Here is a 57,671-nt window from a genome sequence, read left to right on the forward strand (position 1 = left end):
CCATCAAATCCGTGATAGATAACAGCAATCAGTAAGGCAATCTCCAACAAGCGAAAAATCGGCGACTGCACCGTCGCCATCCGTGCATCAAATGCCGCCGCCCCGCCGGTAGCCGAGCCAATCACCCAAATGTGCATAAACAAATAAAACACCAGCGCCATCCCAGACACCCGCCGGAACAGAAAACTGATGAAACCGGTTGTCTTATACATAACCCACTCCTATCAGCGAGAGCGAGAACACCCTCTCGCTCTCGCTCTCGCTCTCGCTCTCGCTCTCGCTCTCGCTCTCGCTCTCGCTCTCGCTCTCGCTCTAGCCCTACACGCTATCTTACAAACTTTTCTGCCGTTCGACGCGGGCCGCTTCAAAGGCGAGGCGCTTCTGCGCCAGCTTGCGCATTGTCTCAATCGCCTGCGTCGGGTTCAGCCCTTTGGGGCAGGCATCTATGCAGTTGAAGATGGTGTGGCAGCGGAAAACGCCGTCATCACCGCCAACAATCGCCAGCCGCTCGGCCGGGGCGCTGTCGCGCGGGTCCATCACCCGCAGGAACGCCTTCAGCAGCGCGTGCGGGCCGATGTACTTTTTGTTCATCGCCACTACCTGGCAGGCGGAATAACACGCGCCGCACATGATGCAGGTTTCGGCCGATTGCAGCGCCGCCACTTCTTCCGGCGAAACGTGGAACTCGCCGTCTATTGGCTGGCTGTCGTCGTAGCTGGGCGGGGGGATGAGCCACGGCTTCACCCGCAGGTATTGTTCCCAGAACGAGGTGCGGTCCACCACCAAATCTTTGATGATGGGCAGATAGGGTAACGGCCGTATCGTCACCCGCCCCTTCCGGTCCAAAAACGCCTCTACCCGCCGGTTACACACCAGCGTATTCACGCCATTCACGCTCATCGCGCAGCTGCCGCAAATCGCGTGGCGACAGGAACGGCGAAACGTCAGGCTGCCATCCAGATCGCTCTTGATGTTTTCCAATGCATCCAGCAGCGTCGTGTCGGCGGTGATGGCAATCTCATACTCCGCCAGATATGGCTTGCGGTCCACGTCCGGGTTAAACCGCTGCACCCGGATTACCGCCTTCTTCGCTTGGCTATTTTGTATCGTCATACTTGTGCCCTTTTTAGGATGCACCACGGAGACACGGAGAACACGGAGGAAAGAAAAACTCTCTGTTCTCCACGCCGCCGTGGCGATAACTTTTCCTAATACTTCCGCTCTTCTGGCGGATAACGATCATAGAAAATCGTCACGCCTTTGTAATCCAGGCGCGGGCCATCGTCGTCGTTTTTGTGCGCCAACGTATGCTTCAGCCACTGCGCGTCATCGCGCCGGGCGTAATCAGTGCGGTAATGCGCCCCCCGGCTCTCGGTGCGCGCCAGGGCGCTGGCGACAATCACCTCGCTAAAGGTCAGCAAGTTTTCCGTCTCTACGGCCGCCAGCAAGTCGGTGTTAAAGCGGCTCCCCTTGTCCATGATCTGCGCCCGCGTGTACCGCTCCTGCAATACCTTCACATCCCGTGCGGCGATTTCCAGCCGTTCCCCATCCCGGAAGACGCCGACGTTTTTGGTCATCGTTTCCTTGAGGGCATTGGCGATTTTGCTGACCGATTCGGCCGGCTTGCCCGACACGCCAGCCGTATAACGGCTTAAGCGCGCCTGGCTGCGGGCCACCGGGTCGCCGCTCACCGGCGGCAGCGGGGCCCCATTTTGCACAAATTCGGCGATGGCCAGGCCGGCCCGCCGGCCGAACAGCGAAGCGTCCAACAAGCTGTTCGTGCCCAACCGATTCGCCCCGTGCACGCTAATGCAGGCGCACTCCCCGGCGGCGTAGAAACCGGTCACTGGCGTCCCGGCCGCGTCGGCGATCACCTGGCAGTTGGCGTCAGCCGGGATACCCCCCATGCTGTAATGGGCCGTCGGCTGAATTGCTACCGGATCGGTGATGATGTCCACGCCGAGAAAGTCACGGGCCAGTTCATGCACCTGCGGCAGCCGCTCCATAATCCGCTCCGCCCCCAAATGGCGCAAATCAAGGAAGACGCCTTCCTTGTCCGGGCCAACACCGCGCCCCTCGTTAATTTCCCTCTGCTCGGAGCGGCTGACCAGGTCACGCGGGGCCAGTTCCATCTTATCGGCGGCGTAGCGCTCCATGAAGCGCTCGCCGGCGCTGTTGAGCAGGTAGCCGCCTTCACCACGACACGCCTCGCTCATCAGAATGCCCTTGCCATAGAGGCCGGTGGGATGAAACTGGACAAATTCCATGTCCATGAGCGGCACGCCGGCGTTGTAGGCAACGGCCACACCGTCGCCGGTGTTGGCAGTGGCGTTGGAGGTAATTTTCCAGGCACGGCCGTAACCGCCGGTAGCAAACAGCACCGCTTTGGCGCGCATCAGGTGCAGCGTGCCGGTGACAATATCCAGGGCCACAATTCCGCGGCAGATGTTGTCTTCCAGGATTAGATCGAGGCAGTACCACTCGCTGTAGAAGGTGACACCCTGCTTAAGCGCCTGCTCGTGGATGGTGTGCAGCAAAACGTGGCCGGTGAAGTCGGCGGCGTAGTTGGCGCGGGGCACGCTGTGGCCGCCAAAACGACGTTGGGCGATACGGCCGTCGCTCAACCGGCTAAAGACACAGCCCATGCGCTCGTATTCGTAAATGATCTCCGGCGCTTCCTTCACCATAATCTCGATGGCGTCCTGGTCGCCCAACCAGTCCGAGCCTTTGATCGTGTCGAACATATGCAGTTCCCAGCTGTCGGGCGGCTCGTCGCCCGGCGACACTGCTTCCAGCGGGCCGCTCGGCCCCGTCCCGGCGACCGGGCGCACATTGTTCAGGGCGGCGGCGATGCCCCCCTGGGCCGCGCCGCTGTGCGAACGCAGGGGATGCAATTTTGAGAGGACGCCGATGTTGCCCACGCCTTGTTTGCTGGCAGCCATAGCCGCCCATGAACCGGCCAATCCGGCGCCGATTATTAGCACATCGTGGGTTATTGCCTCGTTATGGGTGATGCCGGTGATATAACTCATCGTATCTGTTGTCCTTTTTGTTGGGAACGGCCGTGTTGCTCTGGAAACATTTGTGGATGGATAGGCTACGGCCGTTACGGACGAGGCGCTGCTCCAGCAGCCGTAAACCGTAGTCCGTATCCCGTTTTCCGCTGGGGTTTGCCAGAGTCAGTGGCCTGCGGAAGACCGGTAGCAACGTGGTCATGAAACGAAATTACGGATTACGGATTACCGAATACGTACAGTAGTACTCGTCATTTGAACATCTATTGTTGACCTGGCAGCCGACCGCCAGCCACCCTGAGCATACCCGCAGTGGGATTTTGGGCCTAGTAATACATGTCACCAAACGTTGGCGACATTTGTCACTACAGACAGCAGGGGCGGACGTGGCGCAGCATTCGGCCAATCAGCTATCGTTACACTGCTCCATTATGAGTGGTTGCCTGATTACGGCCGCTTTACTGGACTTACCTGGTAACTACGGTATGCTGGCCTTTCGGTTATTGATACCCATGTTGGCACGGTCGCATTTGGCGGCCCTAAACTGGGACTAGATTTGGAGAAAATCACTTGTCGAAAAAAATGTATGTCGGAAATTTGTCGTTTGATGCCACTGAAGATCAAGTTCGTGATCTTTTTACACCCTTTGGTACGGTGGACTCTGTTGCTATGATCACAGACCGCATGAGCGGCCAGTTTCGTGGGTTCTGTTTCGTTGAAATGGAAACAAGCGCCGCAAACGCGGCCATGAAAGCGCTGGACAGCACGGAAGTAGATGGCCGGGCGCTGAAAGTGAACGAAGCGAAACCACGCGAAGAGCGGGCCGATGGTGGGCAGCGCAACGGCGGTTTCCGCAGTGGAGATAGTCAACGTGGCGGTTACGGCCGTTCCGGTTAAGCTACATCCGCCTACCCGTCTATAGGATAGGTTTATCGCACAAAACACAGCGGCGCAAACGGCCGTCTTGGATGCCAACCGGTTTCTGAGACGGCCGTTTTTTGTATCTGGTTGTATGACAGGGGGGAAAATACGGCCGTTTTACGTTCATACATTCAGAAGTGGTTTTTGCCTGGCAGTTAGGTTTGATGGTATGTTTACAGTCCAATAACCCCCAAGCAACCCAACATAGCAGCTACTCAGGTCTATAAAGGAGATGATGTTTGTGAAAAAAGCACATTGGTTGTCAACAATTCTCGTCCTGGTTCTGATGTTCGCGGCCGCCTATATGATGAGCCGCCCCACCGCCGAAGCGTATTCCCAGGCGGCCCAAATCGGCAGCGATGAAGCGCCGCAGCACGACGATGGGCCAGACGCCGGTGCCATCCCCTTCTCTCCCAACAGCTTTCCCGGCACACAGCCAGTCTATTTCAGTCCATCAGACAATGACGGCACAGCCACCGTTGTCATCGTTTACAACACAACGGCCGTCACACAAACAGCCTATATCCAGGGCCTCAACAGCAGTGGCAGTCTCACAGTCAATAGTGAAATTCCATTAAATCCTTATGAGCGGAAATTTCTCATCAGCGATAGTTTGGCGGCTGGGCCGCCGCCTAGCTGGCAAAACAACCTATTGACCAACTTTACCGATTTCAGTACGGTGGGGGTATTGTTTGTGCCCGCTGGCGTCTATTTTGATGGGTTCATTGTGTTTAACTTTGGCGCCGACACAATCGATCCCCGCGCCGATCAGGGCGGGATTCCTTTACACTTCAGCACCGACCCCTTAACCGTCCTTCTCCCAGTTATTAGCAACGTCCCCTGATGCCTCCCTAATCGCCCGCCTGTCTCGCTCCGCTTATCGGCAGTGTGGGCGAGACAGCGCGGCGAGTAAGGAATTCGCATCTGAGGATGCGTTTGCTCCATTTTTGATGAGCGCTCACCAACGGGTATGCGCCAGACTGTCATGGAGAGGATACAGGTAAAGGGGAACGGCCGTCTTCTAATCAAAGTTATAGTGGGGGAGACGTTTGGGGAGAAACGGCCGTTTCACACAAATGACGGCAGAAACATTTACGGGCGCATATTGACTCTACGCCACCCTATTGCTCTACATATCCCCCGACTGGCGGATTTAAATACTACCTGACTGGCTGATGCAAGCGCGAATTGTTGGATGTATCCTTAATTTACGCCCCATACAATTTACCAGCGTTTGCAAAATGCTCCCCCAAATAAAACAACCCTGTTTTATTTAGCCATAGAATCCAATTAGATTGTCAAACGTTCAACAAATAAATCGGTACTTTGTGGGCGGATGAATTTGCATTCCTACCAGACAGAAAACTGTCAGTATGTGACTGAAACATGGTCAAGGAGGCAGAAACTATCGAACCTAATCAAGAAGTATTGTCAACACGCTTTCCGGTCTGTCGTTCTTGCGGCTGTCGTTAAGCGTGTTTTCGTTAGTAAGCCTCTGAGAAATGAAAACCCAACCTCCCGGAGGTTTTCAGAGGCAACAACCTCCGGGAGGTTTATTTTCAGTTTCAGAGGAGAAGGAAAATGCACATCCAGATCACCCTTTTACGTAGACTGTCTGTTTTACTGTTGGCCCTGGTGTTCGGCCTGGGCTTGTTGGTGGCTTGTGGGGGTGGCGCGACCCCTGAAGCGGCTGCGCCGGCTGCAGAAGAAGCAGCCGCCGTCGCTGACCAACCGGCAGCCACCGAACCGGCCGCGGCGGAACCGGTCGCAGAAGAGGCCGTGGCAATGGAAACTACGGCGGGAACCATTCGCGTTTCTTCCGTAGCCGGAGCCATGCATGACGTGCTGGTCGGCCTGGCAGAACAATACATGGCGGAGAACCCCAACGTTCAGGTAACGGTGGAGGACGAGCCAGAGGGCGGTATTTTCCAGGCGCTCATCGCCGCTGGTAACCAGCCCGATCTGGTCATCACTTCCCTCGGCCCCGCACTGGGGCAAATGGCGTCTGATGACGCCGTGATTCCCCTGGAGAGCTTGCCCGACTTCCAACTGCTGCTGGATCAGGTGGATCCGGCAATTGTGGAACAATTCTCCGGCCATAACTACTACATCCCCATCGGCGCCGATGTCACCCTGATGATTTACAACAAACAACTCTTTGAACAGGCGGGCCTCGACCCGGAGAATCCGCCTGTAACCTGGGATGAATACCTGGCTGCAGCCGAAGCCATTGATGATCTGGGTAATGACATCTATGGCAACGTTTTTTGGAACGAGGCGTTGGCCTGGGGCGGGTGGTATTGGAATATGCTCCAGCCCATCTATCTCAACGGAAATAACGGTCAATGCCAACTTGTCAACCGACTCGGCACGGATATCACCTTTGACAATCCCGACTGCCAGATGGAAGCGTTCTTTGCATTCACCCAGGCAGCCCAGCAGTTTGCCCCGCTAACCATGGAGACGAACTTCTTTAGCCGCAAGATCGGCATGTGGCCGCAATACGGCTACTCGTGGGAACCAAACCTTGAGACCGCGGCCGACCAACCCATGGTGATTGGGGAAGATGTTGGCGTCGCGCCGGTACCCGTACTCAACGAAGGCGACCCCAGCTTCACGACTTACGGCGGCCGGGCGCTCATCATCATGAAAACGACGCCAGAGAGACAGACCCGCGCCTGGAGTTTCCTCCAGTTTCTCATGGAAGAGGAAAACAACCGGCAGTTCATCACCGAGCTGGGCTATTTGCCAACGCTCATCAGCCTGCGAGAAGACGCTTACTTCCAGGAACCAGCACGCCAGATGTTCATCGAAGTGCTGCAGAACGGTATGCTGCCGCAGCAGTTTTCCACGGCCGAGACGGTGGCTAATGAAGTACAGGCTGTCTACCAACGGGCAGTGGTTGAAGGGAAACTGACTCCCGAAGAGGCGGTTACACAGGCTGTCGAACAAGCGCAAGCTGCCTTGCAAGACCAATAAACGATCCCGTTTTCACGCGCAGCAGCGTGATAGCTTGCGCCTATCACGCTGCTGCGCATTCTTAGTGGGAAAGGAGAACTCAAATGGCTCAAGTAACGGCTGCCAAAGAGCAGCTGCCCGACACGATTGGGACCAGGCGAAATAAGCGAGGAAACTCCCTCTGGCAAAACATGCGCCGCAATTTCTGGGGCTATGTCTTTATCGCGCCATGGGTCATTCTTTATATTGTCTTTGGGCTTTATCCTCTTGTGCTGTCATTCTATCTCACGTTCTTTGACTACTCCTTCGTAGCCCCGGAAAACCGCGCCTTTGTCGGGGTGGGCAATTGGTTACAGGGGATACTTGACCCGCTCTTTTGGCGAAGCCTGTTCAACATTGTTTACAACCAGGCTATCTTCATTGTGCTGAAGAATGGTCTGGGGTTGTTAACGGCCGTTCTCGTCTTTCGCGCCAGATGGGGCGGGCGTTTCTTTCGCACTGTCTACTTTTTACCGGTCCTCACCTCCACGATGGTGCTTATGATTGTCGGCGGCTATCTGGCCAGTCCTACCGGGCCGGTGCAGAGCCTGTTGGTGAACGCCGGTATCATGGACGGGCCTGTGTTCTGGACCTTCAACAGATGGCTGCCAATGCCGATCATCGCCCTGATCAATACCTGGAAATGGTTTGGCATCAGTTTTGTCATTCTGCTGGCAGGTCTTTATTCAATCAGCCCCGACCTATATGATGCGGCTTCCATTGACGGCGCCAGCGAGTGGGCCTTGTTTCGCTACATCACCCTGCCGCAATTACGGCCGCAGCTTTTCTTCCTCCTGGTCGTGGACATTATCAACGGTTTGCAAATGTTTACTGAGGTTTTTGCCCTGTTCGACCTCTATGGCGGCGCGGACAACCAGGCATTGACGCCGGTACTCTACTTGTATGCGCAGGCATTTGACCGCTCCAATATGGGCTATGCCTCCACGCTGGGCCTGCTGTTGGCAGTGCTCATCGGCGCGATAACGGTGTTACAGTTCCGCTTTGTCTCGGCGGACAGTGATTGAGGTGATTGATGAGCGAGATATTAGCTAAACCCGCCTTGACCCAACCCCGGAAACGCATCCCCTGGTCCACCATCGTCATTTATGCCCTATTGTTGATCGGGGCCATCGTGGTGCTTTATCCCTTTATTTATATGCTGATGAACTCGGTAAAGCCTGGTCGTGAAATCTTGCATCAGCCAACCAGCCTGCCGAGCGAAATTACTTTCAGCGGCTATACAGGCGTATTTGAGCGGCTGAATATGGGCCTGCTCTTCCGCAATTCGCTTATCCTGGCCGTCTCGATTACCGTACTCAACACGCTGCTGAGCGCGTTGGCCGCTTACGCCATTGCCAAGATACCGTTTCCCGGTCGCAACTTCGTCTTCAGCTTTATGCTGGCGACGATGATGATTCCCGGCATTCTCTTTCTCATTCCCACCTACGTCCTGATGTTTAACCTGGGTTGGGTAGGCCAATATCACGCCCTAATTGTTCCGGCAGCCGTGACGGTGTTCAACATCTTCTTGCTGCGCCAATTTATGGTCACCATCCCCAATGAGGTGGTGGAAGCGGGGCGGTTGGATGGGGCGAGTGAATTAACGATCTTCCTGCGTATCATCATGCCGTTGGCCCGGCCGGCGCTGGCGACGGTTGCCATCCTCAACTTCATGGCCAGTTGGAATGACTTCTTTGGCCCCTTGCTCTATCTCAACACGCCGGACAAATGGACGGTGCAGTTGGGGTTGCTGCAATTCCAATCATCGGTGCCGGGCGAAAATGCCCAGCAAATTTGGGCGGCGACCACCCTGGTTACGCTGCCTCTGGTCTTGATCTTCTTCCTGTTGCAGGATCAGTTCATGAAGGCATTTGCCAACGTGACGTTTAAGTGAGGTAGCGTATGACCACGAACCTGCCCATCGTTCTGGAAACTCCGGTTCCCGCAGCGCCGAGTCGTCTCAAACAGTGGCGTTTTCCACTTATTGCGTTGGCGGTAACGGCCGTTTTTGTCATGACCTATGCCCTGGCTTGGTGGGATGCGCAGCGGCTGACAACCACCTATACGGCCGATGCGAACGCCAGCTTTGAAGCCGGCAATTACCTGGAGGCGCTCACCGGCTATGAGGAATTCGACCAGGAACGTAATGAGTTTGTGCATTACGGCGGTTATGCGGACATCGAACGTATCTGGCGGGGCCAATATGCCCGCCCCGTACCCGCCTCTGTCGCCAGCGCAAAAGTTCGCATTGAGGAAATCATCAACGAACGCCTGACTATTGAGCAGGCGGAGCAGTTCGTCCTGAGGAATATCGGCCGCGCCAACCCCTACCTGGGAATTGTTTACTTGCGGTTGGGGGAACTCTATGAAGCCGACGGGGACATGGTCTCGGCTGAGGATATCTATCGTGAAGTCCTCGGCTCGTTTCGCAGCCAGCCGGAGCTGGTCGAGCGCGCCCAGGCAAACCTGACGCGCCTGGGCGTTGAGGAGTAACTATGAGCTGTGACAGCTCACGGTGGCGAGGGGAGACTGATTACTATTTATTGGCTGCTGCCTAATATTCGTTTGGAGGTATTTCCATGAAATCTAATGTTCGTCTTCATCAAATTCTGTTACTGGCTTTGTTTGTGTTCCTGGCCGCAATTGTCCCGGTTCAGGCGCAGAACGAGCTAACGGCCGTCATCCCGGATCAGGCCAACCCCGCCCAGGTGCGCAAGGCGCTCCTCACCGTTGCCGAAGACACCTGGGATTCCTTCGTCGCCATGACCTATCCCACCGGCTTGCCGGCCGACAATCTCCACGCCGATGGGTCACGCGCGCGTTACAGCTCGCCGACCAACATCGGCAGCTACATCTGGAGCACCCTGGTCGCCCGTGACCTGGGCATCATCAAACCACGGGAGGCGCGCCAACGCATCGCGCAAACGCTGGCCACCGTGGCCACCCTGGAGCGGCACGAAGCCAGCGGTCAGTTCTATAACTGGTATGATCCCGCTAACGGAGAGAAGTTAACAACATGGCCACCCTCCGGCGACCCGGTCTATCCCTTCCTCTCTTCGGTTGATAACGGCTGGCTGGCGGCCGCGCTGATCATGGTCACAAACACGGTCCCGCAGCTGCGGGACGAGGCCCAGGCCATCATGGACGAGATGGATTTTGGCTTTTACTACGATCCGGCCGCCGGGCTGCTGCGCGGCGGTTTCTGGGATGAGCTGCCGCCCGGATGTTCCGCAGAGGGTAACTACAGCGGTGTCGGCCCCAATGTTTTCTACACCTGCCACCATTACGGTACGCTGAACACAGAGCCGCGCATCGCCAGCTATATCGGCATTGCCTGGGACCAGGTGCCAGAGACTCACTACTTCAAGATGTGGCGGACCTTCCCCGACGCCTGCGACTGGAGCTGGCCCGAAATGCAGCCTGCAGGTGAATTCCATACCTACCTGGGCGTGGAAGTCTACGAAGGCCATTATACCTATCGCGGCATGGACATCGTTCCTTCTTGGGGCGGCAGCATGTTTGAAGCGTTGATGGTGACGCTGTTGGTGCCCGAAGAGGAGTGGGGTCCGCAAAGTTGGGGGATCACTCATCCTCTTTACGTGCAGGCCCAGATCGAACATGGCCTCGAGGAGGCCCAGTACGGTTATTGGGGCTTCTCTCCCTCCAACAACCCCTCTGGCGGCTACCGCGAATACGGCGTTGATGCCATCGGGATGGAACCGAACGGCTACGCCTCCAACAATGACAACACGTTGGTTGATTACGGCTTTGGGGATTGTCGCCCAGCCCAGCCGCTCCCGCCGCCCTCTGCTTACACCAATGGGGTCGTCACGCCTCACGCCGTCTTCCTGGCGCTCGATTTAGCGCCGGCGGCCGCGCTGGAGAACCTGCAAAACCTGCGCGAGGACTTCGATGTTTACAGCGAACTGGGCTTCTATGACGCCGTGAATGTAGACACGGGCGAAGTGGCCTATTATTACCTGGCCCTGGATCAGGGCATGATCATGGCCGCTTTGGGCAACTACCTGCGCAACGACCGCTTGCAGCACTATTTTACCCGCGGCGAGATCGAGCAGGCTATCAGACCACTTCTGGCGATGGAGCAGTTCACTGCGGGCGTCAGCAGCGATAGCGTAACGACCCTGATGCCGCAGCCGGCCGTCTGGCAGCCGGCATTTCTGGAAACCCGTTAGGTTTAGAGTTGTCAAATCTGGCATGGTTCATTGAGCAAAATATCATCTTTACAAATTTACGCGGCATTGTCATGCTGAGCGAAGTCTTCGGAGCGAAGCATCCCGCTCCCGCCAGAGGAAGGGGATGCTTCGGGGGACCTCAGCATGACGCGCTTTCTTGCCAAATTTGTAAAGCACATATCGCCTGGAATGAACCATGCCTCAAATCTTAAAGATTTGACAACTCTATTTTCAAGGGAACAACTTATGTTATTACCCAACGACTTTGGCTACTTTAGCGACAACGGCCGTGAATATGTCATCACCAACCCGGATACACCCGCGCCCTGGATCAATGTTCTCTCGAATGGCGACTATGGCCTGGCGCTCTCACAGACAGGCAGTGGCTACAGTTGGCGGACTCACGCCTCACTGAATCGTATCACCCGCTGGTCACAAGACCTGGTGCGTGACGATTGGGGCAAATACATTTACATCCGTGACCTGGACAGCGGCGCATTTTGGTCTGCCGGATGGCATCCGGCCGGGCACGACCTGGAAGCGTATCAGGTACGACATGGGTTTGGTTACTCCGTCATTGAGTGGCAGCGCGAAACGCTTCACGGATCGCTAACCATCTTCGTACCCCAGGATGATCCCTGTGAGGTCTGGCTGCTGCGCCTGGAAAACCGGGGGGATAAACCCCGGCGTTTACAACTCTTTACTTACCTGGAATGGCTGCTCGGCGCGGCTCCAGACTGGCACCGCGAGTTTCACCATCTCTTTATTGAGACGCGCTACGATGAAGCACACCATACCATGCTGGCGACCAAAGTTCTGTGGGAATTACCGGGCGAAAAAGGACCCCATCTCAATCGCAACTGGCCCTACGTGGCTTTCCACAGCGCTTCCATCTCACCGACCGGTTACGATGGCGACAAGGCGGCTTTTCTGGGCCGCAATGGCCGGCTGGCGATGCCGCGTGCTCTGCGCAACGGCCGTTCCTTCAACACATCCGGCCGTGGTATGGACGCCATCGCCAGCTTGCAGGTACCCCTTGAAATCGCCCCCAGGGAGACGGCTGAAGTCGTCTTTACGCTGGGGGCGGTGACCGATGAGACCCAGGCATTGGCCCTGGCCGATAAATACAAAGAGCCAGCCACGGCCCACCAGGAACTGGAAAACGTGGGCAACTTCTGGCAGGAATTGACCGGTCGCCTGGTTGTTGAGACGGCGGATCCTTACCTGAACGTGATGGCAAACGGCTGGCTCGTCTACCAGACCATCGTCGGACGACTCTGGGGGCGTTCCGCCTACTATCAAACGGGCGGCGCTTATGGTTTTCGCGACCAACTTCAGGACAGCCTGGTCTGGCTGCTGCTCGGACGGCCGGAAAAGACGTTGGAGCAGATTCGCCTGCACGCCGCCCACCAGTTTCAGGAGGGCATTGTACTCCACTGGTGGCATCCGCTGGCGGAATCTGGATTGCGCTCAAACTACAGCGACGACCTGCTCTGGCTGCCATTTGTCGTCCTCCAGTACTTGCTAGAAACGGGCGACTTCACCATTCTGGAGGAAGAGATGCCTTTTTTTGACGGGGGTTCAGCGTCTCTCTGGGAACATTGTCTACGCGCTTTTCAGGTTGCGCTCTCGCGCCGCAGCGAGCGGGGGCTGCCCTTGATTCTGGAAGGTGATTGGAACGATGGCCTGAATGCCACCGGCCCTGACGGACAAGGTGAAAGCATCTGGATCGCCCACTTCCTTTACTATCTCCTTACCCATTGGGCGGATCTGCCGATTGAGAAGGAGACCCAAAATCTCTTCCGCCACGAGGCTGAAGCGCTGCGGGAGATCACCAATCAGTATGGCTGGGATCAGGGCTGGTACTGGCGAGCCTCCACCGATGAGGGCGTGCGGTTGGGATCGGCCGAACGCGAGGAGGGCCGCATTTTCCTCAATGCCCAGACGTGGGCGGTGTTAAGCGGCATAGCGCCGCCAGAGCGGGCGCAGCAGGCCATGGCGGCAGCACGAAAGTACCTGTACACCGACTATGGCGCGCTGCTGCTTTTTCCCGCTTACAGCAAACCTGATCCAGACGTGGGCTACCTGACCCGCTACGCGCCGGGCACACGCGAAAATGGCGGGGTTTACGTCCACGCCTCGTGCTGGGCCGTGTTGGCCGAACGAAAGCTGGCAGGCGCTGAGGCGGCCTACGATTTATGGCGGCGCTTTTGCCCTCCACGTCGCGCTGAGTCGCCGGAAATCTATGTGGCCGAACCCTATGTCATGCCGGGTAACGTGAACGGCCCGCACACTGCCCAACCAGGGCAGGGCGGTTGGACCTGGTATACCGGGTCTGCTGGCTGGTACTTGCGCTCTCTGGTAGAGGGCGTGCTAGGGGTGACCGCCCATCTGGAGGGGCTGCAAGTCATGACCGACCTGCCCAAAGAGTGGGATGGTTTCCGGTTGCAGCGGCGTTTCCGCGGCGCTGTCTATCATATTGAAGTGCGCCGTGTTCGCGCGGAAGAAATTGCAGGGTGTGTGGTAAACGGCCGTTCCTACGACGGCGCCTTTTTACCGCTGGCGGCGCCGGGTACGGTGCAGACTGTACAAATCCTGGTTTGAAACGAGTTAGTAAGTTGTGACGCTGGCTGGCGACCCGCCTGGTCAATGGAAACACAGGTTAAACTGTGCGCTGGCGTTCTACTCCACAAAACAACCTCTGAGGTGATTGTCACTTGAAGCGTGATATACTGGCGACAGCCGAGGAGGTATAAGATGGAAAATCCTGAACGTAGCGCTCTGCGTATTGCTGTTTTATATATTGTGGCAGCATCACTGTGGATTATTTTATCGGATCGGATTGTACTGTTGTTACCTCAAGATGCAGCCACAAATGCAGGTTGGCAAACATATAAAGGGCTGCTTTTTGTGACGATCACCGGCTTGGGGTTGTATCTTGAAAGGTACTACACGGGGAAAACGCTGTTTTGGGCGTCCCAACGTTTTGAACGGGCGGTGGAAAATATACCTGACTTAATTGCGATCTATGATACTGATTTGAGAATCCAATACATCAACAGGGCGGTTCATCACCTCACCAACCGCCCAGACACTGACTTTACTGGCAAACGGGATGAAGAATTTTTACCGCTGGAAGTCGTCGAAACTTATTTGCCCACGCTGCAAGAGGCGTTAAGAACCGGAAAGGTTTGTTCCATAGCCTCAGACTTAAAGATGCCAGATGGAAGGACCTTTTATTACCAATATATTTGTGTGCCGCTGCTGGATAATGAGGGTCAAGTACAGGAGATTTTGAGTATAAAACATGACGAAACCGAACGAATGCGATCGGATGAACAGTCAAAGTATCATGCCTTGCTGCAGGATAACATCTCGGATGCCGTTATCGGGACAGATATGGAATTTCGGATTCAGGCATGGAATAAAGCGTCGGAGGAAATATACGGCTGGACGGCTGAGGAGGTGCTTGGCCGACGATTGGACGAAGTGCTGCGGCCTGGATTTGCAGATGATACACTGGCAGGGGCTACGGATCGCTTTTTAGAGAGTGGTCTCTGGCGGGGGGAGACACTGCAACACGACAAATCAGGGAAACAGATTTGGGTTTTAGGCTCTTTTAACTACGTCTATGATTATAAAGGACAGCGAATTGGCGCGGTTTCAGTCAATAAGGATATCACGGCTCGCAAGGAGGCGGAAGACGCGCTAAAGCGGCGTGCGCGGCAGTTGAGTATTCTGCATGAAATTGACCGCGTTATCCTGGCTGTGCAGTCGGTGGAATCTATATTACATACGGTATTGGGATTTATCCGTGAATTGCTGCCTTGTGAGCGCAGCAGTGTGGTGCTGCTAGACCATCAACGGCAGGAACTAGAAGTTTTTGCGGTAGATCATGATGGTAAAACGGCCGTGTTGTCCACACAGCATATGCCTTTAGACCCGCAAAATATTCAGGCATGGGCACAGGGAGAACCTAGCCTGGTAGACGATCTGTCTCAATTACCACAGCAGAATGTTGTGCAGCAGACGCTGTTTCAGGAGGGGATCCGGACTGTACTCAACCTGCCTTTGATAGCCCACGACGGACTTATAGGGACTCTTGAGTTGGCAGATACACAAACGCATCGTTTTTCGGCCGAAGACGTAGAAATTGCCCAGGCTTTGGCTGTACAAGTTTCTGTCTCCATTGAAAATGCGCGCTTGGTCGCTCGATTAGAGCGACAGGTGACTGAATTAGATACCATTCACCAGGTTAGCCAAAGATTGCAGCAAGTATTGACGCCTGAACCTTTGGCCACTGAAATTATCACTATTCTGGAAGAAGTGTTGGACTATGAATATGCCAGCGTCCTGCTTATTGATGAAGGGGACAAGCTGGTTCCATTTGCTTTAACGCTACCTGGGGAAACAGCCACAAAGGCCCTAGACTTTGCCCTCCTAAAAGCGAGGGATCTGGAAGTGGGCAAAGGCATTGTGGGCTGGGTTGTCCAACACGGCGAGAGCGTTTGTTTGGGAAATGTACAGGAAGACTCACGCTATGATCCGAGGACGAATGGCATTCGTTCTGAATTGTGCGTTCCTTTACAGGTCGGGAGACATGTCATTGGGGCGATAAACATGGAAACGTCAAAGCCCAACGCTTACACGGCGACGGATCAAAGGTTGTTAGAAACGATGGCCGCCCAAATGGCCATCGCTATCCAAAATTCTCAATTGTTGGCCCGTGAGCGAGATTCGCAGGAGCAGCTGCACCAACTGGCTAATTATTTACATGAAGCCTTAGAAGCAGAACGCACGCATATTGCTCGAGAAATCCATGACGAGTTTGGACAAACGCTGACGGCGCTGAAAATGGATACGGTCTGGCTGCGTAAACGTTTGCCGCCAAACAGGGCTGAATTGGATGCCAAAACAGTGGAAATGGCCGCGTTAATTGATCAAGCCGTGCAATCCGTGCGTGATTTGGCTTCTGAACTGCGTCCTGGTCTGCTTGATGATTTAGGGCTGGTGGCTGCCGTGGAATGGTATACGCAACAGTTTAAGAAGCGGACGGGAGTTAAGTGTGAGATTGATCTGGACTCTGAGTATATTGGGTTGAATCCGGCGGCAAGCACGGCCGTTTTCCGTATTTTCCAGGAAGCGCTGACAAATGTGGCGCGCCATGCCGAGGCTACCCTTGTTACCATTTCCCTCTATCAAATGGATGAACGCTTTGTTATGACGGTGCGCGATAACGGCCGTGGTATCACCCACAAGGAGCTGAACAACCCGCGTTCATTGGGCATCATCGGCATGAGAGAGCGGGTGCGTGCCTTTGGCGGCACGCTCGTTATTCAGGCCACGCCAGGAAAGGGTACCAGCCTGACTATTAAACTGCCACAAACGCTCCTGGCGACAACGCCATTAGAAGAGAACTACGATGATTGAAATAGCCGTGGCAGATGATCACCCTATTGTGCGGCGTGGGGTCATCAATATCCTAAACGAAGAGCCAGATCTTGCCGTCGTGGCTGAGGCCAGCAGCGGCCAAGAGGTTTTGCAGATAACCCGGCAAAACAACTTCGACGTGCTGGTTCTGGATATGGGGCTGCCAGATATGAATGGGCTGGAGGTGTTATACCAGCTTAAAACGGTTAGGCCCTCTGTGCGCACGCTTATTTTAAGTATCTATCCCGAAGAACAATACGGATTGCGCGCCTTGAAAGCGGGGGCGATGGGCTACCTTACGAAAGAGAGCGCGCCTATGGAGCTTGTTGCTGCCATTCGGAAAATAGCCCAGGGGGAGCGTTACATTTCTGCCGCTTTAGGTGATCTTCTTGTCAGCCAACTCCTGACAGATGAAACGGCGATGCTGCACACCTCTCTTTCAAATCGAGAATATCAGGTGATGTTATCCCTGTCGAATGGGAAAACTATGAGTGACATCGCTGCTGACTTGTCTCTTAGTGTCAAAACAATCAGCACCTATCGCAGCCGGATTATTGAAAAACTACATCTGGAAACAACAAGTGATATTATTCGCTATGCCCTGCGGCACAACCTGGTTGAGTAACCCGCCTTCGCTTGAAATCCTCTAAAATCCTCGTCTGAATCGCTGCTTCGTGCTCCTGAACCGCTGCTTGATGCTCCTGAATCGCTGCTTGATGCTTCTGAATCGCTGCTTGATGCTTCTGAATCGCTGCTTGATGCTCCTGAACCGCTGCTTGATGCTCCTGAACCGCTGCTTGATGCTCCTGAACCGCTGCTTGATGCTCCTGAACCGCTGCTTGATGCTCCTGAACCGCTGCTTGATGCTCCTGAACCGCTGCTTGATGCTCCTGAACCGCTGCTTGATGCTCCTGAATCGCTGCTTGATGCTTCTGAACCGCTGCTTGATGCTGTCATGCTGAGCAGAGTCTTCGGAGCGAAGCATCCCGCCCCACCAGAAGAAAGGGATGCTTCGGCGGCCTCAGCACAGGCTCGCAGCATGACACGGATTTACACGGATTTTCTGGTGATTTATCTGTGAAAATCCGTCCTATCCGTTCAATCCGTGTACCTATCTTGAATTCTCCGACAACCTGCGAGGAGCGGCAGACTCAACCTGCTGCTGTCAGATGATTCTGACAAGGTGTCGGCTGCATTGCTGACATTTTTGAGGAATGTGGGCTGATAGCTGCGATTCGCTGCTTTGGGTATGCTTTAACGTTAGTGAACTGTCTCCATTGAGTAACTGGGGTATGGCAAAACCGATTCCCCTTCGCTAAGACTTGGGCGTGAGCTTAGTAATCATCTAGAAATTACATGGTCCAGATTGGACCAATCTCCAAGAAATGACGAGTCCCGCGCCCAGATTGGACCATTGGATTAAAAAGAAATGATGCCAAAACAGAAGATAACTGTGGGAGTTTTGGACGGGGCTGAGTTAATCAAAACCCGCTTGTTGTCGGCGATTGATGAGATGGATGCTTTTGTGTTAATGGATTTAAACATCCAGGATGTTGAAAGCATTGATGCGGATGTGATTATCCTGGACATTCATCGGCTAAATGGGGAAAGCCTGCCTCTCATTCGGCAGTTAAAAAGTTTGCCCCAACCGCCACTGGTCATGGTATTTACTTCGTATGTGAATGCACAAAGCAAGTTTATGTGCTGGCAGGCAGGCGCGGATTATTTTTTTGACAAGGCATATGATTTGGAGCGGTTAACGGCCGTTTTAGAAAAAATGATAGTAGTCACTGCCTGACCAAACAGGAAACGACTGCCCTGCTTTTTGGTGAAATTTAGTTTTCGAGACCTTTATGAAAAAACTTTCAGATATGACATCTCATATCTTGATCATTGATGAACTATATACGCAAAGCCAACTGTATCAACAGTCATTGATGGCGGCCGGGTATGCTGTGACCACCGCAGTGAACGCCAAAGCTGCCTGGGTGCAGCTAGAAAAATTCTGCCCGGACATCGTAATCATGGAACGCAGTGTGCCTGGCATGAATGCGGCAGAACTGTGCCAACAGATCAAAACAAAGTACCCTGCTATTTTCATCTACATGCTAACCGACGAAAAGACAGAAGAATCGGACATCAATGCCGGATTTGAGTGTGGTGTAGATGCGTACCTGTTTAAGCCGGTACGCGAAATAGAACTGTTAACCAGGATACGCGTAAGCGCGTCCATGCTGCCGATACACCATGCGTTAGAAAAACAAAGACAGGAGTACCGGCTGATCACGGAAAATGTCACGGATCTGATTGGCCGGGTATCGTTTACAGGTGAGTTTCTATATATCTCTCCCAGCTGCTATAAGTTTTTGGGATGTGGGCCGGAAGAGGTTGTGGGCGAGATTGTAGATCACTGGCTCCATCCTGACGATCAGTCATTCATTGATGAAATTCCACGTATCCTTTCCGGTGAGGCAAGTGAAGCCACATTTGAACACCGTATTCTGCACAAGAACGGCAGCTTTAAGTGGGTGGAAACCAATGCGCGTGTTTTGGAAAACCATGACGGAAAAGGCGAACTGGTTTTCGTAGCTCGAGACATAAGTAAACGTAAGGAAGTAGAGTCTCAGCTTCACCTCTTGTCGAAGGCGCTCATGGCGGCTGACCAAGGGGTTATCATCACAAATCGGGCGGGCGTTGTCGGATGGGTAAATCCGGCTTTTACAACACTCACCGGTTACAGCCCAGAAGAAATCATTGGAAATACCCCGCGCATTTTGAAATCAAATCAACATAGTCCAGCGTTTTATGCTGCGCTTTGGCAGACGATTTTGGCGAAAGAAACGTGGCATGGGGAGTTGATCAACCGGCGGAAAGATGGTCAGGAATATGTAGAAGAAATGACGATTTCGCCCGTAACGGACGGCAAGGAAGAGATCACCCATTTTGTTGCGATTAAGCAAGACATAACGGCAACCAGAGAAGCGCAAGAGTTTCTGCAACAAAGCGAACGCCAGTATCGCACCCTGGTCGAAAATTTACCCGATATTATCTTACGCTGCGACAGCCAATATCGTTTTATTTATGCCAGCGAGAATGTGGTAGAAGTGTCTGGCATCCTTGCCAAAGATTATGTGGGTAAAACGCATCATGAGATAGATCTCAGCCCAGAGTGGGCAGACTTTTGGCAGAATAATCTCCGCGAAGTGATGCAAAGCAAGACTGCGCGTGAGGGTCAATATCTACATGATGGGGCAAACGGCCGTTTCTATTTTTACTGGCGGCTGATACCCGAATTTGACAACAAAGGGGACGTCACCGGTGTGCTCCTCATTTTCCAAGACACCACCGAGCGTCATCAGAACGAAGCGTTCCAAAAAAAGCAGCAAGCGATTGCCCGCATGACTTCTTCTTTGCGGCAGGCCGTCACCAGAAGCGAAATGCTGCCCATCATCCTCAATGAGCTGCTTTCAATAACGGAAGCGAGCGTCGTCGCGCTGGTAACAGCGGATCTGAATACCGCGGAATGGGTTGTGGAAGCGATCAGCGAAGGAGACCATGCTTACCTGATCGGTACCCGCCTGCCTTTCGAAAATCCGTTAACCCAACGGTTATTTGTCGAGGGAAAACCCTATATCAACAATGCAATCCTCGCTGAACCCGGACTGTCACTGCGAGATAAAACCGGACTGCCACTGCGAGATAAAGAAAGTTTAATCCAGGCAGTGGTCGGATTACCACTTTCCATGCACGGCAACGAACTTGGCATCATTTGGATTGCACACAAACAACCCATCTTGCCCGAGGAATTTGATTTACTGACGGCCGTGACAGATGTAGCCGCCAACGCCCTGTTCAGAATGGTACTCTTTGAAGAAACCCAGCATCAGGCTCTGGTATTAGCAGACCGTGTCCGCGAACGCACCGCCGCCCTGAGCCTGTCCAATACCCAGTTGAACGCCGCCATGCGCAGCCGAGATCTTTTTCTGGCAAGTATGAGCCATGAGCTGCGCACACCCTTGAGCGTTATTCTCATGCGCACCGAAATTTTACAAGATGAGATTTATGGCGCCTTGAATGACAAACAAAAGCGGACCTTGGAAATCAGTTATGAAAGCGCCCAACATCTGTTGTCATTGATCGGCGACATTCTGGACGTGGCAAAAATTGAAGCAGGACAGGTTACTCTGGAATTTGAAGCGGTGGTTATCAGAGATGTTTGTCAGGCCAGTTTGTATATGGTGCAGGCGCTGGCGCAGCAAAAACAAATCAACGTCACCTTCGAGGTGACGCCCGAAGAACTGTGCATCAGTGCGGATTCACGTCGCTTAAAGCAGATTTTAGTAAACCTGTTAACAAATGCCATCAAATTCACTCCCGAGGCAGGCAATGTAGGTTTACTTGTAGACATGGCGCCTGATGATACCATCCGGTTTACTGTGTGGGACACAGGTATCGGTGTCAGGGAAGAGGATATGCCAAAAATGTTTAACCCATTTGTCCAGCTCGACAACAGCTTGTCCAGGAAATATGCCGGCACAGGTTTAGGCCTATCGCTCGTGCTTCATCTCGTTGAACTCCATGGCGGGGGTATTCAAATAGAAAGCAAAATCAATGAAGGCACACACATTTCCTTCAAGTTACCTGCTACGATAAGAAAGGAAGGGGTACCGCCTATGAGCACGCGACTGCCGGAAATAACCCAGAAAAATTTGCCTCATGGCAAAGAAACAACCAAAGTTTTGCTCGCTGAAGACAATAAATTGATAGCCGATGGACTGGTGGATTATTTTTCTACGCTGGATTACGAATTAATTGTGGCGCAAAATGGCGTGGAAGCGCTGGAGAAGACTATTCAGTTTAGGCCGCACCTGATTCTTATGGATATCCACATGCCGGATATGGATGGTTTGGAAGCAATCAAACGTATTCGCAGTAATGGGTCCCTAACCGCTGGTGTTCCTATTGTCGCCCTGACGGCTTTAGCGATGCCGGGTGACAGTGAGCGCTGCCTGGCAGCCGGCGCCACGGCCTATCTGCCGAAGCCGTTTTCACTGGCCAAGCTAAAAGCCATGGTGGACGATCTGCTCGAAAAACACAAGGGAATCCCTCTTCTTCGTGCATGAGATAGTTTTGCATGGGTGTGCATTTGTTCCGCCTTGCCGTGATATCGCTGTCAAAAAAGGTCCTTTCCCATGGTCGTAGGGCGATTTCATAAATCGCCCAGAGAACGATTTGTAAAATCGTTCACCATCTAAATTAACTGTAGAGAAACAGATGCTAACAACCAGTAAAATTTTGATTGTAGATGATACGCCAGCCGCCTTGGAAGTGCTGGAGGATTTGTTGGCGCCGCAAGGTTACGCCCTGCTATTTGCGCAAGATGGGGTGGCGGCGATGGAAACGGCCGTTTCCCATACCCCAGACCTGATCTTGCTAGATGTGATGATGCCCGATGTAGACGGTTATCAAGTATGCCGCCAGCTTCGGGCCAACCCGGTAACGGCGGCCATCCCCGTGATCATGATTACCGCGCTCAGTGATTCGGCTTCCCGCTTGCGGGGGATAGAAGCTGGCGCAGATGATTTTTTAACCAAACCCATCAACACCCATGAATTACGGCTGCGGGTTAAAACCATTACCCGCTTAAATCGTTATCGCCGTTTGGTGGCCGAGCGCACCAAGTTTGAGTATGTCATTAACCATGCCTCCACCGGTCATCTAATTGTGAATCAGCAAAACCGGATCATATTTGCCAATCCCCAGGCGCAGCGGTTTCTGAACAAAGCGATGGAGGAAGATACCCTTGCTGAGGCGCAGCATGATTTTTTCGCCGTCGTTCAAGAATCATTCCGCATGGAACCTGAATATGCCTGGCGAAACTGGCCGGAAGAGGCGCCCGCCGAGACGCTTCGTTATCTGGTGCGGTCGGAAACAAAATGGCTAAAAGGCCAGTGGCTCAAGGTACAGATTTTTAGCTACGAAGCGGATAACGAAATCAATTGGTTGATCAACCTGGAAGATGTCACGCAGCAAATCAGCGATATTCGTGATATGCGCAGCTTCAGCCAAATGGTTAACCACAAACTACGCACGCCGCTCATTGGCTTAAGAAGCAGTCTGGAAATCCTGAACAATTGGCAGGATAAACTTAACGCCAACGAAGTTGATGAACTCATTGAAATTGCGCAGCAAAGCGTCAAGCGGCTGACAGATCAAATTGAGGATGTGCTCAGTTATACGCACATACCTATTTTGACACATGGCAGCGAACGATTCTATCCAGGACAACTGCCTGAATTAATTGAGCGTGTCGCCCTCAATATGGGCATGAACACGATTTACGTCTTGCAGCCAGAGTTTGTTCCCGCCCAACCCATGACCATTTCTGAAGATTTGCTGGAGATAGTTTTGTTCGAACTTTTGGAGAATTCGCAAAAATTCCATCCGAAAAACGAGCCTGTGGTGGAGGTGATTCTGACCTATGAGGATGCGTATGTGCTGCTGACGGTGAGTGATAACGGCCGTTATTTGCCACTGGAAGAATTGGATAAGATATGGATGCCGTATTATCAGATAGAAAAAATATTTACCGGCGAAGTTCCCGGCATGGGTTTGGGGCTGTCTACGGTTGCCTCATTGATTTGGCAGGCAAATGGGCAGTGTCGTATTTATAATCGGACCGATCAACCAGGGCTATCAGTAGAGTTGAAAATTCCATTATTCTGTGAATTGAACGCATGTCAACGCCTGGAGGCTGTCGCATTAACAGGGGAACAGCCCTATGTTGACTGATGCGCAGGATGGGGTGGCTGTTTTGAACAGGCGAATAGGCAACAAAAAAGGACACAATCTGCTTCCTAAAACCAAAGCTGCTGTTATTCCTGTCGAAAAGTATTGTGCCTTAGTGGAATTAAGCGCGGATTTTACTTTTATACTAAACCTGGAGGAAAACGGCCGTTATGTCATCGAATGGTTGTCCGAAGGCTTCGCCAACGTAACCGGCTATACCCCATTCAACCTGCCAGATACCACCAGCATCATCCCTACAGAAAGCGAGACATTTATCAAAGACGCCCTGGAACAATTAAATCCAGGCGAGATAAGCAATCTTGAATTCGCCATCCAAACCAAAACAGACGAGACTCGTTGGCTGCAAGTTCGGATGTGCTGCCAACTTACCCCCGACAACCCCAAAAAGCAGATCTTGGGCGCCGCCAGAGACATCACCGAACAAAAACAAATACAATTAGAGCGAGAAAGTTTAAACCATAAACTGCAATTATTAAACGACATCAAACAACTCCTCTTAGCCGCCAATTCGCTAACCGAAACATTACAGTCTGTTTTATGCCTGCTAAAATCCTTAATCCCCTATACGAATGGCGATATCATCGAATACGATTGGCTGACTGAAGAACTGCACATCATTGCCTCAACAACCAAACAACATTCCCCATTAGTCCATGAAAACAGACTGCCCCTTTCTTTTGTAGACTACCCCCGCTCCCCTTCCTGGCATGAAGTCATCTACATCCCAGATCTCGCCAAACGCCTAGATCTTTCCCCTTTTCAGCAGATACAACGAACCGATGGCATACGCAGCCTCATGGTGGCTCCCCTTTATAATCCTCAAACCTTGTTAGGCTACATCAATATTGGCTCAAATGAGCCGGACGCATTTTTACCCTCTCAGCACACCATCTTTTTAGAAGTGGCCCACTTTATCGCCCTACGTATGCAGCAATCTTACTTAAAACACCAGCAAACAGACCACGCCTGGCAGCTTGAAGCCCTGGTGGAACAGCGCACCGCCGATCTCAAGGAACTCGTGGATCGGTTGGCAGAATCCAACCGCATTAAAGATGAATTTCTCGCTGCCATGAGTCACGAACTGCGCACCCCGCTCCACATCATCCTGGGCAAAGCTGATGTGTTGCAAGATGGCGTATATGGGCCCCTTAACCCCAAACAGCTAAGAGCGGCCGTAGTCATTCGAGAAAATGGCGATCGTTTGCTTCAGTTGATAAACAATTTACTGGAAATATCTCACCTTGATACAAATCAGGTTGATTTATCCATTACCCAGGTAGATATTCAACTTCTCTGCGCCCAACTCATCATCGCGGCGCGTCGTTCAGCCCAGAAAAAACAAATCGAAATCGAATTTGAAGCATTGGTACAACCCATCATACTGGCCGCCGATGAGACACGCCTGGAGCAAATCCTGTTAATTTTATTGGACAACGCGCTGAAGTTTACGCCAGAAGGCGGCAAAGTTGGCCTGGATGTAACCGTCAATATGGACCAGTCAGTCATCCATTTTGCAGTGTGGGATACGGGCATTGGCATAGATTCAGACCTTATCGATCTGATATTTTTACCTTTTAAACAGGTGGACGGCCGTTTATCCCGAGAATATGGCGGCGCCGGGCTTGGTCTGCCACTCGCCTACCGACTCACCCAACTGCATGATGGTACCCTGTCGGTTGTCAGCGAAATAGGCCAGGGCAGCCGTTTTACTGTGTCCCTGCCCCTAAAATTTGTCAATACTATCGAAGAAGAAAAACCGCTTACAGGTTAAACGGTCACTTAAGGAAGTTAATTTTGCGCAAATCTGTTATTGCCATCGTAGATGATCATGAAGAAGTCCGTGAATCTTTCGCAGATTCCTTGTTAAAAGAGGGCTATGAATTCTTGCTCTTTTCAAACGGCAAAGCGTTGTTGTCTTACCAGACTGGCCCCATGCCCGATGTGATCCTGTTGGACGTTATGATGCCCGATATGGATGGTTTCACCGTATGTAAACTGCTAAAAGCCCAAGATAAGTGGCGACACATACCCATCATCTTAATCACTGCCTTGAACACCCACGACTACATCGTCCGAGGGTTGGAAGCTGGTGCGGAAGAATACCTGGTTAAACCTGTTAACACAGTTGAGCTGCGGGCCAGAGTACGTTCTATGCTGCGCATAAAACAACAACACGACGAATTGCAAGAAATATTATCCCAGCGGGAAAGACTTGCTAATATGATCGTCCACGACATGCGTCAACCCATTAACGTGGCTCTCATGCGTGGGTATCTTGTAGAACAAAACACCAAACTATCTGAACCCGACCGAAAAAATATAAAAATCATTGCCTCGCAGTTGAGGCGGCTGGAATCCCTGGCAAACGATATTTTAATGGCCGCTAAAATGCACCAGGGGAAATTTATCATTCAATTAAAAGAAGTTGATTTGAAGCAGATGATTTTAAACGCCAATCCTGATTATATGTTTCAGGCGGAGGCAGTTAACATCGAATTATCTTTAGAACTCCCAGATCAAGCCTGCGTGCTTATGCTGGATAAAAATCTCATTCTAAGAGTGTTAGATAACTTGCTCACCAATGCCCTCAAATTTTCGCCGGCCGAAAGTCAGGTAAAGATTCGGCTGACCCGTTTGGCAGAAGATCAGTCACCCCTGCGTGCCCGGCTGGAAGTGATTGATGGGGGTCCCGGTGTGCCACTCGAGTATCAAAACTTTATTTTTGATGAATTCGAAATCATTGAAATGCGCGGGAAAAGAGGGCCACAAATAGGGCTGGGATTAGCTTATTGCAAAATGGCCGTGGAAGCGCACAACGGCGCTATCTATGTGAAACCCAATCAACCACAAGGTTCAATTTTTGCAGTGGATCTCTAGCTGTATCTCAGCCCATAGAGATAAAGCCACAAAAATAAAATAACATACGGAAGATTGGACAAATCTCGTTCCCAAACGCTGTTATTATGAATGAGAAGCCAGTAGTTTTGATTGTAGACGATGATCCGGCAGCCAGGCAGGCGACGGAAATGCTGCTTCTACGGCAAGGGTATGCGCTGTATCTTGCCGCGAATGGCGCGGAGGCGTTGGCTTGTGTGTCGGCGGTAATTCCCGTCACGTCTATTTGCTCGACGACCGCGCCCGGTAAATTGACCTGGACTGCCATCGCGTTCCGGCTTTGCACCTTGACCTGGAAACTGGTCGTCTCAGCGTCGTCGCTAACGTCTGCCACCTCTTTTAGGGCCACGGCCTCGGCCACAATGCCGCCCAAGTGCTGGTCGGGGCGTGCATCGGTCGGGATCGTGACGCTGAAGCGAACCTCCCGGCTTTCACCGGCAGCCAGCGTTAAATCGTTGGCCGCCAGAGTGATCCAAGAACCGGTCACTTATCGCGGATCATCATACATAAGAAAAACGGATCCTCCTGTTTGCCCTGTTGTCATATCCACGGCGTACAGGCGAAACGTTCCGGCTGCTGTTCCGGAATTAATCACCCATATGCTGTTTTCGAGCGTGGCGCCGGATTGACCCTGGAGGATATAGTAGGATTTGTTTTGTGGCGCTGCCTGAGAGCTGACAATCTTTAAGGAAAAGTTTGCCCCTTCATCGGCAAAAACGGCCGTTACGCACCGGCCGCTTAAAAAAGAATGATTCCAAAATTAAAAAGGTGAAGTAAATTTTTCATACGCTTTAACAACCTTTTAGATGTTTCAATAGCAGGTAACATGATAAAGAGCTGGCAGGAAAATTCCTGCCAGATCCTAAGCGTACTTGCAGGTTGTCGGAAAAGTAGAAATGGAAACACGGATGACACGGATTTAACCGATTTACACCGATTTTCTGGTGATTTATCCGTAAAAATCCGTCGAATCCGTTCAATCCGTGTACCTATCCTGAGTTCTCCGACAGGCTGCTAGGATTTGATCCGTTCCATTCAAAATCCCGCTGAAGGAAAGGGCTTGTGTCGCAACTAAAACCAGCGGAGCGCCTGTGATCGTCGTTGTACCGGTTTCTGTGCCATCTTCAGCAAAACTGGGGGAAGCGGTGGTTAGGGCTAAAACCCCAACGAGGGCTAAAATAACCCAAAAGGATGGTCTGTGGTTTGTACGGGTGTTCTTGTTGTTAAATATCTCCTTGTCTAAAATTGGTGTAGAATGCACGGGCGAAGAGGAAAGAAACCATGACACAAAAAGTGACCGTTGATTTTCACCCATATACCTTTACCCAGGACTTTCTGAATAGCTATATCCCTCACGAATAAGGAGTTCCGATCCGATGCGCCGACGCAACATTGCTCTGTTGGTTGTTCTGCTTCTGTTAACAGGCTTCGTCATCATCCCCTTTGCCATCCCCCTTAACGAGGATGGCGTAGATCCGCGCCAACTGGCCGGGCCAGACGGCGCATTCATCACCCTACAAGGGGTCACTGTCTATTATGAAACGCTGGGTGAGCCGGACGCGCCGACGGTCCTCTTCATTCATGGTTTGTATGGTTCCACCGCCTCCTGGCGCTACAACATGGCCGACCTGGCGGCGGCCGGGTATCGGGTTATCGCCTATGACCGCCCTGGGTTTGGCCTGTCGGACAAAGCAGCCGACTTTGATTACGCCCTGAACAACCAGGTTGACCTGGCGCTGGCCTTGTTGGATGCGTTGGGGGTGGGAGAAACGGCCGTTGTCGGGCACAGCGCCGGAGCCAAGACGGCCGTCGAACTGGCGCGGCGTCAGCCGGAGCGGGTGACGCAGTTGGTCCTGGTGGACGCCCTGACGACGGCCGGCGGGCCGCCAGCTTTTGTCGGCCGGTTGGTGGAACTGCCGCCGGTGTGGCAGTGGGCGCGGATCGGGCTGCAAGCCTACTTCACGCGGCAGAATCTAGAGGCGTCGTTAGGCAGCTTTTACGTGAACCCTTCCTTTTTAGAGGAGGCGGATTATGATGCCTACTGGCGCGCTTTCCAGACGCCGGGTTGGGACGTGGCGCTGCTGGCGCTGACCCGCGACAGCGCCGGGGAACAAATGCGCGAAGAGGATTTGCGCCAGATCACGACCGATACGCTGCTGCTGTGGGGCGAGCAGGACGCCACCACGCCGCTGGCGCAGGGCGAAAACTTGGCGCGGCTGCTGCCCAACAGCGAACTAGTGGTCATTCCCCAGAGCGGGCATCAGCCATTTGAGGAGCAGGCCGAGGCGTTTAACACCGCACTGTTATTGTTTTTGCGGCGTTGAGCCGGATTCTTTCCAGGAAAAATATCTTCGATTATAGATTATTGAGGGGTGTGGTTCATTTCAGTTACGCTTTGTGTAGGCGGATTGGCAAAGATACATCCCGCCTGTCTCGCCCCTACCTGCTCAACTCATTTGAAACACACCCATTTTCATGGTGACAGTCATTCAGAGATGGGGGACGTTATGGGCACGGCCGTTTGGCCGGGATTAAAGCCGATTTCATCCAGGTAGACAGCCCCGGCTTCACGGCCGTCAAACAGCAAACGAATCCCACGCAGTTGATCTGGCTGGAAAGATGGGTTGGCTAACTGAAAAGCAGCCAGCGGCAGCGTGTAGGTTTGCAACACCACTTCCTCTGGCGTGATGTCGCCGGGGAAACCGTTCAACCCATATAACCACGCCGCTTTGACCAGGTGAGCGGGCAGGGTGGGCATCATGGGGGCAAAGTTGCTCAGGGGCAAGCGGGTGGGCTGGCTAACGGCCGTTGCCAATTCCACCCACACTTCGCCCACCGCCGGCTCACCGGGGACACTGGCCAGGGCAAACGTCAGGTTGTGCGCCGGCGACAGGCCCCAGCCGGCCACCTTCTCCTCCGGCAGAGTGAGTGTATAACCGGGCTGCGCACCGGCGTCCCAGGCCAGATGCAGCGCTTTATTGCCCTGGTCGGTCTGGTCGTCGCGCAGTTTGAGCGTTTCTACTTTGGCGTAGGTCATGTCCTCAGCCGCAGCTTCGGCCCCGGTCAGTTCGGTGGCGGCCAACCCCGCGCTGCCGCTGTTGGTGTCCACCGGGATGAATGACGCCTCTTGCAGCTGCGTCGCCACAATGCCTGGCGGCAGCCAGTTGGCGGCGGCCGCCGGATTGCCAAAAACAGCGCGATAGTCAGCTTCATCGCGCAGGGCCGCATTCAAGAAGCTGGTAATCATCACTTTAGCCGCCTGTTCTTGCGCCGCACCGGTGAGCAGCGGGGCGCGGTTGAGCAGCAGCGAGTTGTACAATCCGCGATCCTTATTGCCCCATACACTGTTGAACTGGCCGTGATTGGCCTGGTAAACGTAGGCCAGCGCCTTAAAGCCGGTTGGGTTTTCGTAGAAACGCGCCCGGTTGTACTGCTGCTGCCCGTAGAGCATAAACGTGTCGCTGTCATGCCCACCCGCCAGCAGCAGGTAGTTGGCGTGATCCAGAGTCGGTTTGCGGCCGCCCGGCCCGGCATATGCGTCCGACGGGGCGATGCTAACGATACCGCGAATGCCAAAACCGAACTCCTGCGGTTGCGAGACGGCCGTTACTGGTTCCATCGTTTGCCAGTTCAAATACTCCGCCCAGGCCACCGCCTCGCCGCCCCGCGAATGGCCGATGAGGGCGATGTGGTCCATATCTATTTTGCCATTGAACGGATTGCCCGGCGTCTCGTACCAACTTTGCCACTGTGTTACATGTTGCAGCAGCAGCCAGGCGCGCAGCGGCATTTCCTCAAACTTGCCGTCAAAGAACAGCAGGCCATTGAGAAAATTTTCGTCTATCGAGACAGCGATGTATCCCTGGCTGGCGAGATGCTCGCCCAGGTAGGCGTAGCCGGGTTCAGAGTATTCACTCATGGCGTGGTTGCCATGCACGATAAGAACAAGCGGGAATGGTCCCGCGCCTTCGGGATACCAGACCAGGCCGTTGAGCGGCAGTTGGCTGAAATCGAAGCCCCAATACCAGCGGAAATAGGCGCTGACCAGGCTGCTATAGCTGCTGAAGATACGCGACCCGTCTACGGTTGGGGTGATGAGGCTGGCGTCCGCGCCATATTCGGGACGACGGCCGTCCGCGCCGCTGCCGTAGCTGAGGGTTTGCACGGTGTAGGGGCCGGGCTGACCGGGATTGTCCAGGGCAAGGGTGGGAGTAACGGCCGTTTCCGGCAGCGCCGTCACGTACTCATCAAACCCAGGATAGAGTACCCAGACAGTAAAGGCCAGGAAGAGAAAGATGGGGATGGTGATGAGGGCGATTTGGGCCGGGCGGGAACGGCCGTTCATCCGCGCCAGGGCCAGCAGCATCACCGTGAAGCCAGTCAGGACGATGGCTATTTCACCGACCACCGGCAAAATAATGGACTGGAAAAAGCTGTCCGGCCAGAGCAGATCTCCGGCAATGTAGATGAATGCGCCAAAAATCCGGCCGACCGACACGGGCGGGATTGTTTGCAGCGCCTGCGCGCCCCAGGCAAAGTGGGTCAGGCGGCATAAAAGGCCAAGTACCTTCCACAAGAGAATCGCCAGCCCTTCTCCGGCAAAGAGGATGGCAAAGCCGAGGAACCCCATCACCGCCGCGCCAATGACGCGGGGTACGCCGAGAGAAACTTCCAGCCCCATCAGGGCGGAGACGACAATGGCCCCAGCCGTCACGCCGCTGGCAAAACTGCGCAGGGCGATCAGCCAGGCAGACGGCCGTTGTGAAGACACTGCCGCCGGGGTCGCATGATCAGCTAAAGGAACAGCAGGCGTTGTCATAGGCAAAACACCTCGTGTTTATTTCGTGGTCTGGCGGCTGCGCCAGAATTTATAGATGGCAAAGGCCACCAGTAACAGAACGGCCAGCATCGCCGAAATGGGCGGCGCAATTATGGCCGTAAACAGCACAAAAAGCGCTGCAATGATACTGAGTGTACTTTCTTGTTTGTCGTTCATTATAGTTTCTCCTGATGCAAGCTAGTGCCCAAAGCATATTGGTAACCAACCATCGCTGTACTCTATCTTTGGTGACGTTCACCAAACCATAACCTAAGATAGAGGCATAGGGTGGTGCTTTCTGCTGATTAGTTGAGCGTCACGGACCCCAGGGAAATGTGAATCGTCAGGTCCACGCGGTCTGGCGCGTTTTCATATCCGGCCGTTTGCCAGACGTTTTCCTGACCATCCATCTGGCGCAGCCCGGCGTTGTTGGCGTTGAAGCTGCCCAGGGCACGATCCAATTCAACACGCAGCGCCATGCCTGGTGGCAAGCGCAAGGTAACAGACCCGGCATTCACGTCCAGGGTGATGGTATGACGGCCGTTTTCCGGCAGCGTGATCTCCATCGTGGCCGCGTTGGTGGCCAGGTCCGCGTGGTAATCGCCGCCGGGCAGCAGCAGTTCCACGTCACCAGCGTTGGCCGCCAGCGTCAACGACTCGAGCTGCAAATCGCGCAGGTCGAACAGCGAACGGCCAGCGACCGCTTCCAGCTTGAGCGCTGCCGGGACGCTGCCGTTTAGCCCTAACTGCCAGCGGTTGCTCTCGCCATACTGCTGCCAGTATTCGGGCAGGAACACCCATTCCTCGCTCTGGTTCTGTGGCGCCAGCCTGACGGATGCCCGGCTGCCGGTAACGCGCGTATCAAACAGGTAATCATCCTGGTAAGTGATAGTCCCGGCAATCAGATCGCTGCTGTCGGCCAGCGCGGACAGATCGGCACCGGGCGGGCCGATGATCAGGTCGTAAACGGCCGTTTCCACCCCGTTCGCCCTAAACTCAATCGGCTTTGTCTGCCAATCACCCATTTCCACCCGGCTGCTGAAGGGCGTTCCGCTCAGGCCATTGAGCAGCACAAAACCGAACAACAACACCGCCGCCAACCCGATGCCAGCGCTAAACAGGGAAGCATACGGCCGTGGCGCCTGCAAAGCCAGCACATTCACCCCCAGAAAGATGAGCAGCAGCGGCCACAAACGCAGGACGTCCAGCCAATATAAGTCTGTTACCGGATTCAGACGGTTTACCAGAAAGAACAAGCCAATGGAGATGAGGGCAATTGGCCCAAACAGAGAAGTGTGCCGTGGTTCACGGCGTGACAGTTGCGACATCTTTCCCCCTTACGCTTTGCGCCAGCCACCACGCAGATTGCGCAGCAGCAAGAAAATACCCAACACAATCAGCAGCAGCGGCAGGCCGTAACTGCCCAGGCTGTGCCCACCGACGCCGATGAATAGTTCAAAGAAAACGGCCGCTACGACAAAGATGATCAGCCCAACGCGGATCAAATCCTTCCCCGTTTGCACCAGCTCGGCGCGATCTTTGATCGTTCCCAGCAGCCACAATCCCAGACCAGGTCCTGTTGGCACGACCAATGCCCAGGCATAAGACCAACTGGCCCACCAATCGGTGAGGCTTTGGGCAAACAGGATGACGCCCACCATGCTGACGATGCCGCTGACAATGGCCAGCGCCTTTGCCGTTTCTCCTTCCAGGGACAATGCGCCCAAAAACAGGAACACACCAGGGATAATGATGGTGAAGGGCCACAGATAGATGCCCAGGTGAATGTCGAAGAGTTGACCGACCAAAAAGGCAATTCCCAGGAGGACCAGCAGCACGCCGACTGGCATGTTGCCTCTCATCATGGTTTCCGATTTCGTTTGCTTTTCCATTTTCATTTTCTCCTTTTATCAGCGAAATGCTCATTCTTTACCGCACAATGAAAAGGATAACGGCCGTTACCCCCTATGTCCTCTAACTTTGGTTACGTTCACCCAAATCATAACCTAAGATAGTGGCTGCCGACCTTCATTATCTACTGGCTTATGCCCTTAACTGCTTATCGCATCTTGATGGTTTGGGTCTATCAAAACAGTGACAGCCTGCCGCTCATGCAAATTATGCACGCCTTTTACAGCGGCACATTGGGCGTTGTGGGGCCAACCACCCCGGTCGAAGAAGGTCTGCTCTGGAAAGCGCTTTTTGCGGCCGTGCTGTGGATGATACTGACGATAGTCGTCATCCGCTGCGGCGGCGGGTTGTCGCGGCGACAGCAGGGATAATCACTGTCTCTGCGTGACATTTATCACTTCTCTTTTGCAAGCGGCTTCATGTATCATGTATCCTGGAAAAGTAGGGTTTATTCCAGGATGAAATGATGATGCGAGAGCAGCCAGACACAGTATCCGCCCCGCCTCCCTCACCAGACGCCACAATGCTGATGGAGAGTCCCCTGCTGCATACCAAGCTGCGCAGTCCTGGCGCTACGCCCACCCTGCTGTCTCGCCCCCGCCTCAGCAGCCAACTGCACCTGCAATCCAATGGATTCCTCACCCTGGTTTCGGCCCCGGCGGGCTTTGGCAAAACGACGCTGGTGACAGATTGGCTGCGCCAGCAAAACCGGCCGGCGGCCTGGTTGACGCTGGACGAACAAGATAACGATCCCGTTCTCTTTTGGCGCTATCTCATCGCCGCTTTGCAAGTGGTTGACGAGCGTCTTGGCCTACGGGCGCTGGCGGCCCTGGGCACGCTGGCGCGAGTTTCGCTGGAAACGGCCGTTACCTATCTCCTCAACGACATCGTCAGCCATATCCCGGCCGACACAATCCTCACCCTCGTTGTGGACGATTTCCACTGGATTCACAGCGCCGCCATATTTCAGAGCCTCAACTACCTGCTCCAGCACCAACCGCCACAGCTCCACCTGGTGCTGCTCACCCGCGCCGACCCGCCGCTGTCCCTGGCCCGCCTGCGGGTAGCCGGACGGCTGGTAGAACTGCGCGCCGCCGATCTGCGTATGACGCCGCCGGAAATGGCCGCGTTTCTGAACCAGGTCATGGCCCTCGATATTTCCGACGACACTCTGGAGCTGTTGGCGCAGCAAACCGAAGGCTGGCCCGCCGGCTTGCAGTTGGCGGCGCTCTCGCTGCGCCAGCGGGGCGCTGTAGAAGCGGCGCAGTTGGTGCAATCCTTTGCCGGGGTCAGACAGCACGTATTTGCCTATCTCATGGAAGAGGTGTTGACCCACCAACCGGATGAAGTACGCCAATTTTTGCAGCAAACGGCCGTTCTGCCCCAATTTTCCGCGCCCCTGTGCACGGCCGTGACCGGCCAGACCAACGCCGCGCAGCGGCTGCGCCAGCTAACCGCCGACAACCTCTTCATCACTCCTCTGGATAACGCCGGGCAGTGGTATCGGTATCACCCGCTTTTTGCCGAGATGCTGCGCGCCAACCTGGATGAAGCCGCCCAGCGCGACTGCCAGCGGCGCGCCGCCCTGTGGTATGCCGCGCAGCAGATGATGCCCGAGGCCATGCGCAGCGCCCAAGCGGCCCAAGATTATGACCTGATGGCCCAATTCCTGACCCAATCCTACAAAACCTTTTTAGGACAGGCTTTGTTGGTCTCCTTGCAAAAATGGCTGGCCGCTTTGCCAGACGCTTACCAGACGCCGCGCTCACGCCTGGCGGCGGCCTGGTGCCGCGTGTATGAAAGCAATGAAGCCGAGCTGCAGCAGATCGTCGCCGCCATCAGCGCGCAGTCGCCTGAACTGGATGAACCATTTCAAGGCGAGATTCTGGCGGTGAGAGCGATTTACGCCTCTCTGTACGGCCGACTCAACAATGCCATTCTCTGGGCGACTGAGGCCATCACGCTGATTGCTCCTGAAGATCATCTCAGTCTGGCGGCGGCTTACCAGGCATTGGGCAACGCCTACCGCCATCAGGGGCAGTTGGATGCCGCTTTAGCCGCTTACGGCCAGACCCGGCAGCATTTTGAGAAACTGGGCAATGTTTTCATGGGTCAACTGCCGCTCTACCGCACGGCCAGCATTCAAATTATGCAGGGACGAATGAAGCAGGCGTGGCAAACGTATGAATCCATCCGGCAGCACGCCCAATCTGCTGGTTACGAACCGTTAATCATGACGGGCGAGGTTTATGGCTATCTCAGTGATCTGTATTGGGAATGGAATGACCTGGAAAAGGCAGAAGCGTATGCCCGGCAGGAGATTGAGCTGGGGCAGTCCGGCCACATGCTGCTGTCATTGGTGGATGGCTACCTAAGGCTGGCAGCGGCGGCTGATGCGCAAGAGGACGAAGCGGGCGCGCGGGAAGCGCTGGGGTTGGCGCAGGCAACGGCCGTTCAATTTCAATCGGCGTCTATGTCAGCGCAGGTTGTTATGCACCAGGCCCGCCACGAACTGGCCTGGGGCAATCTGACCGCCGCCAGCGCCTGGGCCGATGGGTACACCGGCCAGCGGGATGAAGGCGTTTGCCCGCTTACCCCCCTATCGGCACAAACAGCCGACCTGCTGCTGGCGCGCATCCGCCTGGCGCAGGGCGAAATGGCATTGGCATTAAATTTGCTACACGAAATCTTGCCTCAATTCGAGGCTGCCGGCCGTATCCGTCTGGTGGCCGAGGCCAATGTGGTGCAAGCCCTGGCCTGGTCCGGCCAAAAACAAGATGCCGCCGCCCAAAAAGCGCTTATCCGCGCCCTGGCGCTGGCACAGCCGGAAGGCTACATCCGCGTGTTTGTGGAAAATGGCCCGGTTTTGATCCCCTTGCTCGACCAGGTGCGCCATCTATTCCCAGATTACGTCTCCCAACTGCTGAACGCTTTGCCCGCCAGCCCGGCGGCCGGCGCAACCCCTTCGCTCTTACTCGACCCCCTGACAGAACGGGAGCAGGAAATCCTGGCCCAGATCGCCCTGGGACAGTCCAACCAGCAGATCGCCGAGGCGCTGTTCATCAGCGTGGGCACGGTGAAAGGCCACGTTAACCACATTCTTAGCAAATTGGACGTGAAGAACCGCACCCAGGCACTGCTGCGCGCCCGCGAACTGAATCTGCCGGACATACATAGCCAATCATAACTTTGGTTAGGCGACAAACGCCGGCGCAAGTTCTACACTGGGAGCATGTTAGAACCACTACGACACCACGTCAGTGAAGCGTTAACGGCCGAATCGTCGGCGACTTTATCCACAAACGGCCCCGGCGGCATTCAGGCTGGTTTTTTCCCCTGCGAGGCAGATGGCCTGACTTTGTACCTGCTGGTTCCGGCAGCCTCCGATGTGTTGTTTAACCTGGAAGCGGAAACGGCCGTTGTCGTCACCACCCCCCACTGGCAAATGGAAGGCGAAGGTGAAGTTCTCCCATTGGGGCAGGCGCCGCAAATGCTCCGCCTGCCCCGTCTGCCACAAGCTGCGGGTTGTGCGCTGGTCGCCGTGCGCTGTCAACGCCTCCATCTGAACTGGTCAGTAGGCTGGGGCTACCGCGAAACAATTGATGTCTGAGCCTGGCGAGTGACTGGTAGTAGGTCCAGTGCAAAAATGTGCTGCAAGCTGCAAAACCGCTGCCTGATTCTGGCCCCTGCCATCATCACGGCGCTTGCAGTACCCATTACCCGTTCAACAGCCCTTGACCGTTTATTCATTCGCGGATATACTTCAATTAAATTTGAACTATTGTGCAAAAGAAAAATGATTGATGTAAATCCACCACCTATTGCCCTGGAGCGCCTGACCGAACAATTGAAAGCGCTGGCGAACCCCAAACGCCTGCAAATGATCCATTTGCTGATGGAAGGGGTGCATTGCAACTGCGAATTGGGCGAAGCGCTGGACATGGCGCCCAACTTAATCTCGCACCACATGAGCATCCTACGAGATATTGGACTGGTGGAAATGGAGCGAGATGCGGTTGACGGCCGTTGGGTCTATTTTTCGCTCAATGAAGCGGCGCTAACCGCACTCAACCAGGATTTTGGCGCGTTTTTTGCCATGGCGCGCATCAAACCGCGCCGCCCGACTTGCGGACCGCAAGGTTCGGTTGTGTCCATGAGTGAAATTGCCATCGGCTGATTTTTTTTGCCCAATTAGTTCAAAAATATTTGAAGTAGACTATATTTTGCAAGGACAACACCATCATGACCGATTCCATTTCTATTTTTAATTCTGTCCCCACAACGGCCGTTGGCGAAAAAAATAACACCAACAAAACGGCCGTTATCGAACTATTTGATCCCCCCATGTGCTGCCCCACCGGTCTGTGCGGGCCATCGCTGGACCAAACGCTGCTAAACGTCAGCGAAATGATTATGACCCTGCAAGCCGAAGGCACGACTGTCGAACGCTACCAGATGACCAGCCACCCGCAAAAGTTCATGCAAAACAGCGACGTGATGCGCCTGGTGCGTGAACAACAGATGGCCGCGCTGCCGATAACGGCCGTTCACGGTCAGGTCATCAAAGTTGGCGCTTCCCACCCTGAAAGAACTCCGCGCCGCCCTCAACGGCTCTGTCACCCAATAAAACTACACAGAGACACAACAAGACAAAGCGCTTCTTTGTCCCTTTGTGCCTTTGTAATAAATTCCCAAAGGAAACCCTATGAACACCCAATTTATCTTCTTCTCCGGCAAAGGCGGCGTGGGCAAAACCAGCATGGCCTGCGCCACGGCCGTGCGCCACGCCGACGCCGGCCAACGCACCCTGATTATCACCACCGACCCGGCGGCCAATTTAGCCGACGTGTTTGAACAACCCATCGGCCATCACATGACGCCGCTGACCGGCATCGCCAACCTGTGGGCCATGGAAATTGATCCCGACACAGCCACCGAAGAGTACAAAGAGCGCGCGCTGGCCCCTCTGCGCGACATCTTTCCCGCACCGATGGTCGAAGTCATTAACGAGCAAATGAGTGGCCCCTGCACCGCCGAAGTAGCCGCCTTCGACCGCTTCACCGACTTCCTGGTGCTGGACAACGAAGCCGATCAGCCGGTAGAGTTTGACGTGATCGTCTTCGATACCGCGCCCACCGGCCACACCATTCGCCTGCTGGAACTGCCGGCCGAATGGGCCAACACCATCAGCGCCGCCGAACAAGGCAGCGGACAGACTTGCATCGGGCCAGCCGCCGCCATCCAGAGCGCCAAATTCAAATACGAACGCGCTTTGGCGATTTTGCGCGACCCGGCGCAGACGCGCTTCACCTTTGTGCTGCACCCGGAAGCCATCGCCATCCACGAAACGCGGCGCGCCATCGGCGAACTGGGCAAACTGGAAATCCACACCCACGAGCTAATCATCAACGGCATCATCCCGCCGGAAGCCACCGACAACGCCCTCTTTGCCGCCCGCGCCGAGATGCAGGCGGGCTACCTGACCCAGATAGAGCGCGACCTGCCCTACCCGGCGCGGCGCATGTTCCTGATGGATGGCGAGATTAAGGGGATTGAGCGCTTGCGCACCGTTGCCGCTCTGCTGCACGGAGAGGAAACCAACCCCTTCAGCAGCAACGGCCACACGGCCGCCAACGGCCACACGGCCGTTCCCGCCCCTTTCATACTGTCCCATCCAGCCGAATTGATGCCGCGCATCCTGCCGAACGGCCATCGCCGCACCATCTTCTTCGCCGGTAAGGGGGGTGTGGGCAAGACAGTTGCTTCCTGCGCAACGGCCGTTTGGCTGGCAAATCAGGGCATCAAAACCTTACTGCTCACCACTGACCCGGCTGCCCATTTGGGCAACGTCCTGGGTGAACCGGTCGGCGACGAACCGGCGCCGTTGGTCGGGCTGCCCAATTTGTGGGCGGTGAAAATTGATCCCAAAGCGATGGGTGAAGTGTACAAAAAGCGCATCCTCGACGACGCCCGCCAGCGCGGCCGTCCCGAAGGGGCGATCAAAGCCATGGCCGAAGAGTTGGACTCCCCCTGCACCGAAGAGATCGCCGCCTTCGACCGCTTCATCGAATTTGCCTCTGATGGACCGTGGCAGAGTGTCGTTTTTGACACCGCGCCCACCGGCCATACCCTGCGCATGTTGGAACTGCCGATGGACTGGAGCAAGCAGATAGACGTGAAGGCGTTTGCCTCGGTGGATACGGCCGTTGCTGATGACATCGCCAAACAACGTTTCGCCGATGTGATTGACATGATGCGCCGCCCGGAACGCAGCACCTTCGCCTTTGTCATGTACCCGGAATCCACGCCCATCATCGAGGCCTACCGCGCCAGCCAGGAATTGGCGACGCTGGACATTCCCACCGGTCTGGCCGTGGCTAACTTCGTCATTCCCGAAGAGCAGGCCGACACACCCTTCACAAAATCTCGCCGGGCCATGCAGGCTGGCTACCTGGCGGAAATCCAGGAACGCTTCGATACGCCCGTGCTGACCATCCCCCTGCTGCCGCAGGAGGTGCAAGGGCTGGCGATGCTGGCCGAACTGGGCCAACAGATGTATGGGAAACCAGTGATGACTTAAGAGAATTTCCCAGATTGGTCCAAGATTGGGCCAATCTGGGAAGGCCAATTCGATATACAAAACATGCGTTCTGTTTGCTGATGGACTATAATAAACCAAAATTTCAAGGATATAGACAACCATGTTTTATCGCCAGAAATTATTAGTGGCTCTGATTGAAATAAGTGGTGGCTCCCTTCCTAATACTGATTTACAAAAATTACTCTTTTTGTTTTGCCAGGAAACAGGTCAAAACTACTACGATTTTTTCCCCTACAAATACGGTCCTTTTAGCTTCACCTCTTACGATGACAAGCAAAAGCTGACTAACAAAGGGGTGTTAAAAAAAGGCGATTCTTTTGTGCTGGCTGCTCCATCTTCCTATTTAACACAGTTGAAGAAAAGTGATGTTGCTGCTTTACAGCAGCTTATGATCCGGCATAAATTGCGCGGCAGCGCACTTGTACACCAAGTATATTTGGCATACCCACAATATGCTGCCCGCAGCCATATTGTAGATAAATTATTAACGGAACAGGAGAAAGACTATATATCTTCTGCTTGGGATAAAGAAACAATATCCACACTATTTACTATTGGCTACGAAGGCAGCAGCATTGATGATTACTTACACCGCCTACTATTTAATAATGTTCAAACTTTGATAGATGTGCGCCGCAATCCAATCTCTCGTAAGCATGGTTTTTCCCAAAGACAGCTACAACAATATACCGGCAAGGTAGGTATTCGTTATGTACATTTGCCAGAATTGGGAATCGCTTCTCATCTCAGGAAAAACCTCGTAGACCAGGATGACTATACAGTTCTTTTTGAGCAATATAATCAAGATATACTGCCCCAACAAACAGTGGCATTGGCAAAAATCACACACCTGCTCCAATCTGATAAACGCATTGCTTTAACCTGTTTTGAAGCGGATCCCTGCATGTGCCATCGTCACAAAATTGCCCAACAATTAGAAGCAGGGATTGATTGCCCTATTGTTCACATTTAGGAGTTTGGTTCATGTCTCTCCCCGTTGAAATTCCCCAAGCCCGTGTTCTCATCACCGTCAAAACATATCCCAACCCCTCCCCAAAATACGACGAGTTAGTCTGTAACGCCGGGTTTTTGGAAAGTGGCGAATGGGTACGCATCTACCCCATAAAATTCCGCGCCTTACCTTATGAACAGCAATACAGCAAATATAGTTGGATTGAATTGGATTTGGTTAGGCGAAGCCAGGATTTGAGGTTAGAAAGTTACAGCCCTAAACGAGGAATTGATGAAGAAATCAAAACTGTTAGGCAGGTATCCACCGGTAAGAAACAAGATTGGCGCGAACGGAAACGATACGCCTGTCGTGAAGTATTCACCTCAATGACCGAGCTAATCGTTTTAGCTAAAACAGCAAATGTTTGGAAATCATTGGCAACCGTAAAGCCCAAGGAAATTGTCAAATTTGAAGTTGAGGCAGATGAGCGTGATTGGAAGCCACAAATACGCGATAGCTTAAGACAAATGAGCTTGTTTGGCTCACCATCATCTCAAGGCCGCGAACTAAATGTGGTACAAAAGCTACCCTACAAGTATTACTATCACTTTCTTACCGAAGGGGATAACCACCCCCGGCGGATGATGATAGAAGATTGGGAAATTGGAGCGCTCTATTGGAACTGTCTGGCCCAAACAGAAGGTGATGAAGTTGCCGCCAATAATCTTGTGCGCCAAAAGTATGAAGAAGAATTCTCGAACAAAGATCTTCACCTTTTTGTAGGGACAACACTGGCAAATCACATCAGAGCGCCTAATCCGTTTGTTATTATTGGTGTGTTCTATCCACCTGTAATACAACAATTAGGGTTTGATTTCTAGCGCCAAGTCATCTACCAAGTATGAAAACAACAAGTTGATGAAGCGGAAAAACGATTATGCCGATGTACGATTTTCGCTGTACACAATGTGGACATCCGTTTACTGTGCGGGCATCGTTCCAGCAGAAGGACGCCGGATTACAGCCGGAATGCCCGGTTTGCCATTCAATTGAAACGCAGCAGGTGTTGACGGCCGGTATTTTTATCGGTCAGGCGGCGGCGAAGGGAAGCAGTATGCCCCTGCCGATGATGAGCGGCACAACTTGCGGCTGTGGTTCCGGCGGGTGCGGCTGTGGTTAAAAGCACAACCATCCAAATCATTGGCGCGCCGGTGGCTTGCGCCGATGGCGTCAAGGATACCTGGCGCGAAATGGCCGGCTGGCTGGCGGGAAAACTGAGGGCACGATATGGCACGGCCGTTACCACCACCTACCACGACCTCTTCGACCCCGACTGTCCACCCCTGCCGCCAGATACACAACTCCCGCTCGTACTGGTTAACGGCGAACTGCTGACCAGCGGCGGCAAGCTCTCCATGCCGGTTATTCGACGCCACCTGGATGCGCTGGGCGTTCAGCCTGAACCGTAGATTGCTGATTTTGACTGTCAAGAATGTTGTCGTCTGGTCGTTGGGCGCAGGACCGCGCCAATCTTCCGGCTCTCAAAGAAAATCACAAACGAATAATACCGCGCTCCAAAGCCACCCTCACCGCCGACATGCGGTCGCCAACGCCCAACTTCTCAAAAATGTGAATAAGATGGGTCTTAATGGTGGCCGTGCTGACATGCAGCGCCTTGCCGACCTGCTGGTTGTTGTTGCCGGCGGCCACCAGTTGCAGCACCTCAATTTCGCGGGCGCTGAGGTTTTCTTCGGCCGGGGCGCGCATCCGGGTCATCAGGCGGGCGGCCACAGCCGGCGCCAGCACCGATTCCCCCCGGCTGGCAGCGCGCACGGCGCGAAACAACTCTTCGCGCGGCGTATCCTTGAGCAAATAGCCGGTCGCGCCGGCTTCCACCGCCCGCACGATGTCGGCGTCGCTGTCGTAGGTGGTGAGGACGAGGATGTTGGCCGACGGCCGTTGCTGTTTAATCGCCTGAATCGCCCCCACCCCATCCAGACCCGGCATCCGCAAATCCATCAGCACCACGTCCGGGCTTAGGCGGGCATCCAGGGCCACCGCCGCCGCGCCATCGGCGGCCATCCCGGCCACCGCCATGTCTGCCTGCCCGGTTAGCATCCCGGCCAGGCCCTCCCGCACCACCGGATGGTCGTCCACAATCAAAATTTGAATTTGCGCCACCATGACCTCACCTCTTCTTCAATCTCTAACCCTGGTTGTTCACCGGAATCGCCACCGCCACCGTTGTGCCGGCGCCGCGTTCGCTTTCTACTTCCACCGTGCCGCCCAACTGCGCCACTCGTTCGCGCATCGCCGTTAAACCAAAACCGCCGGAGAGGTCGGTGGGCGCGGAACCGGTGAGGCCGACGCCGTCATCGGCCACGTCCAGCGTGACCACGTCGCCCATGTAGGAAAGCGTCACCTGCACCTGGTGGGCCTGGGCGTGCTTGCGCACGTTGGCCAGCGCTTCTTGCGCCGCCCGAAGCAGGGTGATGTCGAGATCGGGATGCAAGGTCAGGCTGTCGCCGGTGATAACGGCCGCTGCCTTCACCCCCGTCTCTTCCTGCCAACGCGCCACCAGCCGCTCAATCGCCGCCGGCAGAGATTGCTGCGCCAGCAAATCCGGGCGTAAATCCTGCACTACCTGACGCGCCTGTGTCAGGCTGGCGCGGGCCGTTTCCCGCGCCTTGTTCAGGTGGTAATGCGCCTGCTCCGGGTCCACTTCCGACGCTTGTTCGGCAGCTTCCAGGTGCAGCACAATGCTGGTAAATCCCTGAGCCAGGGTATCGTGGATTTCGCGGGCCAGCCGTTCGCGTTCTTGCAACATGCCCTCGCGCCGCTCGGCGGCTGCCAATTCCGTCTGGGTGCGCTGCAGCTGTTCAATCAAGATACGCCGCTGTGCGCTTTGGCGAATGATGGCGTAAATCCAGACGCCCATCAACATGGCGCCGGCCGTATACCCAACCCAATACAGCAGCCCGACGCCCCACCAGTCTGGCGGTCGGCCGCTGCTGACAAAGTTATCATAGGCGGCCAGGCTGTTGATGAACAGAGTCATCAGCAAGGCCGGGCCAATGGGCAAAAAGATGTAGACAAACGGGACCAGCCCGGCGAGCAGGAAGTAGAAGACGGGATCAATGCGCACCAGCAAGAACCACAAAAGAACGCCGAGCGCTACGATGGGGGTCGTGATGAACGGCCGTTCCCGCAAGCGCCAATGGACCATGCCGTAAAACAAAACCGCCTGCCACAGCCCTAAACCCAGTCCCAACAGGAGGATGCGGCTCTGGGCGGCGGCGTTATCCGGGTCGGTCAGCCCCAGGCTGACGACCAGGAGCAGATTGATGTGGTAAACGGCCGTCCACAACCAACATGTCCGTTCCCAAATGTCACGTTGTGCTATCGGGGATGATTCCTGTTTCATCGAAAAAAGCTTTTTAGCCGCGGAGAGCGCAGAGAGCGCGGAGTTTTTCTCGGGAGATTCTTGCTCTCCGCGTCCTCCATGCCCTCCGCGGTTAGTTTTTCAGTGATCTCACTATTCCCTGCCAGTTTAGCAGCATCTACTCCCAACGGAAAGTTTGCCGCGACACGATGATGCCGACGACTAGCAGCCCAATCACCACTGCCAGCGACGTCAGATTCCACGTGCCCTTGAGCCACAATTCTTCCAACAGCTTCACCACATGAGTCAACGGGAGAAATTCCGAGAATTTCTGCACCGATTCCGGCATGATCTGGCGCGGCATGGCCGCCCCGGAAAGAAAAAGCATGGGGTAAAACAAAGCCATTCCCACCGCCTGCGCGGCGCGAGGTGTGGGCAGTACGCCCGCCAGCACAAAGCCAACGGCCAGAAAACTGAGACCGCCGAGCAGTGCGGCCGCTATCAGCCCCAGCGATGCTTCTGGCGGCCGCAAATCGTAGACCAGGAAGCCAGCCGTCACCAGCAGCAGCGCGCCGAAGGCCGTCATCACGAGGTTGACGGCTACCTGCGACCAGAGAATGGTACTGGACGGCAGAGGGGTGGCCTGCAAACGGCGCAGCACCCCTTGTTCGCGGTAGGTGGCGAGGGCGATGGGCAGGCTGAGCATCCCAATCGTGCCGATAATCATGCCGATGTAGCCAGGCACAGAAGATCAATAGAACCAAAGCCGCCCAGAATTTCCGACGGTTCGTTGCCATAGATGCTGCCAAAGATGAACAGCAGCATCAGGGGGAAAGCCAGGGTAAAAAATGCGCCAATGGGTTCACGGAGTTGTAATTTCAATTCAGTCCAGGTCATTTGCCAAAAGGTTTTCATGAGAAATCTCCTACGAAAAGAGCGAGAGCTAGAGCGAGAGCGAGAGTCTAGAATGGCTTCTTCCTCTAGCAGCTTGTCGGAGAAGATACGTTTCTCCGAACAAAAATGATTTCGGTGTAAACTTTGGGTATGGCAAGAAAATTCAGAACTGCTGATTACGAAAAGACCCTGGACCTGCAAATCACCTTGCGCGATGTCCTGCCACCCGACCATTTGGCTCGCTTCATTGTCGCTGTCGTCGCCCAGCTTGATTTGGGATCATGTATAGAAAGTATAGCGAGCAGGGTGCGCCACCATACGCCCCGGAAGTGATGTTGGGATTGCTGTTCTACAGCTATGCCAGCGGCGTATTCAGTTCGCGCAAGATTGAACGCGCCACCCATGAGGTGATTCCCTTTCGTTTCATTACCGGTGACATGCACCCCGACCATGACACGATTGCGGCTTTCCGCCAACAATTTCTGGCTGAACTGAAAGAGTTGTTTGTCCAGATACTGTTGATTGCCCAGGCGATGGGCTATTTGCAATTGGGTAACGTCAGTCTGGATGGCAGCAAAATCCATGCCGATGCGTCCAAGAGCAAAAGCGGTCAGTTACCAGCGGCTGTTGGCTATCGAAGCCTATCTGCAAGCCGAAGTCGAGGAGTTGTTCACTTTGGCTGAAGTTGCCGATGGAGGACAACTGCCCGAAGAGATGAACATTCCCGATGAGATTGCCCGACGCCAGCAGCAATTGGCGCGGCTGGCCGAAGCCAAGAAGGTGCTGGAGGAACGCCCAGGCCCGGTATGAAGCCGAGCAAGCCGAATACGAGGCCAAGATGCAAGCCCAGGCCGAAAAAGACCGACCCACAGGGAAAAAAGCCGCCGGGCAAACCACCGCAGCCACCCACTCCAGGACCCAGAGATAAAGACCAGTACAACTTCACCGACCCCGAATCGCGCATCATGAAAAACGCCACCAACAGCGGCTTTGACCAACATTATAACGTCCAGGTAGTGGTTGACCATGACAGTCGTCTGGTAGTGGGCAATTGGTTGTGTGACCATACCAACGATAAACAGGCCGCCCTGCCAACTCTCGACACCGTACCACCAGTCGTGGGTCAGCCGAAAAAGGTCAATTTGGACACCGGCTATTTCAGCGAAAAACAACATCGCCAGCTTGGAAGCGCGCGGCATTGACCCTACATCGCCACCGGTCGCAGCCCACACCATCAGGGTTGGCGTGCCTTTCCTGGACAATCCAACCCGCCACCCAATGATGCTTCCGTCAAAGAGCAAATGGCTTACAAACTACCAGACCACCCTCGGCAAAGCCACCTACCGTTTGCGCAAATCGACGGTTGAACCGGTTATCGGTATCATCAAGGAAACCTTGGGTTTCCGTCAGTTTTCTCTGCGAGGCCTGGTTGCTGCCGGTGGCGAATGGACATTGGTTTGTCTGGCTTACAACTTGAAACGATTGCATACCTTGCAGCTTGCTTGACGGAGCTGTTATTGCCCCCTGCCTGATGCCCGAAAACGGGCTGTAAAACCGTGCAAAATTCATGGTAATGAGGCCAATATGAGTTGCAAACTGCTTGTCTTGATGCTTTGAAATCGTTATTTGTCTATCATCGGGCCTTCAGAAGATATTTTTCCGACAGCCTGCTAGCTCTAGCTCTAGCTCTCGCTCTAACTTCAGGTTTGTCAATCCCTGATTTTACGGCCGGTGAGCACCAGGAATACATCTTCCAGGTTAGCCTGCTCAACGCGCAGGTCCAGGGGGGTCTCGTTGTGGCTGTTCAGGGCGGCGACGACGTGGCTGAGCAGTGGGCCACGGCCGTATACGGTGATTTGTCGGCCCTGCTGTTCTACCTGACTGACGCCGGGCAACGGCCGTAACACCGTCGCATCAAAGCCATTCTGGCTGGTAAAACATACCCGGCTGCCCGCCTGCAAATTCTGAATGAGCGCCTGCGGCGTGTCATGCGCCACCACCTTACCGCCATCAATGATGAGCAAATGGTCGGCCAATTCCTCGGCCTCTTCCATAAAATGCGTCACCAGAATCACTGTTTTGCCCTGTTGCCGGATGGCGCGCACGGCGTCCCAGGTCGCCCGGCGCGCTTGCGGGTCCAGCCCAGTCGTCAGCTCGTCCAGAAAAACCATTTCCGGGTCGTTGAGCAGCGCCAGGGCGATGAAAAGCCGCTGCTGCTGGCCGCCGGAGAGTTTGCCAAATTGGGCGTTGCGTTTTTCGGCCAGACCCCATGTTTCCAGCAGCGGCTCCCAGGGCACGGAACGGCCGTAAAACGTGGCAAACAAGGCCAGCGCTTCCCAGACCTTGATGCGATTGGGCAGCGCCGCCTGCTGCAACTGAATGCCGATGCGCTGCTTTAATTCGCGGCCCTGTGTCTGTGGGTTCAGACCTAACACCCGAATCTCGCCGCTGTCCGGCCGACGCAGGCCAATGACCGATTCCACCATCGTGGTTTTACCGGCCCCATTTGGGCCAACGATGCCAAAAATTTCGCCCGGCTGCACGGTGAAGGAGATGTCGTCAACGGCCGTTACCGCCCCATACGCCTTCCGTATATGCTGCACATCTATCACATTTGTCATGGGTACACCTCTAAATTCTGAATAAACCGGCATGGTTCATCGAGCAAAATATCATCTTTACAAATTTACACGGCATTGTCATGCTGAGCGGAGTCTTCGGAGCGAAGCATCCCGCTCCCGCCAGAGGAGGGGGATGCTTCGGGGGATGCTTCGGCTTCGCTCAGCACAGGCTCTCAGCATGACGCGCTTTCTTGCCAAATTTGTAAAGCACATATCGCCTGGAATGAACCATGCCAATAAACCGCTTTGTCAATATGATTTACAGCATAACAGAGCGGGCTAGAGTTGTGATCCACCAGACAGTAGATTGTGCGAAGACAAGGGGTTGATTCTGGCGTTAGCCAGATGACGAAAAGAGATCAACCATCTGGTTGACTCCAGTGCCAGGTATTGTGCTTGAAGAGGAAGCGTCAACTGACGAGGGTTTTCTTGGCTGTGCGTATACAGGAGGGGCACATAGGCCCTATTAAATCAATGCCGTATTGGGGTGTGGGCGGCGTGGGTTCTGGCACGCCGCCCACATTTGCTTATGGCTGCCGCTGGAGAACCGGCAGATAAATAATCCACTCTGTCGGCGGCGGCGGTTCGGTAGTGGTTTCAACTTCAACCCGCAGCAGCGCCGTTTCACTCACCTGCGCCGCACTGCCCACGGCCGTTCCCGTCAGCACAAAGTCGCCAGTCCCATTCGCCTGCACCGTCACCGGAATCATCGCCGCCATGCCCGGCGGCAAGAGGAAGTTGCCCAGTGCGACGGCAAAGGTCAGCCCGGCCCCGCTCAGGTTTAGCGTCACCGGCACGGCCGTATTGCCCGTGTTCGTCAGCACCAGTGTGTAGCTGGCCACAAAGGTGTTGCTGATGGTCTGGCTGGCGGGCAGCCACGCGGCCGCCAAACCTTCCTGCGCCGCCAGGGTGAAGGTGGTGCCATCTGTGCCCACAACGGCCGTTTCGCTCACCGAACGCGCCAGCACATCCAACGCATAGGCTTGGGGCAGCGCCCCCATAAACGGCCCGGCGGTGTACTGCACCACCACCGACGCACCCGCCGCCAGCGTGACCGTATCGCTGCTAAACGCGCCACCTGCGCCCACCGGCAGGCCCGCCGCCGTCAGAGCAAAGGTATCGCTATTCTGGCCGGTGTTGGTCAGGCGCACGTCCCAGCTAAAGCTCTCGTCCGGGTCAATGGTCACATGTTGGTCGAGGATTTCCACCATCACCCCCCAACCGTTGAGGTCAACCTGCCCCGCCGCTGTGCCACTGACGGCCGTATCCGTCTGCGCCGTCGCCGTGACGCTGATGGGGTAGCTGCCGAGTACGGCCGTTTCCGCAGGCGTTACCAACAGCGTCAGTTCCGCCACGTTGTAAATGCCCGTAGCGACAAACAGCTCATCTACCGGCTGGCCGTTGGCTTCAAAACGGCCGTTCCAGCCCCCGGGTAACACACTGTTCAGGTCAAAGGTGTGGGCGCTGCCACCCAGATTTTGCACAGTGACGGTGAAGACGGCCGTACCGCCCGGTCCCGCTGCCACCAGCGGCGGCGTCAGCGTCACCACCACCCCTTCCATGCCTGCGCCCTCGATAACGGCCGTCGCGCTGCCCACAGCTCCGCTCTCCTGGGCGATGGCGTTCACGGTGAAGGGCTGCGCACCCGTGTCGCTGGGCGTGGCTGTGAAGGGCACGTCCAGGCTGCTGTTGGCCGGAACCGCCACATCAGGCGGCAAAACCAGCAGCGGTATGCCCGCCATGCTCAGGTCGTAGGTGCGTGGCCCGTCTTCCAGATTGGTGATGGTCAGGGTATGGCTGATTAGTTGGCCGACGGGGGCGAGATTGCCGTCTACGGCCGTTATCGCCACCAGAACACCCTCCTGCACCCAGGCAGAACCGCCCAACTGCACCGCGCCGCCGCTGCCATTGCTCACTGACAACACAAAGGGATGCTCCCGCAGTTCGGCGCCATCAGGCACGGTTAAGATGAGGACGGCCATTGTTTGCCCATTGGCGGGCACGGTCACGTTGGACGGCAGCGATACGCCCCAATCGGCAGGCAGGCCAGCGGCATCGAGGCTGTAATTGTCGGGGGTCGCCGCCGGATTATAGAGGGTAATGGTGTAGCTGATGGTTTGGCCGGGCACGGCCGTTTGTGCGCCCGGCGTCATTTCAGCAATCACCGCGCCTGTTACAAAGAGGGGCGGCAGGGTCAGGCTGTTTTGGCCGCCGGGCAGGGTATAGGTCACCCATGCCCCCTGCGCCACCTGGCGCACCTCGCCCGGCTGTAGGTCGGCCACCTGCGAATCCAGGGTGATTGTGACAATCGGCTGATACCATTCCTGGCGGTAGCTGAAGGTGTAGGTGGGTGGGGTAACGGCCGTTGGCGTCAGTGAAATGGTCGGTGTGAGGACTGTGATCTGGTCAATCCCGGCGGTGTAGTGAACGTTGATGCTGTAGGCGGGCGCCGGATTGCGCTCCGGCGTTTGCGTGCGGTAGGTGTTGTGCAATTGCCAACTGTTCGGCTGGGTGAACGGAATGCTCCAGTCATCATTGATGTTGGTGACGTGGTAATTGTGCTGGTTCCACACCGGGCGCGAATCCACCCAATGGCCCACATGGCTGATAACAAAAATGCCTTGCCGCCCCGCCACAACCACGTCGGCCACACCGTCGCCATCTACATCGCCCATTGAGGGGTAATCCATAATCGTGCCGGAGCGGGTGAACGGTTCGTTGAACAGCCGCTTGCCATCGGAGCCACGAATCACCAAAAAGCCATCGCCCAGCCCGTTCCACAGAATTTCCCAAACGCCATTACCGGTCAAATCTTGCGCAGCTACGCCAGAGGCGGAGGCGCTGGCATCGGCTACGGTTTGCTGCCAAACCAGCGAGCCGTCTTTGGTCAGCACCATCAGCATATGGTCGAAGACAAGGAAACCGGCGTTAATGGCGGAGGCGGTGACGATATTCGGCTGCCCATCGCCGGTGACATCGGCGATGGTGATAGGGCTGGGACGGAAGTGGCTGTCGCTGCCGGTGTAGTACGACCAGAGCAGGGAGCCATCCGCGTTGAGCGCCTCCACGCGATGACCCCAGTTGATGATGATTTCCGGCTGCCCATCGCCCGTCAGGTCGGCGACGGCCGGCGAGCCGAAGACGCCGCTGCGGAGGGTGGTTTGGGTCAGGGTGTAGCTCCAGGCGATTTCCAGGCCGTTCAACACATCGTAGTCATACAGGTTGAGGGTATGACCCTGGGCAGAGATGATTTCCAGCGTGCCATCGCCAGTGATGTCGGCCAGCACAGGTACGCTGGGCCAACGGCCGATAGGGTCGCTGTCCAGAATGTTGCCCAGGTGGTCGAGGACATAGAGCGCATCCTCCGAAGCGGCGATGACGATTTCCGGGTCGGCGTCGTTGTCCAGGTTGCCCAGGGTCGGGCCACCCCAGCCAAAACTACCGCCACTATCACCGGTGTGGGCCTGGATGGCCGGCTCTTGCCAGAGAACGACGCCATCATGGCGGAAGGCGAAGAGACCGTTGTCGCCGCTGATGATGATTTCGGCATTGCCGTCGCCGTCCAGATCGCCCAGGGCTGGTTCGGCGGCCTGGCCTACCAGATCAGATGTCCAGAGGATGGGTGTGCCATCGCCGGTGTCTTGCCCGTCGCCACGGTAGACATAGAGACGGCCGTTGAGCGACGGCGCAACCAACTCGACCACCCCATCGCCGTTCAGGTCGCCAATGCCGATGGTGCTGACGAAACCGGTTAATGAATAGGGGGGCAGCAGTTCGGTGGCCGAGTCGTCGTGCCAGGTGACTTGCGGCGTGTAGCTGTAGAAGCCGTCGGGGTTGACCTGGAAGGCGTCTACGCGGCCAAAGTTGCGGGTATGGATTTGCACGGTGTGTGGCCCATCGCCCAAATTGGGGAAGTGGAATGTGGCCGGCTGGTCGGAATATTCGGCGGTCATATCGAGTATGCCCATCGGTTGGCCGTCAATGGCCACATGCAGCGTGGCCCCAGTGCGATTAAAACCGAGCAGGGTCAGGTCGCTGCCGACAAAGGTAAACCACATGTTGGGGTTGGCGTTGGGCAGCCCCATGGACAGGTAATCTCCCTCGTGGGCGTATTGATTTTCCGCCCGGCTCCACCAATCTCTGTTGCTGAAGTAAAAACGGCCGTTGCTCTCTTCCAGGTTGGCGTTGGTCCAGCCGTCGCCGGTTGTTTGGCCGTCCCAGATATCTATGAAGTCGGGGCGGAGGCTGCCGGAAACGGCCGTGACCGAAATCGTATGTGCGCCACTAATCAGGTCATCGTAGTAGATGCTGGTAATATCCCCCTCACCGACCGAGGTATCAAACATGCCGCGCGAAACGCCATCAATGAAGATTTCTACCACGCCTCCCGTGCTGAAACCGACGCCAACCCATGTCCCGGCAAAGTCAAGAGAGAATGTATGACCGACTGTGGAGGTGTTGGCATTGTACGTACCACTGCCCCGATTGATGCTGCTTTGCGTTCCCCAACTCTGGGGCATGGTGTGGTACGGGTAGCCGTTGTAGCGCAGGTCGGGATGGTCTTCTTCCAGGCGGATGATGCCGCTGACGGTAGGCGGTGTATAAGGTACGCCGGTGGCGGGGGTGGTAAAAGCGTCCAGGGTCACGCTGCTGCGATAGCTGCGCACCTCCAAGACGTGAGGGCCGTCGCCAAAGCCATCGAAGGAGAAGGCGCGGGGGCCAGGCAGGAGGCTGTACATATCAAACAGTCCCAGCGCTTCCCCGTCCACGCTCAGCCTGATGGTGTGGTAGCTACTGCGTGACCAGCCATGGAAGGTGATGGAGTCGCCAGTGAAGGGGATCCAGGCGGTGGCGTTGTTGCTGCCGGCGTTGGCAAAAGTGCCACCGCTGGCGGCGGCATCCATCGTTTGTCCCCAAGCGGCGCTGTAGAACAGCCGGGCATCCGTCTCCTCAAAAGCGCCGTCGGGCAAGGGCTGACCATCCCACACGTCGAAAAAGTCCAGATGGATACGGCTGCCGGTGGCATTGGGATGGCGTGTACCCAAGACGGTGATGGTGATGGTATGCGCTCCCGCGCCTAACTGATCAAAGTAATAGCTGCTCGTGTCGTCCTCGCGGCTGTACAGGTCTATTTCGGCAACAAGATTGCCATCAATAGCGATTTCCGCCTGACCGCTTAACCGATCGGTGGCAAAGCCAACGCCGACCCAACTGCCCACAAAATCGAAGCTGATGGTGTCTCCGGCGGTGGCAGAGTAGATGTATTGGCCGTCGCTGGCGCGGTTGCTGAAGATGCTGCTGATCCGCGACCAGCTTTGCGCTGTTTGGGGGTAGGGAGCGTCGTTGTAACGGAGGGCGGGATGGTCTTCCTCGTAACGGGTGACGCCGCTGATCGGCGGGTTGGGGTCAATGAAGGGGCCAATGCCCGGCGTGGTGAGGGCATCGAGGGTGGTTTGGCCGCGATAGCTGATGAGTTGCAGGCTGTGGGGGCCGGGGCCAAAGCCATCGTAGCTAAAGGTACGGGTAACGGCGCTGGTTAAGGCGTTGGGGTGAAAGAGGTTGACGGTGTCCAGATATTCCCCGTCTACGAATAGCTGCGTCCAGTTGCCCTGGTTGTAAGCGAGCGCGTGGTAGGTGAAGCTGTCCCCGGCGAAGTGGAACCAGGCGCTGCCATTGTTGTGGCGGATGAGGCTGCCGCCGCTGGCGTTGGCGTTATTTTCGGTTACCCAACCGTCAGTGTAAAAGAAACGGCCGTGATCCTGCTCAAATGTCCCGTCATCCAGCCCCGTCCCATCGCCGAATTCGATGAAATCTAGCTGGACGCGGCTGCCGCTGGAGAACGGGTTGCGACTGCCCAGAACGGTGACGCTGACGGTGTGGCTGGCGTTGGTGAGATTGCTGAAGAAGTGGGAAACGGCCGTATCCTCCAGCCGGTACAGGTCTATGACTCCCTGGCTTTGGCCGTCAATAAAGAGTTCCGCGTAACCGCCAAACCGATCGGCAAAGAAGCCGAGGTTGAGCCAACTTCCACTGAAATCAAAGGTGATGGTGTCGTTGGCGGTGGCGGAGCGGATGTATTGGTTGTCGCTGGCTCCGGTAACGCTGAAGCGGCTCCAGCTTTGGGCGGTTTGGGGGTAGGGTACACCGTTGTACAGAATGGCCGGGTGATCTTCTTCGTAGCGGTTGATGCTGCCAGGCGCGGGATTGGGGTCCGCGAAGGGAGGGACGCCGGGCGTTTGTAAGGCGTCGAAGGTGGTTGTGTTGCGATAGCTGTTGATTTGCAGGATGTGGCCGCCGGCCCCGAACCCTTCATAGCTGAAGATGCGGGTGATGGCATTGTTGGCGTTGTTGGGATGGGTGAGGTCTACCGTGGTCAGGTAAGCGCCATCCACAAAAAGCTGTGCCCTGCCGCCGCTGCTGTAGGCGAGGGCGTGGTAGGTGAAGCTGTCGCCGTCGAAGGGAAGCCAGACGGTGGCGGCAGTGGCGCGCATGTAGCTGCCGCCGCTGGCGGTGGCGTAAGCCACATCGGTCCAGCCGTCGCTGCGCAGCACGCGCACGGCCGTTTCTTCAAACGTGCCATCGCCCAACGGCACGCTGTCCCAATAATCAATGTAATCGAGCTGCACCCGCGTGCCCACGGAGAGGGGATTGCTGCTGCCAGTTACCGTCAGGGTGACGGTGTGCGGCCCCGCGCCCAGGTTGGGGAAGACAAAGCTGATGGGGGTGTTGTCTTCATTGCGGTACAGGTCGAACGTGCCCTGGCTGCTGCCGTTGATGGCAACTTCCACATAGCCGCCAAAGTTGCTGCCCATGAAGCCGAGGTTGAGCCAGTCGCCGTCGAAGGTGTAAACGGCCGTGCTGCCCACCACCCCGTTGCGCCAATAGCTGCCGCCGCTGGCCCTGGTTTGGTTAAAGCTGCTCCAGGAACCGGTGAAGCTGATGGCCGGGTCATCTTGTTCGATGCGGAAATAGGAATCGTTAATGGTGAATAGGGCCTGGTCACTGGTGAATGGTTCGGCGTCTCCCGATTCGGCATTGTCAGTTGCCAAGGGATCGTTGTCCACTGGTAACTCTTCGACCGGGGTGTAGGTTAACGGCCGGATAATCTCCTCAGTCGTTGGGGGTAGCGGAGCGTCTGAGGGTGTCAATTCGGGCTGCCACACAGGGCCAACGGCCGTGGCCTCGCTGGCATTGACCATTGACGATTGACCATTAGCAATTGACCATTCTTCTCGATCCACATTCCAATAAGGCGCGTCATAAATCGTGCGCCCGGCAAACTGGCCGCTGTTCACGGTTAACTGTCCACTATTGATCGTTGTGGTGATAAGGGTCGTCACCGTCACTGTGCCCGGCGGTACAATTTGCGGCGTGCTGCTCATCTGCGCCGTCAGGCTTTGCCCCACGCCCAGATAGCCGTAGCCGGAACCATCGGGCACCAGGACGCTGCTTTCGTCCCGCAGGTTGACGGTGATGGTGTAGACGCCTTCCGCCCAGCCGGAGGTGTCTAACGTGCCCAGTTCGTAGGTGCGGGGATTGCCGGACAGCAGGTTGAGGGTGGGATTGAGGCTGGTTTGTGGGCTGCCGTCGGGGGCGATTACGGCCGTATCGGCTACCACATTCCGCGCTACATTGGCAATGTTGGCAATTTCCACGCTGAGGGTGGTGGAGCTAACCCCCACATCCACAAAGGGCGGGTCGGCGGTAACGGCCGTTACCTGCACAAAGCGGTCTACCACATTCAGCCGCGCCTGCGAGCCGGGATTGATGAACAAATCCACGTCGGGGCCGGTGGGCACGGCCACGGCGTTGAGCAGGTGGTAGCCATCAGGCGGTGTGGCGACCGATACGGGCAGGGTGGTCGTTTGCCCGGCGGGGAGCGTGATGTTTTGCGTGGTTTCCCCTGTGGGCAGCGAAAGCGTCAGGGCGTAGGTGGTTGCCACCGTGCCCAGATTGGTCAATTCGAGATCATAGCTGGCGCTGTCGCCAGAGAGGATGGCGTCGCTGTACGGATTCCAGCGCAGGCGCGGCCGATGCTCTTCGACCTCGCACACCTGATCGCCCAGGCTGGTAACGGCCGTCGCCAGCTCATCCAGCGCCAGCAAAATGGCGGCGTTGTCGCTCTGGTTGGCTAGATTCGCGGCGGCGGCAGAGACGCTGGCGGCGGCGGTGGTGTAAAGGATACGCGAGCCATTGTGCGCCACGGCTTGCGCCGCCGCCACCACATTGTCGCGCAGCGGCAGGGGGCAGTCGCCCAATTCGCACCACGCTTCCAGCTCTTGCACGGCCAAACCCAAACTTTGCACGCTGGCGGAATAACCGGCATGTCCCGCTGTGCAGCTTCCCGCTTGCAGAATTTGCCCCGTGCGCTGGCTGGTGACTTGCACAATGAGCGTGGCCGTCTGCGTATAAACGCCGCCGGGCGCGGGGCTGTCCAGGAAGAGGGGATAGATGGAGCCAATGGGGGCGTTGGTTGTGCCGACAGTGACGGTTTGGTTGGCCGTCGCGCCGGGAGCAAGCGCCGTCACGTTGTTGAGGGGCGAAACGACATCCAGGGCGGCAAAGTTGCTGCGGGCGCTGAGGGGGAAATCCCCGGCGGCGTTGCCCACGTTGGTCAGGTTGAGGGAGATGTCGGCAACGGCCGTGCTGGTGAGGTAGAGGAGGGGTGGCTGCACGGCGACGTAGTTGAAAGACACGGCGGGCATGGTGAAGGGGATGGTGGCGCTTTGTTGGGCAGTGGTGTCGGAAACGGCCGTGACCTGAATGGTGTGGCTGGTTCCGGGGGCGGGCAGTTGGCCGCCTGGCGGGTTCACGTAGAGGCCGAGGTAGCCGGTTTCGCCGGGTGGCAAGGTCAGGCTGCTGCTGGTTTCACCCGGCGTCCGGTTGGCGAGCAGCGTCCAGCCAACGGGCAGGCCGCTGACGGTGAAGTTGCAGGTGTGAGGGGCGTTGGCGGTGTTGGTGAGGAGGATGGTGTAGGCCGCGCCGGGAATTTGCGCCTGACCGCTGTTGGTATTGCCGGGGCGCAGGTCGTCGGCCAACACGCTGCCCATGGGGATGGTGGTCAGGGGATCGGGCTGCACGGTTAGCGAGAAGCCGTCGAAGGGCTGAATGGTGATGGTGTGGTCGGCCGTTTGGCAGACGGAGGGCGCACTGGCCGGGCAGGCGGTAACAGAGACGGCATACTCACCCACAGGTGCGCCGGGCGCGGGGGTGATGGTCGCCTGGCTGCCATTCATTGCGGCCGTCCAGCCAGCGGGGGCGGTGACGGCGACGGCGAAGCTGTTGTTGAAGTTGCTGGCGATGGCGGGGGTGAAGGTAACGGCCGTATCCGGCGTGGTTGTGTTGGCGGCAGGGTTCGTGGAAAGGGTGAAGAGGACGGCCGTGCCGTTTAGCGTCACCTGCTGCGTGGCGCTGCCATTATCGCTGATGTTCACATTGCCGCTGTAGCCGGTCACGCCCAACCCGGCAGCGGTATTGAGCGGTTGGCCGCCCAGCGTGGCGCTGCCGGTGGCCGGGCCAAGCAACAGGGAAAGATTGCTGCCGCTGACGGCTGTGCTGCTGGCATGGTTGGCGGCGGCGAGGGGGCCGCTGCCAGACAGCGTGGCGGCCGATTGGGCCTGGATGGTGAAATCGCCATTGTAGGTGATGTCGTTGAGGGTAACGGCCGTGTTGCGCAGCGTTAAGGCCAGATTGCTGCTGGCTAAATTGGCCTGCGCGTCGGCAAAGTGGGCGCCATTGCCCAGGTTGGGCAGGGCGGCCCCGTAGAAGCCCATCTGTCCATCGCCGGACAGGGTGACGTTGGCATTGGTCGCCGAGAGTGCGCCGGGAACGGCCGTGATCGCGCCACTGCCGATGACAGTGCCATTTTCATCTTGCAAAGTGCCGTTAGCCAGGGTGAGGCTTTCATAATAATAAGCCGCGCCGGGGGAGGTGTAGCTGGTGTTGAGTGTGCCACTGACGACGGCGAACTCCGTGGTGAGCGTGGCGTTGAGGTTGCCGGTGGGCAGGGTGGCGTTGATCGGCAGGGTGGCGGTGGTTACGTTTTGCGCGGCCGGCGTGAAGGTGTTGAGCGCCATCCACACACTGCCCAAGGGCGGGTCGTATTGCACCACGCTGGTCAGGTAGGCTTCGGCCGCTTTTTGCCCCCAGGCGAAGGGGTCAGCCGCCGCGCCGGTGGCTGCGCCGCCGATGCCTGAGCCGCAAAATATCCCGGACAATGTGCCGCCGGTGG

Annotated in this window: 40 protein-coding genes and 1 pseudogene (2 of these 41 cut by a window edge); 26 read left to right on the forward strand and 15 right to left on the reverse strand. The window is 55.6% G+C overall.

Annotated elements, in window-relative coordinates:
* The 3 genes from sdhC to IPM39_24675 all read right to left on the reverse strand — a co-directional run.
* Positions 1-212: the 5' portion of a succinate dehydrogenase, cytochrome b556 subunit gene (gene sdhC, locus IPM39_24665; protein ID MBK8989217.1), read on the reverse strand. 139 nt of this gene lie to the left of the window's left edge; 212 of the gene's 351 nt are visible here — the first part of the coding sequence; its start codon is at positions 210-212; its stop codon lies off the left edge, out of view.
* Positions 213-330: 118 nt separating this feature from the next.
* Positions 331-1,113: a succinate dehydrogenase iron-sulfur subunit gene (locus tag IPM39_24670; protein MBK8989218.1), complete on the reverse strand. Its 783-nt coding sequence runs from the start codon at positions 1,111-1,113 to the stop codon at positions 331-333.
* A gap of 95 nt (positions 1,114-1,208) precedes the next feature.
* Positions 1,209-3,032, reverse strand: coding sequence for an FAD-binding protein (locus tag IPM39_24675; GenBank protein MBK8989219.1), 1,824 nt, complete (start codon positions 3,030-3,032; stop codon positions 1,209-1,211).
* Between the two features lie 552 nt (positions 3,033-3,584).
* Here IPM39_24675 and IPM39_24680 point away from each other — a divergent pair.
* The 15 genes from IPM39_24680 (at position 3,585) to IPM39_24750 (ending at position 26,242) form a co-directional block, all read left to right on the forward strand.
* Positions 3,585-3,911: an RNA-binding protein gene (locus IPM39_24680; GenBank protein MBK8989220.1), complete on the forward strand. Its 327-nt coding sequence runs from the start codon at positions 3,585-3,587 to the stop codon at positions 3,909-3,911.
* 265 nt (positions 3,912-4,176) lie between these two features.
* Positions 4,177-4,779 carry a hypothetical protein gene (locus tag IPM39_24685; protein MBK8989221.1) on the forward strand — a complete coding sequence of 201 codons (603 nt, stop codon included), beginning with the start codon at positions 4,177-4,179 and terminating at the stop codon, positions 4,777-4,779.
* 737 nt (positions 4,780-5,516) lie between these two features.
* Positions 5,517-6,914 carry an extracellular solute-binding protein gene (locus IPM39_24690; protein MBK8989222.1) on the forward strand — a complete coding sequence of 466 codons (1,398 nt, stop codon included), beginning with the start codon at positions 5,517-5,519 and terminating at the stop codon, positions 6,912-6,914.
* Between the two features lie 170 nt (positions 6,915-7,084).
* Entirely contained in the window at positions 7,085-7,957 is an 873-nt protein-coding gene (locus IPM39_24695) for a sugar ABC transporter permease (protein MBK8989223.1), read from the forward strand.
* Positions 7,958-7,965: 8 nt separating this feature from the next.
* Positions 7,966-8,826 (forward strand): carbohydrate ABC transporter permease, encoded by an 861-nt coding sequence (locus IPM39_24700; GenBank protein ID MBK8989224.1) that lies wholly within the window; start codon positions 7,966-7,968, stop codon positions 8,824-8,826.
* An 8-nt stretch (positions 8,827-8,834) separates the two neighbouring features.
* Positions 8,835-9,425, forward strand: a complete 591-nt coding sequence (locus IPM39_24705; protein ID MBK8989225.1) for a hypothetical protein — start codon at positions 8,835-8,837, stop codon at positions 9,423-9,425.
* Positions 9,426-9,511: 86 nt separating this feature from the next.
* Positions 9,512-11,125: a DUF3131 domain-containing protein gene (locus tag IPM39_24710; protein ID MBK8989226.1), complete on the forward strand. Its 1,614-nt coding sequence runs from the start codon at positions 9,512-9,514 to the stop codon at positions 11,123-11,125.
* Between the two features lie 246 nt (positions 11,126-11,371).
* Positions 11,372-13,729: a glycosyl transferase family 36 gene (locus tag IPM39_24715; protein ID MBK8989227.1), complete on the forward strand. Its 2,358-nt coding sequence runs from the start codon at positions 11,372-11,374 to the stop codon at positions 13,727-13,729.
* 153 nt (positions 13,730-13,882) lie between these two features.
* Positions 13,883-16,555, forward strand: a complete 2,673-nt coding sequence (locus IPM39_24720; GenBank protein ID MBK8989228.1) for a GAF domain-containing protein — start codon at positions 13,883-13,885, stop codon at positions 16,553-16,555.
* Positions 16,548-17,180 carry a response regulator transcription factor gene (locus IPM39_24725; GenBank protein ID MBK8989229.1) on the forward strand — a complete coding sequence of 211 codons (633 nt, stop codon included), beginning with the start codon at positions 16,548-16,550 and terminating at the stop codon, positions 17,178-17,180. The genes IPM39_24720 and IPM39_24725 overlap by 8 nt, the downstream gene beginning before the upstream one ends.
* A gap of 804 nt (positions 17,181-17,984) precedes the next feature.
* Positions 17,985-18,353 (forward strand): hypothetical protein, encoded by a 369-nt coding sequence (locus tag IPM39_24730; GenBank protein ID MBK8989230.1) that lies wholly within the window; start codon positions 17,985-17,987, stop codon positions 18,351-18,353.
* A gap of 55 nt (positions 18,354-18,408) precedes the next feature.
* Positions 18,409-21,678, forward strand: coding sequence for a PAS domain S-box protein (locus tag IPM39_24735; GenBank protein MBK8989231.1), 3,270 nt, complete (start codon positions 18,409-18,411; stop codon positions 21,676-21,678).
* 151 nt (positions 21,679-21,829) lie between these two features.
* Positions 21,830-23,347 (forward strand): response regulator, encoded by a 1,518-nt coding sequence (locus tag IPM39_24740; protein ID MBK8989232.1) that lies wholly within the window; start codon positions 21,830-21,832, stop codon positions 23,345-23,347.
* A complete protein-coding gene (locus tag IPM39_24745; protein MBK8989233.1) occupies positions 23,337-25,136 on the forward strand; it encodes a PAS domain S-box protein in 1,800 nt (599 codons plus the stop codon). Before IPM39_24740 ends, IPM39_24745 begins: the two co-directional genes overlap by 11 nt.
* A gap of 23 nt (positions 25,137-25,159) precedes the next feature.
* The gene (locus IPM39_24750; protein ID MBK8989234.1) at positions 25,160-26,242 is read left to right on the forward strand and encodes a response regulator; all 1,083 of its coding nucleotides are present in this window, start codon (positions 25,160-25,162) and stop codon (positions 26,240-26,242) included.
* A gap of 7 nt (positions 26,243-26,249) precedes the next feature.
* On the opposite strand, the gene IPM39_24755 is transcribed toward IPM39_24750, so the two are convergent.
* Positions 26,250-26,747 carry a hypothetical protein gene (locus IPM39_24755; protein ID MBK8989235.1) on the reverse strand — a complete coding sequence of 166 codons (498 nt, stop codon included), beginning with the start codon at positions 26,745-26,747 and terminating at the stop codon, positions 26,250-26,252.
* Positions 26,748-27,236: 489 nt separating this feature from the next.
* Complete coding sequence (locus tag IPM39_24760; GenBank protein ID MBK8989236.1) at positions 27,237-27,575, reverse strand: hypothetical protein; 339 nt, start codon at positions 27,573-27,575, stop codon at positions 27,237-27,239.
* Between the two features lie 61 nt (positions 27,576-27,636).
* On the opposite strand from IPM39_24760, the gene IPM39_24765 reads away from it, so the two are divergent.
* A complete protein-coding gene (locus IPM39_24765) occupies positions 27,637-28,584 on the forward strand; it encodes an alpha/beta hydrolase (protein MBK8989237.1) in 948 nt (315 codons plus the stop codon).
* Positions 28,585-28,745: 161 nt separating this feature from the next.
* Here the strand turns inward: IPM39_24765 and IPM39_24770 are convergent, their stop codons facing one another.
* The 4 genes from IPM39_24770 to IPM39_24785 all read right to left on the reverse strand — a co-directional run bounded on the left by IPM39_24770 (position 28,746) and on the right by IPM39_24785 (position 32,971).
* Positions 28,746-31,079 carry a hypothetical protein gene (locus tag IPM39_24770; protein MBK8989238.1) on the reverse strand — a complete coding sequence of 778 codons (2,334 nt, stop codon included), beginning with the start codon at positions 31,077-31,079 and terminating at the stop codon, positions 28,746-28,748.
* Positions 31,080-31,097: 18 nt separating this feature from the next.
* Positions 31,098-31,256: a hypothetical protein gene (locus tag IPM39_24775; GenBank protein ID MBK8989239.1), complete on the reverse strand. Its 159-nt coding sequence runs from the start codon at positions 31,254-31,256 to the stop codon at positions 31,098-31,100.
* 128 nt (positions 31,257-31,384) lie between these two features.
* A complete protein-coding gene (locus tag IPM39_24780; protein MBK8989240.1) occupies positions 31,385-32,407 on the reverse strand; it encodes a hypothetical protein in 1,023 nt (340 codons plus the stop codon).
* A 9-nt stretch (positions 32,408-32,416) separates the two neighbouring features.
* Entirely contained in the window at positions 32,417-32,971 is a 555-nt protein-coding gene (locus IPM39_24785) for a hypothetical protein (GenBank protein MBK8989241.1), read from the reverse strand.
* A 153-nt stretch (positions 32,972-33,124) separates the two neighbouring features.
* Between IPM39_24785 and IPM39_24790 the strand changes: the two genes are divergently transcribed.
* From IPM39_24790 to IPM39_24830, 9 genes are all read left to right on the forward strand, one after another.
* On the forward strand, positions 33,125-33,361 hold the full coding sequence (locus tag IPM39_24790; GenBank protein ID MBK8989242.1) for a hypothetical protein: 237 nt from the start codon (positions 33,125-33,127) through the stop codon (positions 33,359-33,361).
* A 92-nt stretch (positions 33,362-33,453) separates the two neighbouring features.
* Complete coding sequence (locus tag IPM39_24795; GenBank protein ID MBK8989243.1) at positions 33,454-36,177, forward strand: hypothetical protein; 2,724 nt, start codon at positions 33,454-33,456, stop codon at positions 36,175-36,177.
* A 45-nt stretch (positions 36,178-36,222) separates the two neighbouring features.
* On the forward strand, positions 36,223-36,600 hold the full coding sequence (locus IPM39_24800) for a hypothetical protein (GenBank protein MBK8989244.1): 378 nt from the start codon (positions 36,223-36,225) through the stop codon (positions 36,598-36,600).
* A gap of 186 nt (positions 36,601-36,786) precedes the next feature.
* Entirely contained in the window at positions 36,787-37,167 is a 381-nt protein-coding gene (locus IPM39_24805) for a winged helix-turn-helix transcriptional regulator (GenBank protein ID MBK8989245.1), read from the forward strand.
* Positions 37,168-37,695: 528 nt separating this feature from the next.
* Entirely contained in the window at positions 37,696-39,570 is a 1,875-nt protein-coding gene (locus IPM39_24810; protein ID MBK8989246.1) for a TRC40/GET3/ArsA family transport-energizing ATPase, read from the forward strand.
* 121 nt (positions 39,571-39,691) lie between these two features.
* Positions 39,692-40,564 carry a DUF488 domain-containing protein gene (locus IPM39_24815; GenBank protein ID MBK8989247.1) on the forward strand — a complete coding sequence of 291 codons (873 nt, stop codon included), beginning with the start codon at positions 39,692-39,694 and terminating at the stop codon, positions 40,562-40,564.
* A 29-nt stretch (positions 40,565-40,593) separates the two neighbouring features.
* Entirely contained in the window at positions 40,594-41,424 is an 831-nt protein-coding gene (locus IPM39_24820) for a hypothetical protein (protein MBK8989248.1), read from the forward strand.
* Positions 41,425-41,480: 56 nt separating this feature from the next.
* Complete coding sequence (locus tag IPM39_24825; protein MBK8989249.1) at positions 41,481-41,723, forward strand: zinc ribbon domain-containing protein; 243 nt, start codon at positions 41,481-41,483, stop codon at positions 41,721-41,723.
* Positions 41,716-42,012: a hypothetical protein gene (locus IPM39_24830; protein MBK8989250.1), complete on the forward strand. Its 297-nt coding sequence runs from the start codon at positions 41,716-41,718 to the stop codon at positions 42,010-42,012. The genes IPM39_24825 and IPM39_24830 overlap by 8 nt, the downstream gene beginning before the upstream one ends.
* A gap of 82 nt (positions 42,013-42,094) precedes the next feature.
* Here IPM39_24830 and IPM39_24835 read toward each other — a convergent pair whose 3' ends face one another.
* The 4 genes from IPM39_24835 to IPM39_24850 form a co-directional block, all read right to left on the reverse strand.
* Positions 42,095-42,727, reverse strand: coding sequence for a response regulator transcription factor (locus IPM39_24835; protein MBK8989251.1), 633 nt, complete (start codon positions 42,725-42,727; stop codon positions 42,095-42,097).
* 22 nt (positions 42,728-42,749) lie between these two features.
* Complete coding sequence (locus IPM39_24840; protein ID MBK8989252.1) at positions 42,750-43,967, reverse strand: sensor histidine kinase; 1,218 nt, start codon at positions 43,965-43,967, stop codon at positions 42,750-42,752.
* Between the two features lie 136 nt (positions 43,968-44,103).
* Positions 44,104-44,670: an ABC transporter permease gene (locus IPM39_24845; GenBank protein MBK8989253.1), complete on the reverse strand. Its 567-nt coding sequence runs from the start codon at positions 44,668-44,670 to the stop codon at positions 44,104-44,106.
* Positions 44,649-44,840: a hypothetical protein gene (locus tag IPM39_24850; GenBank protein ID MBK8989254.1), complete on the reverse strand. Its 192-nt coding sequence runs from the start codon at positions 44,838-44,840 to the stop codon at positions 44,649-44,651. Before IPM39_24850 ends, IPM39_24845 begins: the two co-directional genes overlap by 22 nt.
* 129 nt (positions 44,841-44,969) lie before the next feature.
* Here IPM39_24850 and IPM39_24855 point away from each other — a divergent pair.
* Positions 44,970-46,325: pseudogene (locus IPM39_24855) on the forward strand (transposase).
* 203 nt (positions 46,326-46,528) lie between these two features.
* Here IPM39_24855 and IPM39_24860 read toward each other — a convergent pair.
* Together IPM39_24860 and IPM39_24865 are read right to left on the reverse strand one after the other, a co-directional pair.
* A complete protein-coding gene (locus tag IPM39_24860; GenBank protein ID MBK8989255.1) occupies positions 46,529-47,440 on the reverse strand; it encodes an ABC transporter ATP-binding protein in 912 nt (303 codons plus the stop codon).
* A gap of 527 nt (positions 47,441-47,967) precedes the next feature.
* Positions 47,968-57,671: part of a VCBS repeat-containing protein coding region (locus tag IPM39_24865; GenBank protein ID MBK8989256.1), annotated on the reverse strand (this coding region is incomplete at its 5' end). 53 nt of the annotated region lie beyond the right edge of the window; the window shows 9,704 of its 9,757 annotated nt.

It is taken from the genome of Candidatus Leptovillus gracilis (assembly GCA_016716065.1).
Taxonomy (GTDB): domain Bacteria; phylum Chloroflexota; class Anaerolineae; order Promineifilales; family Promineifilaceae; genus Leptovillus; species Leptovillus gracilis.

Excerpts from the sequence above, each read along its gene's own strand:
- IPM39_24730 (MBK8989230.1), top strand. The coding sequence starts at position 17,985 with ATGATGCCAAAACAGAAGATAACTGTGGGAGTTTTGGACGGGGCTGAG.
- IPM39_24765 (MBK8989237.1), top strand. The coding sequence starts at position 27,637 with ATGCGCCGACGCAACATTGCTCTGTTGGTTGTTCTGCTTCTGTTAACA.
- IPM39_24725 (MBK8989229.1), top strand. The coding sequence starts at position 16,548 with ATGATTGAAATAGCCGTGGCAGATGATCACCCTATTGTGCGGCGTGGG.
- IPM39_24735 (MBK8989231.1), top strand. The coding sequence starts at position 18,409 with ATGAAAAAACTTTCAGATATGACATCTCATATCTTGATCATTGATGAA.
- IPM39_24770 (MBK8989238.1), bottom strand. The coding sequence starts at position 31,079 with ATGACAACGCCTGCTGTTCCTTTAGCTGATCATGCGACCCCGGCGGCA.
- IPM39_24775 (MBK8989239.1), bottom strand. The coding sequence starts at position 31,256 with ATGAACGACAAACAAGAAAGTACACTCAGTATCATTGCAGCGCTTTTT.
- IPM39_24675 (MBK8989219.1), bottom strand. The coding sequence starts at position 3,032 with ATGAGTTATATCACCGGCATCACCCATAACGAGGCAATAACCCACGAT.
- IPM39_24700 (MBK8989224.1), top strand. The coding sequence starts at position 7,966 with ATGAGCGAGATATTAGCTAAACCCGCCTTGACCCAACCCCGGAAACGC.
- IPM39_24710 (MBK8989226.1), top strand. The coding sequence starts at position 9,512 with ATGAAATCTAATGTTCGTCTTCATCAAATTCTGTTACTGGCTTTGTTT.
- IPM39_24840 (MBK8989252.1), bottom strand. The coding sequence starts at position 43,967 with ATGAAACAGGAATCATCCCCGATAGCACAACGTGACATTTGGGAACGG.
- IPM39_24860 (MBK8989255.1), bottom strand. The coding sequence starts at position 47,440 with ATGACAAATGTGATAGATGTGCAGCATATACGGAAGGCGTATGGGGCG.
- IPM39_24695 (MBK8989223.1), top strand. The coding sequence starts at position 7,085 with ATGCGCCGCAATTTCTGGGGCTATGTCTTTATCGCGCCATGGGTCATT.
- IPM39_24815 (MBK8989247.1), top strand. The coding sequence starts at position 39,692 with ATGTTTTATCGCCAGAAATTATTAGTGGCTCTGATTGAAATAAGTGGT.
- IPM39_24800 (MBK8989244.1), top strand. The coding sequence starts at position 36,223 with ATGTTAGAACCACTACGACACCACGTCAGTGAAGCGTTAACGGCCGAA.
- IPM39_24850 (MBK8989254.1), bottom strand. The coding sequence starts at position 44,840 with ATGAAAACCTTTTGGCAAATGACCTGGACTGAATTGAAATTACAACTC.
- IPM39_24825 (MBK8989249.1), top strand. The coding sequence starts at position 41,481 with ATGCCGATGTACGATTTTCGCTGTACACAATGTGGACATCCGTTTACT.
- IPM39_24810 (MBK8989246.1), top strand. The coding sequence starts at position 37,696 with ATGAACACCCAATTTATCTTCTTCTCCGGCAAAGGCGGCGTGGGCAAA.
- IPM39_24760 (MBK8989236.1), bottom strand. The coding sequence starts at position 27,575 with ATGGGTGAAAATCAACGGTCACTTTTTGTGTCATGGTTTCTTTCCTCT.
- IPM39_24670 (MBK8989218.1), bottom strand. The coding sequence starts at position 1,113 with ATGACGATACAAAATAGCCAAGCGAAGAAGGCGGTAATCCGGGTGCAG.
- IPM39_24790 (MBK8989242.1), top strand. The coding sequence starts at position 33,125 with ATGCCCTTAACTGCTTATCGCATCTTGATGGTTTGGGTCTATCAAAAC.
- IPM39_24785 (MBK8989241.1), bottom strand. The coding sequence starts at position 32,971 with ATGGAAAAGCAAACGAAATCGGAAACCATGATGAGAGGCAACATGCCA.
- IPM39_24720 (MBK8989228.1), top strand. The coding sequence starts at position 13,883 with ATGGAAAATCCTGAACGTAGCGCTCTGCGTATTGCTGTTTTATATATT.
- IPM39_24795 (MBK8989243.1), top strand. The coding sequence starts at position 33,454 with ATGATGATGCGAGAGCAGCCAGACACAGTATCCGCCCCGCCTCCCTCA.
- IPM39_24780 (MBK8989240.1), bottom strand. The coding sequence starts at position 32,407 with ATGTCGCAACTGTCACGCCGTGAACCACGGCACACTTCTCTGTTTGGG.
- IPM39_24715 (MBK8989227.1), top strand. The coding sequence starts at position 11,372 with ATGTTATTACCCAACGACTTTGGCTACTTTAGCGACAACGGCCGTGAA.
- IPM39_24690 (MBK8989222.1), top strand. The coding sequence starts at position 5,517 with ATGCACATCCAGATCACCCTTTTACGTAGACTGTCTGTTTTACTGTTG.
- IPM39_24835 (MBK8989251.1), bottom strand. The coding sequence starts at position 42,727 with ATGGTGGCGCAAATTCAAATTTTGATTGTGGACGACCATCCGGTGGTG.
- IPM39_24805 (MBK8989245.1), top strand. The coding sequence starts at position 36,787 with ATGATTGATGTAAATCCACCACCTATTGCCCTGGAGCGCCTGACCGAA.
- IPM39_24740 (MBK8989232.1), top strand. The coding sequence starts at position 21,830 with ATGCTAACAACCAGTAAAATTTTGATTGTAGATGATACGCCAGCCGCC.
- IPM39_24745 (MBK8989233.1), top strand. The coding sequence starts at position 23,337 with ATGTTGACTGATGCGCAGGATGGGGTGGCTGTTTTGAACAGGCGAATA.
- IPM39_24705 (MBK8989225.1), top strand. The coding sequence starts at position 8,835 with ATGACCACGAACCTGCCCATCGTTCTGGAAACTCCGGTTCCCGCAGCG.